33 protein-coding genes, 1 tRNA gene and 2 pseudogenes are annotated in these 43606 nt (G+C 43.8%); 13 read left to right on the top strand and 23 right to left on the bottom strand.

The annotated features are described in order from the left end of the window. Positions 1 to 60: 60 nt before the first annotated feature. From FOR85_RS12970 to FOR85_RS10785, 4 genes and pseudogenes are all read right to left on the bottom strand, one after another. A pseudogene (locus tag FOR85_RS12970) lies at positions 61 to 904 on the bottom strand (transposase). Positions 905 to 980: 76 nt separating this feature from the next. After that, positions 981 to 1730, bottom strand: coding sequence for a siderophore-interacting protein (locus FOR85_RS10795; protein WP_144297913.1), 750 nt, complete (start codon positions 1728 to 1730; stop codon positions 981 to 983). Between the two features lie 105 nt (positions 1731 to 1835). Further along, positions 1836 to 2375, bottom strand: coding sequence for a TonB-dependent siderophore receptor (locus FOR85_RS10790; RefSeq protein ID WP_223808607.1), 540 nt, complete (start codon positions 2373 to 2375; stop codon positions 1836 to 1838). Next, a complete protein-coding gene (locus tag FOR85_RS10785) occupies positions 2344 to 2850 on the bottom strand; it encodes a transposase (protein WP_144297912.1) in 507 nt (168 codons plus the stop codon). The genes FOR85_RS10790 and FOR85_RS10785 overlap by 32 nt, the downstream gene beginning before the upstream one ends. Positions 2851 to 2971: 121 nt before the next feature. Here FOR85_RS10785 and FOR85_RS10780 point away from each other — a divergent pair. Continuing rightward, positions 2972 to 3118 (top strand): annotated as a pseudogene (locus FOR85_RS10780) (IS3 family transposase); the annotation flags it as partial. Positions 3119 to 3201: 83 nt separating this feature from the next. On the opposite strand, the gene FOR85_RS10775 reads toward FOR85_RS10780, so the two are convergent. The 3 genes from FOR85_RS10775 to FOR85_RS10765 form a co-directional block, all read right to left on the bottom strand. Then, positions 3202 to 3277, bottom strand: a tRNA-Arg gene (locus FOR85_RS10775). 72 nt (positions 3278 to 3349) lie between these two features. Beyond that, a complete protein-coding gene (locus FOR85_RS10770; RefSeq protein WP_144297911.1) occupies positions 3350 to 4180 on the bottom strand; it encodes a hypothetical protein in 831 nt (276 codons plus the stop codon). Positions 4181 to 4246: 66 nt separating this feature from the next. Next, a complete protein-coding gene (locus FOR85_RS10765; protein WP_144297910.1) occupies positions 4247 to 4819 on the bottom strand; it encodes a hypothetical protein in 573 nt (190 codons plus the stop codon). A gap of 468 nt (positions 4820 to 5287) precedes the next feature. On the opposite strand from FOR85_RS10765, the gene FOR85_RS10760 reads away from it, so the two are divergent. The 4 genes from FOR85_RS10760 to FOR85_RS10745 all read left to right on the top strand — a co-directional run bounded on the left by FOR85_RS10760 (position 5288) and on the right by FOR85_RS10745 (position 17329). Next, positions 5288 to 9796, top strand: coding sequence for an exodeoxyribonuclease V subunit gamma (locus FOR85_RS10760; RefSeq protein ID WP_144297909.1), 4509 nt, complete (start codon positions 5288 to 5290; stop codon positions 9794 to 9796). A gap of 189 nt (positions 9797 to 9985) precedes the next feature. Continuing rightward, on the top strand, positions 9986 to 14461 hold the full coding sequence (locus FOR85_RS10755) for a UvrD-helicase domain-containing protein (RefSeq protein WP_373681954.1): 4476 nt from the start codon (positions 9986 to 9988) through the stop codon (positions 14459 to 14461). A gap of 101 nt (positions 14462 to 14562) precedes the next feature. Then, positions 14563 to 16782 (top strand): exodeoxyribonuclease V subunit alpha, encoded by a 2220-nt coding sequence (gene recD, locus FOR85_RS10750; protein ID WP_144297907.1) that lies wholly within the window; start codon positions 14563 to 14565, stop codon positions 16780 to 16782. 28 nt (positions 16783 to 16810) lie between these two features. Further along, positions 16811 to 17329 (top strand): MepB family protein, encoded by a 519-nt coding sequence (locus tag FOR85_RS10745; protein WP_144297906.1) that lies wholly within the window; start codon positions 16811 to 16813, stop codon positions 17327 to 17329. Positions 17330 to 17424: 95 nt separating this feature from the next. Here FOR85_RS10745 and FOR85_RS10740 read toward each other — a convergent pair whose 3' ends face one another. Further along, positions 17425 to 17988, bottom strand: a complete 564-nt coding sequence (locus tag FOR85_RS10740; RefSeq protein WP_068404752.1) for a hypoxanthine-guanine phosphoribosyltransferase — start codon at positions 17986 to 17988, stop codon at positions 17425 to 17427. 102 nt (positions 17989 to 18090) lie between these two features. Continuing rightward, positions 18091 to 18759, bottom strand: coding sequence for a hypothetical protein (locus FOR85_RS10735; RefSeq protein WP_068404750.1), 669 nt, complete (start codon positions 18757 to 18759; stop codon positions 18091 to 18093). Between the two features lie 346 nt (positions 18760 to 19105). Here FOR85_RS10735 and FOR85_RS10730 point away from each other — a divergent pair, with 346 nt between their 5' ends. From FOR85_RS10730 to FOR85_RS10720, 3 genes are all read left to right on the top strand, one after another. Continuing rightward, complete coding sequence (locus FOR85_RS10730; RefSeq protein WP_144297905.1) at positions 19106 to 20785, top strand: carbon starvation protein A; 1680 nt, start codon at positions 19106 to 19108, stop codon at positions 20783 to 20785. Positions 20786 to 20912: 127 nt separating this feature from the next. Next, positions 20913 to 21227, top strand: a complete 315-nt coding sequence (locus tag FOR85_RS10725; protein ID WP_068404746.1) for a cory-CC-star protein — start codon at positions 20913 to 20915, stop codon at positions 21225 to 21227. 68 nt (positions 21228 to 21295) lie between these two features. After that, positions 21296 to 22339 (top strand): ArsA family ATPase, encoded by a 1044-nt coding sequence (locus FOR85_RS10720; RefSeq protein ID WP_144297904.1) that lies wholly within the window; start codon positions 21296 to 21298, stop codon positions 22337 to 22339. A gap of 53 nt (positions 22340 to 22392) precedes the next feature. Here the strand turns inward: FOR85_RS10720 and FOR85_RS10715 are convergent, their stop codons facing one another. Together FOR85_RS10715 and FOR85_RS10710 are read right to left on the bottom strand one after the other, a co-directional pair. Next, positions 22393 to 24078, bottom strand: a complete 1686-nt coding sequence (locus FOR85_RS10715) for a DUF3482 domain-containing protein (protein ID WP_144297903.1) — start codon at positions 24076 to 24078, stop codon at positions 22393 to 22395. A gap of 55 nt (positions 24079 to 24133) precedes the next feature. After that, complete coding sequence (locus tag FOR85_RS10710) at positions 24134 to 25531, bottom strand: DUF2868 domain-containing protein (protein ID WP_144297902.1); 1398 nt, start codon at positions 25529 to 25531, stop codon at positions 24134 to 24136. A gap of 244 nt (positions 25532 to 25775) precedes the next feature. Here FOR85_RS10710 and FOR85_RS10705 point away from each other — a divergent pair, with 244 nt between their 5' ends. Then, positions 25776 to 26327 carry an SDR family NAD(P)-dependent oxidoreductase gene (locus FOR85_RS10705; RefSeq protein WP_223808609.1) on the top strand — a complete coding sequence of 184 codons (552 nt, stop codon included), beginning with the start codon at positions 25776 to 25778 and terminating at the stop codon, positions 26325 to 26327. 74 nt (positions 26328 to 26401) lie between these two features. On the opposite strand, the gene FOR85_RS10700 is transcribed toward FOR85_RS10705, so the two are convergent. The 6 genes from FOR85_RS10700 to prpF all read right to left on the bottom strand — a co-directional run bounded on the left by FOR85_RS10700 (position 26402) and on the right by prpF (position 32695). Further along, entirely contained in the window at positions 26402 to 27766 is a 1365-nt protein-coding gene (locus tag FOR85_RS10700) for a bifunctional 2-methylcitrate dehydratase/aconitate hydratase (RefSeq protein ID WP_306767974.1), read from the bottom strand. Positions 27767 to 27769: 3 nt separating this feature from the next. Further along, positions 27770 to 27970, bottom strand: a complete 201-nt coding sequence (locus FOR85_RS12930) for a hypothetical protein (RefSeq protein ID WP_306767973.1) — start codon at positions 27968 to 27970, stop codon at positions 27770 to 27772. An 88-nt stretch (positions 27971 to 28058) separates the two neighbouring features. Further along, positions 28059 to 28649, bottom strand: a complete 591-nt coding sequence (locus FOR85_RS10695; protein ID WP_144297901.1) for a GNAT family N-acetyltransferase — start codon at positions 28647 to 28649, stop codon at positions 28059 to 28061. Between the two features lie 76 nt (positions 28650 to 28725). Continuing rightward, entirely contained in the window at positions 28726 to 30573 is a 1848-nt protein-coding gene (locus tag FOR85_RS10690) for an ABC transporter ATP-binding protein (protein WP_068404733.1), read from the bottom strand. A 37-nt stretch (positions 30574 to 30610) separates the two neighbouring features. Beyond that, on the bottom strand, positions 30611 to 31375 hold the full coding sequence (locus tag FOR85_RS10685; RefSeq protein WP_144297900.1) for a hypothetical protein: 765 nt from the start codon (positions 31373 to 31375) through the stop codon (positions 30611 to 30613). Between the two features lie 66 nt (positions 31376 to 31441). Next, positions 31442 to 32695, bottom strand: coding sequence for a 2-methylaconitate cis-trans isomerase PrpF (prpF, locus tag FOR85_RS10680; protein WP_144297899.1), 1254 nt, complete (start codon positions 32693 to 32695; stop codon positions 31442 to 31444). Between the two features lie 100 nt (positions 32696 to 32795). Here prpF and FOR85_RS10675 point away from each other — a divergent pair, with 100 nt between their 5' ends. Together FOR85_RS10675 and FOR85_RS10670 are read left to right on the top strand one after the other, a co-directional pair. Beyond that, on the top strand, positions 32796 to 33017 hold the full coding sequence (locus FOR85_RS10675; RefSeq protein ID WP_068404729.1) for a hypothetical protein: 222 nt from the start codon (positions 32796 to 32798) through the stop codon (positions 33015 to 33017). Positions 33018 to 33034: 17 nt separating this feature from the next. Further along, complete coding sequence (locus FOR85_RS10670; RefSeq protein WP_068404727.1) at positions 33035 to 33325, top strand: type II toxin-antitoxin system RelE/ParE family toxin; 291 nt, start codon at positions 33035 to 33037, stop codon at positions 33323 to 33325. Positions 33326 to 33435: 110 nt separating this feature from the next. Here FOR85_RS10670 and acnD read toward each other — a convergent pair whose 3' ends face one another. The 5 genes from acnD to FOR85_RS10645 form a co-directional block, all read right to left on the bottom strand. Further along, positions 33436 to 36069 (bottom strand): Fe/S-dependent 2-methylisocitrate dehydratase AcnD, encoded by a 2634-nt coding sequence (acnD, locus tag FOR85_RS10665; protein WP_190295547.1) that lies wholly within the window; start codon positions 36067 to 36069, stop codon positions 33436 to 33438. Between the two features lie 255 nt (positions 36070 to 36324). Continuing rightward, positions 36325 to 37464 (bottom strand): 2-methylcitrate synthase, encoded by a 1140-nt coding sequence (prpC, locus tag FOR85_RS10660; protein ID WP_144297897.1) that lies wholly within the window; start codon positions 37462 to 37464, stop codon positions 36325 to 36327. A 108-nt stretch (positions 37465 to 37572) separates the two neighbouring features. Then, positions 37573 to 38463 (bottom strand): methylisocitrate lyase, encoded by an 891-nt coding sequence (prpB, locus tag FOR85_RS10655; RefSeq protein ID WP_144297896.1) that lies wholly within the window; start codon positions 38461 to 38463, stop codon positions 37573 to 37575. Positions 38464 to 38845: 382 nt separating this feature from the next. Then, positions 38846 to 40144: an NRAMP family divalent metal transporter gene (locus FOR85_RS10650; RefSeq protein WP_144297895.1), complete on the bottom strand. Its 1299-nt coding sequence runs from the start codon at positions 40142 to 40144 to the stop codon at positions 38846 to 38848. Positions 40145 to 40483: 339 nt separating this feature from the next. Further along, positions 40484 to 41461 carry a LysR substrate-binding domain-containing protein gene (locus FOR85_RS10645; protein WP_144297894.1) on the bottom strand — a complete coding sequence of 326 codons (978 nt, stop codon included), beginning with the start codon at positions 41459 to 41461 and terminating at the stop codon, positions 40484 to 40486. A gap of 254 nt (positions 41462 to 41715) precedes the next feature. On the opposite strand from FOR85_RS10645, the gene FOR85_RS10640 reads away from it, so the two are divergent. Further along, positions 41716 to 42720 carry a hypothetical protein gene (locus FOR85_RS10640; RefSeq protein ID WP_144297893.1) on the top strand — a complete coding sequence of 335 codons (1005 nt, stop codon included), beginning with the start codon at positions 41716 to 41718 and terminating at the stop codon, positions 42718 to 42720. A gap of 167 nt (positions 42721 to 42887) precedes the next feature. Next, complete coding sequence (locus FOR85_RS10635) at positions 42888 to 43286, top strand: hypothetical protein (RefSeq protein WP_144297892.1); 399 nt, start codon at positions 42888 to 42890, stop codon at positions 43284 to 43286. A gap of 36 nt (positions 43287 to 43322) precedes the next feature. Here the strand turns inward: FOR85_RS10635 and FOR85_RS10630 are convergent. Next, the coding region (locus tag FOR85_RS10630) for an integrase core domain-containing protein (RefSeq protein WP_144297891.1) at positions 43323 to 43606 on the bottom strand (284 nt) is incomplete at its 5' end.

Below are 43606 nucleotides of genomic sequence, written 5' to 3'. Positions count from 1 at the left end.
AGCATGAATTTTGTCCATTACACCATAATTTAACACTACCTTTTAGGATGTGTATAGAATTCAAATGAGTGGCAACCAGATAAAGACACAAGCAAGCATTACCGCTGCTGCATAGCTATCTTTGAGCTTATGATATCGCGTGGCCATGCCCCTAAAATGTTTCAATCTAGCAAAAGCGTTTTCTACCAAGTGACGGCAACGATACAAATACCAGTCTAGTGTGTCATTGTTGCTGTTTTTAGAGTTCGACTTAACGGGTATGACTGATACCACCATGAACCCCAGATATTTGCTCAGGACGCAAGTTCTCTTTAAGCTTGTCTGTCACCCATGCCCAGAGGTCAGCCACAATAGTTGTGGCGTTGTTAGCCCGTCTGTCACAAGCCTTGTTATTAGCATGCTTTGCTCGGTAACCTCGTAGGCTTTTATTACGCCTAAGCTCTCTTGATATGGTACTGGGACTTCTGTTTAACACCCTCGCTATGAAATTAATACTATGTTTTGCCCCTTTAAGGGCATAAATCTGGTATCGTTCCCCTAGGCTTAGATGTGTATAGTTCATGGTTGCAATCTCACTTTGGTCGGTGGATAAAAACTTTGATGCTAGCGCATCTAGGTCTTTTTTTTACCTTACATTTGGTATTGCACTTCATGTGTTAATCTAAGTGATTATTTTCATGAGCTTTTGCCATTTACCGGTTTTACGCCAATAACGGTATTGATGATATATGCGAGACCAATGACCGAAATAAGAAGGTAAATCTCGCCATGGACAGCCTACTCTTATGCGGTACAGCATGCCTTCAACGGTACGTCTTAGATTGGGCTTGTTATATACGTTAATTTGTCGCAATATAATAAATAGCTTGTGCCAAAGTTCATCGTTGAGCTTGGTGCAAGTCATAAGTGACGCCTTATTTCTTTGTTGTGGTAAACAGTAGAGTAAGGCGTTGCTTATTTTTTTCAATGGTTCCTCAATTCTATACAGCCCCTAGATTTTTTGCATCTTTCTGCTTCTCAACTTTATGCTGGTCTTCTGTGCTATCGACTTTCCAATAGCTGGATATGTATAAATGCGTTTTTGGTATTGAAAAATATGTTTTAAAGTGATGGCGCAGGGCGCGCATACTATGAAATTCACATGCTGCCCACACCGCAGGCTGGCCTGCTAGCCACGTAAGCGTTTTAACCCTTTCAAGTAATGGGCTGCTTTCGGTATTTGGATGTGAGTTGATCACCCAGTGAATGTCAACGTTGTCTGGTTTTTTGAGTAGTTGTTTATCTGCTTCACTGGTGACCTCAAGGACTGCATAGCCGCAGGCCTCAGCAGGTAGCTGGGCAAGATTGACGCTAATGGCTGGTAGCGCTGTCATATCACCAACCAATAAAAACCAATCTGCCTCATTATTAATCAGCTTCTTTGGCCCTGGGCCGCCGACCAATATTTGCTCACCCACTTGGGCGTTACGTGCCCACATTGAAGCAGGCCCTTCAGCGTCATGCAAAGCAAAATCCACATCTATTTCATCCTCACATTGTCCGCTAATGGTATAAGTGCGCATCAGTGGCCGAGCCCCATGGTCTTGAGGAAATATGAGTTTAATATAAGCGCTTTCTTGATCTTTTGGAAAGGCAAGCAGGCCAGTACCGCCAAGCGTGACGCGGTACATCTGTGGCGTGATGTATTTGGTACGAACAACATTCAATGTTCTTGGAGCGGGTTTTGCCATTTTAATGCCTTTCTTAATTTAAGTGTTTCATTTTTTAAGTTATCAGTTTAGATAGCGCCAGTATATAAAACGGACATTCTCTAGTAATGATAAGCTCTATATTGTTTAAAAGTTGGCCTTTAGACTGACGGACATCTGGCGCTCGGGTCCCATCCAGCAGTTATTACTATCGTAGCAAGTACCGACATAGGTTTTATCAAACAAATTATTGATACTAGCGCCGACCGTGAGCATCGGATGGATTTGATAGCTGCCACCAATATCTACCAATGTCACACTTGGCAGCTCGTCTGAATTTTGCTTATCAAGTTGCATGCCGTCTTCATATCGAACCCCTGCATTGAGGGTCAATTTATCTGTGGCGTAATAGTCTGCCCACAATGTCGCTTTGTGCTTAGCGGTTTGTGCTGGCGTATTGCCGACTACGTCAGGGTTAAATTCATCTTCGGTAATCTCAGCATCGGTATAGCTGTAGCTTGCAGCAATATCTACCCAATCACTTAGCATGTGGCTGCCTGAAACCTCGAACCCTTTAGAGGTGATTTCACCCGTTTGAGTTTGACTTCTATAACTGATTTCATCAGCCACCACGACGTTCTTTTGCGTAATATAGTCAATCCAACTTAAAGTTGTAACAGCAGACATTGCTGAATAAATGATTTAGATTATTCTCACCCCAGCCTTGCCTGAGCTTTTTTACCTCAGCCCACTTCTTCTCAATAGGATTTAGATCAGGACTATAAGGCGGTAGCCAGAGTATGCGATGACCATGTCGGTTTAATAGCTTTTTGATACGTTTGTTCTTATGAAATCTGGTACTCGAGCATAGCTCTCCCCTTGCACTCGGGCAAAGCAGTGCTTTATCCTCGCTCATGTCCATGACGATGACACATTTGCGACCAAGCTTTGGAAAGACGTTATACTTAAACCAGTCGTAAACCACTTGCCAGTTGATGTTATGGAGAAATATGTCCACGGCAAACAATCTTTTTCGATATAGTGCCCCAATGACGTTGGTTCTTTTTGTTTTTTGATAATTATAGATATCGATGCAAGGTTTGCCTACTGGCGTATAGCCAAAGGCTCTGATGACTTCTTGCTCAAAGCCGCTTTCATCCATATAAATAATAGGATAGCCTTGGCATTGATAGTGTTTCAGTTTAATGGTGTACTCTAATCGCTTAAGCCAACTTGATTTTGGGTGTTTAAGACTTTTTTTTGCGGGTATAGCCCAGCCGCTTCATGGCAGCTTCTACACCAGATTTACAGCTATAAACGATATCGTTGCATATATTGAGCTGTACTACAACCAGACGAGGATTCAAAAGGGCTTGGGCTATAAATCGCCAAGACAGGTGTGGTTTGATTATTATCGTCAGGCTGCGTAATTAAAATCTCCCAAGTTTAACTGTACGGATTTGACGGCAGGGGTCACTTTAGGTAATGCGAGGTTATGTCTAAATACAATGATTGGTGCGCCCACAGGGACTCGAACCCCGATCGATCGCTTAGGAGGCAACTGCTCTATCCTGTTGAGCTATAGGCGCGTGGTGGAGTGCTATTGTAAAAAAAAGGTCTGACAAAAGCAATGCGTAATCATCAGGCAGCGGGCCTTAGACTTATTTACCATTGCTAAGCGCGTCGGATACATCTACCGAGAGCTCGCCGGTTGCTTGTTTGGCGCGTGAACTTGGTTGAAATAAATTGTCCATATCATTCTTATAACCGTCGATATTAGTATAATTATGCTGGCTTAAGATATCTTGTCCGGTACTTGAGAGCAAAAAATTTCTAAAATTAATCGCCGCAGGGTTTTGCGTTAATACCACGCCATCTACCGCTTGCTCGCCTTGTAGGGCATAGCCAAAAGAACTCAGGCTACGGGTATTGGTATTATCGCTTTTGGCGTGAGCCGCCACTTCTGCATCAGCTTCATCTACGCCATCTTCTGCTTTTTTAACTTGGGCGCTACTATCATTTAATTTGTTCTGGTTGTGCTTGTCTTGAGCGGTTTTTAATTGTTCTTGCAAAGGCGCTAGTCGCTCTTTTGACAGCTTGCCATTCGCAATGATTAAATCGGTATCTATGAGAAAAGACGCGCGCTCATCGTCGGTGCGATGACTGTCGGCAAAATCATTATCGGATAACGTTAAAAGGGCAGCCGAAGGCACATAGTTTGTTAATATTTGCATATTTGGATAGCGTGCTTGAAAGCTTGCAATCACCGCATCTAAAGGTGCTTGCAGCCCATCTTCTGCTTGGATGTGCAAGGTGCTTTTTGCAATGGTATTTTCGTCATTATCCGCAGACGATGTATCATTGTTATTTGCCATAATCGGCAAAGGGTCCATATTTTTGCGGTTACTGGTCCATAACCAAGTAAAGATGGCGATAAAAATAATCAGCAGCAGTAAAATAAGCCCCGCTAATAGCAGCTTGTAATCTCTCATAAGTTACCGCTCTTTTTTTTGGTTAATGTGGTTAATTGATAGAGTAGATGATAAATGGTAACAGATTTATTCTTGATGGTTTAATACTTCGTCTACTAAATCTGCCAGCATATGAGCAAAGATGTCCGCGTCTTTTGCTACAGGTGCTGCCGTACTTGGCTCATTAGTTTTTTGTTGGGTAGGATTATTTTCGTTATTACTGCTAGCATCATTAGATACTACTTGGAAGCCTGAAACAGGCGCGTTTTGTTTATCAGTCGCTTGAGCAGCTGCCATATTAGTAGACAATGCTTGCAAAGCCTGATGCGCGGCCAATGGCGATTCACCGGTGGTAAGTTTGTCTTTAAGCCATTTAAAACCGTGGGCTTCCCACCATGCTTCAAAGCGTGGTAACGTGCTGCCACGCACCGCTGCTGGCAAGTTTAAAGTACGAAGTTTTTGGGTCAATATCGGGTCGCTAATGGCTTGATGGATGCTAAGATAAAGACCACTGCTATCGTCAGTATAAGGCTGCCTGTTTTGCCATGACCTATCATCAATTTTCATGCGGGGCAATTCCCACAGCTCACCGCGGTAGTATACAACATACAACCGGCGTTTAGGATGAACGAAAATGGCATCAATGGGGCGCATGGGCATAGTATTCTGTTATCTCTTTAACAAAAAAGTTTAGGTAAAGGGTAGAGCGACATCCGTTGTCGCAAGCGCTCTTGCTTTATAGGTGACGTGCTGGTAAACCACCGCGAACAGTGGCACACTGATCAGCAGATTGCGCACGTTATTAGCTTTTCTCACTACCAACCGTGTTATTAATACTCATCGTTTATTATTAGCGACAGTTTTACTGCCAAACACAGGGTGTTATGCATGAATTGGTACTATAATATCTACTGTTTTTAATCGATATTATGCTAGCAGAAATGCAACAGACTAACGAGCAGCAAACATAGATTGATGAGTGTTGCCTACCACGTTTCTTCTTCATAAAAAGTATGAAACCATACGCTATCATCAGCTTTGCCGTAAAATTTACACGCTCGTCGTGTTGTTTTTAATACTCAATTTTTACTATTCCAGCTTTATTCATTCAAATAGATTACCTCATTTATGTTTACCATTATTCAGTCGCACCGCACCGAGCTTTTAGTTGAGCAGTTGTTGGAGGCCTATAAGTCCAAAAATCAACCCATTTTTGAAGAGTTTGTTGTCATTGTGCCATCAATGGTACTTGGTGATTGGCTAGACAAGTCTATTGCAAGCCAAGCGGGTATCAGTACCTTAGTGACGACGACGTTTTGGGGTCAGTATCAGTGGATATTGATGCAGGATGTGTTGAGCCGCCACAATGCCTATTTATTAGAACAAAACCCTGTAGCGTCAACGTTGAATGTGCCTGAGGTGGCAGTACTGTCACCAACGGTAATGCAGTGGCGATTGTTTGGTTATTTGACTTACTATCAAGAGGCGATTGTCGCTGATGAAAAACATCCCGTTCATCCACTGCTGGCGTCTTTGATTGATGAGCCGCAAGAAGAAGTTCAGCAGGATAAGGCACAGCAAGATGCGCGTATTTGGCAGCTGGCAAGTGATTTGGCGAGGGTGTTTAACCGCTATTTAACCCATCGTGAAGACTGGTTGGATCTGTGGTCACATAATAAGCCGCTTAATGTGGATGCGCTGATAGCGGATAAGGATGCACTATCCTTGCGCTTCGATAAGTATGCACGTGGCACCCCTGAATGGTTGGTGGCGCACTATGTAGAGTTAGAGGTCGCCCAGCGTTTCTTATGGTCGCATTTGTTTGCCGATGTGCATCAGCACCGGGTGGCACTTGAGGATACTTTTTGGTCAGCGCTAAAAAGCAACAAGGCGAATGAGCGTGCTCAACTGCCCAAAGTTCTGCGCATTTTTACCATTCAGCAATTGCCACAAACCGAGCTCGACTTTTTACAGCGCTTGTCACAATACATGGATATCACACTGCTGCACTACAACCCATCCAAGCTGTTTTGGGCGGATATTGTTGATAAATCATGGCTACAGCGTCAACAGATCATTAACCCTGAAAGCGTGTTTCTGCGTGATTATGGGCACAGTTTGCTATCACGTTTGGGCAAACAGTCGCGTGATACCTTTGCCATGCTTGCTAATTTATCGGGTAATGAGCAATACCAAGACGCACTCGTTGAGTGGCAGGACATCTTTAATGAGGGCGATGATAGCAATGATGGCTTGAGCGACGAGTTCAGTATTGATTTTGATGATAGTGCGCAACAGCTGCAAAAGAGCGTAAGCTTATTGAGACGTTTACAAAATGATGTGTTGATGCTCGATGAGCAGTCTACCCAGCAAGCGACCGCGGCCAAAGTATCGCAAGCAGTCAGTAAACAACTAGAGACCGGCTCTGATCAAGATGAGCAAGAGACGCCGTGGTATGACGATGAAGCATTAGAGAATAAACGCTTTGAGAAGGAGCGTTTTTGGGCAATGTCTGCACAAGATAATAGCCTAAGTATTCATTCATGCCATAGTTTGCAGCGTCAACTTGAAGTACTGCGTATTATGATTGGGCGCTGGTTGAATGAGCCATTAAAACCTGGTAAGAAAAAACGCCATATATCCGATATTGTCGTGTTGCTGCCCGATGTTGAGCGTCACCATGCGCTGATCAGCTCTATTTTCGTCAGTGGTAAAGGTCAAGACGGTTTGACCTTGCCTGCAAAGGTAACTGGTGTGGTCGATGCAGATATTCGTCAGCTATGGGAAGCCATCATTGGTTTTTATAAGCTGTTAGGCAGTCATAGTGCCCGCTTTGAAGCCGCCGAGGTGCTTGATTGGCTAATGCTGCCACCGCTGTATGAAAGTTTTGGCTTAACCCATGATCAGATGAGCCGTGGCTGTGATTTACTGGTAGAGGCAGGCTTTATTCGCGGCTTTGATGAATGGCATCTTAAACAAACCCTAGATAGCAACGACTATGACTACCGATTTACCTTTGCTCAAGCGTTAGATAGATTAACCTTGGGTCTCGTGATGCCAGAGGCCAGTTTAAGCGATTGCTTATATCCTTTGGCACAGGAAGATTGGCCAAGCACTGCCTTGCCGGAGATGAGTTTGCCGCTGCCGCAAGTGAGCCTAAATGATGCGATAATTATTGAAGCGCTTTGTCGTATTTATGCCGGTTTGACTGCGCGCCGTGATGATCATACACAAAAACTAAAAGCGGAAGATTGGCTTGATCAGATTGAGAAACAAGTCATTCATCGCTACTTTAGTGATGTCGATCAAACGCGTACGATGCGCGCCATCTATAACGCTATGAATGGCTTTAAATCAAGCCTGAGGGCCAATCGTCACTATAGACAGTACGCCAGTAGCGATAGTGTCAGTAATGCTAACAAAAAAGAAGTAGAGCAAAGGCTGGCAGGCGTTGAGCAGTTGCCATTAAAGCTGAATTTTATGCTGGACAGTATTGAAGCAGAGCTTGAGAGTCAGCAGGTCAGTGCCGAGCCGACTGGGGTGATTACCTTTGGTCGATTTGGGGCGCTCAGAAATGTGCCTTTTGATTTGGTGGTGATGCTCAATATGGATCTGTCTGAATTTCCTGGGCGTGATCTTGATAATCGCTATGATTTGATGAAAGCCACCAATGCCCGCCGCGGTGATAGAGTCAGTGAAGATGATGATAATGGTGCATTTTTAGATGCCTTGCTGTGTGCGCGCAGTGCTTGCTGGATATTTTATAACGGTCAAAGTTTGTTGGATACCCACGAGCACCTGCCAGCCAACCCAGTTAGTGAGCTATTACAATTTTTGCAAGGTGAGGTGCAGTGGCAGGTCAACTCGCTTGAAGCGTTAGACACATTACCTGAGAATGTTGATTCTACCACCGAGAGCCTTAAGCGTTATTTACCTAAATTGATTAAACAGTGGCTGGTGACTGAGCATCCGGCACTGCCGTTTCATGAGAGTTTGTTTGAAACAGACATTGAAGACGCAGATGTTTGTGAGCAAGCGTCTGACACTCCTAAGCTCAATTTGAATGAAAGCGCAGCTATCCACACTGAAAATAATATTCAAGACAACAGCCTTATTGATAATGCAGATGAGTTAGATGTTCTTTTGAATAAAGCCATGCGCAAAACCAAGCTTGCGCAAAAACGTCAGTTTCCGCCTGCGCCGCTTTGGCAAGCGGTGTTTCATACCTTAAAGGGCAGAGCATTTAGTGAGCATGCAGAACTGGTTGGTTTGCCTACCAAAGCACAGTACGAATCAATCGCTCAGCTACTTGGTCAATCTCTAGGTCAGTTAGGACAAGTAGACAATCAAACCTTAGATGTAATAGCTGAGATGTTGTCACTAGACGCAACAGCTGTCTCCAGTGATTCTGGAGAGGTTAATGACCTTACTAAAAAGGCACTTTCCGAAACTGTATTTAATATCGGAGAGATAGACGTTGAAGGGGTATTGGCCTATCAAGTGCGCCATCCTGCCAAGGCATTTTTGCGTACTCAAAAGGTGCATGTGGTGCAAGGCGAGGAAGCGCTGGCACATCAAGAGCCACTATTCCTAGACAATCTAACGACTTATCAGATAAAAGAGTATCTGATTAACGAGCTGGCGAGCGATGCAGCAAATAATAGTACCGACAGCACCGCCACGCAAGACAGTCCAATCTTGATGTATCAAAAAATCATGCCAGCAGGTGTGGCGCGCCAAACGACATTGCCCAATCAACAACAAAAACTGCAGCAGCAATGTCAGGAATTTAAAGAACAGCTAGTTGCTAATGGCTTGGATGATGCCCAGATATTAGAGGCAAGCGAGATAGGTGGTTTGCAGCTACTGACCCCAACCACCGAGCATCCCGTTCAGCTAGAGTTAGCGACTGTGTTGAACCATGCTGATAATGCGCCACTACCGAAGCTATTGCCTAAAATAGTTAAAATAAAAGGTTCAGTACCAATATCAGTTCCTACATCAGTATCGATAGATGCCAATCACCATCCCTCTAATCTACAGGCTGGCGTGTCCTATGCGGAAAACTCACCCAAGCAGTGGTTAAACATACTGCCCAATTCTGCTAGCCCCAAGCATTTAATCAAGTTTTGGTTGTCGCATCTGTATTGGCAAGTTGCCAGACGTACCACTGCTGAGCAAGTCGCAGTAGATGATGGCGTGAGTATTTGGCGCTTTAACAAATCCAACTCGCAAGTTGGTAAATATAAAGATGTAATCACATTTAAGTTAAGCCCTATTGTGTATGAAGATGCCGTGACCGAGCTGATAAAGTGGGCGATATTTGGCAAGCTAGTCGGTCAAGTACCGATTACCTTATTGCCAGAATATGCGCTCAGTTATCTTGATAAGTGTGCAAAAGCGGCAGAGAGTGAAGACGAGAGCGGCAGCTATTGGCCAAAACGCGCAGACTTCTCAGATTGGCTAAGACCCAACTATCACGTAGACACGGTATACGATACCTGCTCGCAGCATGCCATTTGGCAATACGTACTGCGTGATCAAGACGCCTTTAAAGCCCTATCAGCAGCATTAACGACGTTAGCACAGCCGCTGTATGAGCCAATGTTCACAGCGCTACAAGGTTTAGATAGTTAGCAGGCTAGCTGGTTACTTAAAACTGTTTAAAACGGTTCGTTTTTTGCCCTTTGGTTTAATTGATAATAAAAAGTGTACGCCCCTATGACAGAATTTACCGCCACCACTCACATGATGGACATTTCTACCCAGCCTCATTCATTTGATAAATATCAGGCTATGACTGACAGTGAGGTTGCGAATCACGATATGATTAAGCCTAAGAATAAGGCGGATGTGATACCAGCGGTTGATGTTGCATTGACGGGGCGGCATCTTATCGAAGCGTCAGCTGGTACTGGTAAAACGTGGACACTAACTGGCATTGTACTGCGTCTGTTGATTGAGGCACGGCGTGCGCCAGAGCAAATCATTGCGACGACCTTTACTCGCGCTGCGGCTGCTGAGATGCGTCAGCGCATTCATGATCGTTTGGTGGATTTCTATCAGCTGCTGCAATGGGTGAATAGCCTGAGTGCTGACCGCGCTAATAAAGAGAGTTTGTATCCACATATATTACAGGTGACACCTGATAGTGATAAGCAAGCAGTCAATAGCTCAAATACGGATTCAAACGCTGAAATAGATGCAGATGAACTAAATCAAGACTTTGTTTATGACAAAGCTCATGACAAAAAAGCTGCTGCTGAAAAGCGTGCACAAGCAAAAAAAGATCGTGAGGACTGGTTAGTCGCTCAGGCTAAATATGCGCGCTTAGATGACATCATGCAAGACCCTATCAATCTGCATCTGGTCGGCTACTTGCTTGATCATGTATACAGCTATCCTATGACAGAAGCCATTCGACGCACGGCGCTTGTATTAACCACCTTGGACAAGCTGTTTGTCGGAACCCTTGATAGCTTGGCGCAAAAATGGTTGAAGGAGTACAGTAGCGAGACCGGTCATCAGCAAGGGATGGCTATTATTGAAGACAGCAGCATTGAGCAAGTGACGGACAGTATTGTTCATGATGAGCTGCGTCAGTTTCAAAGTAGGCTGTATCACGAGCAACCTAAATTGTATGCATTGATGGATCAGCAAGGTAAGCTGACGGCGGTGGGCGATCATAAAAACTATGTAACTCGGTCGCTGAATTTTATTTCTGCGCCAATTGATGAAGTTGTGAGCAGTGATTTTTCTTTTGAGGGTTACGAGCGGCTTATCCATAGTATCATTGAGCGCAGCGATGAGCTTGATGCTTTCTTTAAGCCTGATGGCGAATACTATGAAGTTCCCAAAGGACAGTTGCAGAATAACAGAGAGTCTTGGCCGAAAATCGTTCAAGTGTTAGAAGAGTCTGGTCCCGCCGCTTATAAGTTCATATCAGACAAAAAAACTTATACTGGAAAGTTAATTGAAGCGTTTCAGAAAACTGATGATATAGGCAAACAGTTCTACAAGCCAAAAGATGGTGAAAGAGTTAATTTGATATTTAATGAGTTGCAGGTGGTTCGTGACTTTAAACGGTATATTGAAGAAAGCAAAAAGCTCGATGAATACATAGTTAGCGTCTTGGCTAGTCTAAATCGCCATATTGTGTTGGCGGTACGTGACAGGCTACCGGTTATATTAGAAGAGCGCGGTGAAACTACCTTTAGCTTGCAGATGGTACGTTTAAACCAAGCATTAACGGGTCGGCAAGGAGAGAAGCTGGCACGTTATATTCGTCATCACTATCCAGTGGCATTGATTGATGAGTCGCAGGATATCAATGGCGAGCAAGCCACTATGATTGAAAGCATCTATTTGCCAACAAATAAACGTAAACCGTCGGCTAATGACAAGCAGGCTACGGGTGATAAAGCGAGCAATAAAACCAACCATGATTTTTTGTTGTTGGTAGGCGATCCTAAGCAGGCCATTTATGGGTTTCGCGGCGGTGATGTCGCCAACTACAATTATATGAAAGCCCAGTTTGACAAAAGCAGCCTATGGACGCTCGATGTTAATCGTCGTTCAAACGCCAGTGTGATTAATGCCCTAAACTGTTGGTTCGGTATGCCTGCGCCAGTGACTCAAGAGAATAGGCTGGCACAGTTAGGTAGTGGTATTTATTACCAGCACATTAAAGCTGAAAAGCAAGAAAATCAGCTGTCTTGGTTTAATGATTCAAACATACTAAATAGCGAGTTAGTAAATGACGTACTCTCTGCTCAGCCAGTGAGTGTGTTGCACCTACCTTATGATAAGGACAAGGAGCTTGAGTATGATGAGTTCGAGATCGCAGCGCGTCATATTGCGACCTTACTCAGCAGTGGTCAGGCGTTAAAAGGCAAGCCGATTCAGCCGAGCGATATTGGCGTGCTGGCACGTGCCAAAAAAGATTTAAAACGGGTGGAAGATGAGCTGGTAAAGCTTGGTGTGCCAACCTTGACCACCAGTGATGTGAGTATCTTCGAAACCGTCATGGCAGAGGATGTGGCAGCGCTGCTGAGTGCTATGTTATATCCGTATCGTCATGACATGATTAATCGGGTGCTGACCAGTCATTTGTATGGCCTGAGTATCAAAGATATTAAAGCCATGATGACGGACCATGAGTCAGGGGGTGTAGATTTAAATAGCGCTAATACACAAGCCATTGATAATAAGAAAAGCTATCAAGACTTTATTAGCTATTTAAAAGAAGGTGCCCAGCGTTGGCAGCACTTTGGCATATTATCGGCCATGCATTACTTGTTAGATCAAAGCCCTGTGCAGCCGCAAGGCGTTTGGCAAGCATTAGCCGCGCATCCAGAAGGCGATCGTCATATTATGGATTTGCGTCATGTAATGGATATATTAGCGCAGTATGGTATCGGCATGGGTGAGTACGAGCTGCTGGCCTGGTTTAGACAAAACATAGATAGCGCGCCTAGCAGCGATTGGGCCAAGCAGTATCCGTTACCGACAGAATCTGGCGTGCAGCTAATGACCATTCATAAATCAAAGGGGTTAGAGTTTCCTATTGTCTATGTGCTGGGTATGGGTGATGCCAGTAGGAAGTCAGGTAATAAAGAAGACTATGGGTTGTATCTCTACAACGCGCAACAGAATCCTAGCCAGCAAGATGCTACTCAACAAGACGCTATTCAACAAAATCAGTCAGCGCTAGCTCAGCAATCGACAGGCAATCAGCGCCGATTCTCTCCTGTACAAGGCTCTGCGACCACAAAGGGTTACTATACCGATATTGAGACACAGGAGGGCTTCGAGGAGCTGCGCCGGCTTGGTTATGTGGCCTTTACGCGCGCCAGTGAACAGCTTTATGTGGTACTGCGAGATCCCCACAACAAAACAGGGTTTGAATTAAAGCCGGTGTTCTATTGGTTTGAGTCACCAGAGCCAAAATTTGAATTGCCAGATAGATTCAAAGGCACCATAGGTATGATTAGAGGGCATAAGGTCAATGAGTTCTATAATGATAACTGTGCTGCTGCTAAAGCAGGCAAATTAACAGAAAGTGGATCGCCCGATTTTATTACGCCCAAAACCGAACCTATTGAGTATGATGATTTTTCAGAAGTTATGAAAATCAATTACTTTTACGGTTGGGCTAAGACCAGTTTTACCGCCTTAGCCCGTCAGCTAGATGAGTCAACGCAGACAATGGCTGTGATGGATGAGCGTATTGATGATGCGATAGATATTGATGTTGATATCAATATCACCGAAACGTCAGTTCCACCGTCACTGGGTGGTCATGCATCAGATAGTCATGACGCTGCCGCGCAAGTCGATCAGGCAAGTCTCAAGTTAGAGGATGATATTCGTTTTACCTTTGTGAAAGGTGCCAATGCGGGTACATTTTTGCATGAGATATTTGAAAAAATTGATTTTAATAATAAATCCCAGTGGTCTCAGGTTATCGATAGAGCTATTAGTAGCTATCAGCTGCCGTTGGTGTATAGCAGTGCTGAAACCCAAAGCCGTCGATTACAAGCGAAGAAGCAAGAGCAAGGCGATAGTGCTTCATTAAATACTGATTCATTGGATTCGGACTCGATAGATGCTAGCAAGCATGCAGCTCTCATTGGCTGGATTGAAGAGGTGCTACATACGCCGCTATTAGCGTCTGATCAGTCGTTACGCTCTATCGATGCAGGTCATAGGTTCGCTGAACTAGAGTTCAATATGGGGCTGTCAGAGCGTTTTAAAGCACAGGATATTAATAGACTTTTTCAACAGTACCTGCCTAATGAAACCGACAAACATGTTAATCTTGTCCCGCAAAACAAAGCGCATTTATATCGTTATTTACGTGGTGAAATCGATTTGGTGTATGAGCATGCTGGCAAGTATTATGTCGTCGATTATAAAAGTAACTTTTTAGGAAATAGCCTAAGCGATTATAACGAAGCTACGCTCAAGCAAGCGATGTCTAAAGCAGGGTATTGGTTGCAAGCAGCCATTTATCAAGTGGCATTGCATCGGTTTTTGTCGATGCGAATTGCTGATTATGTAGGCAATGAAGCTAAGTATTTGGGCGCGGTGGAGTATGTCTTTTTACGAGGCGTATATGATCCAACCTCTCAGTTGGTGACTAAAGCAAAAGAGGCGAATGTACTGAGTGGCGGCGACTCAATAGCCAGTGAGACAATGCATGACAAACCAACAAACAGTGCCCGCTATGGACTGGTGACGTGGGATATTCCTATTGATTTTATTAAGGCCTTAGATGCATTGTTTGGCATGCCCAGTTAGCAGGGTACACAAAATGAATGCAATTACGAATTTGATGCAACAAATTACTGTAGCGATTAATCCTATAAGTATAGAGAAAAACAGACCATGAGTAATAATTTATGAATAATAATAATAAGAGCAGCGCTGCTATTAGCTTACAAGAAAGCTGGGCCAGCAACATCAGTGATTATATTTTGCTGCGCCGTCAGCAAACGCATTTAGCGTATAACGTGACCGATGCCAAGCTTAATACTGGTAGTGAAAAAATAGACAGAACACCAGACAGCGGTTTATTTGCAGCCTTATTTACTATGTTAGCCGCGCATTTAGAAGAGGGGCATACTGTACTCACCATTCAGGAAACTGAGCACGAAGTACCGCTCAGCGGTCATATCAATGACGAAGTGGTGACACTATATGCTTGGCAACAGCAGCTGTTAGAGATGCTAGCAATGCCGCTTATTGCCTTGAATGACACTCAAATAGAGGTTCAGTTAGAGGTAGATATTACGGCTGAGGTATCAATATTCGTACTGCTAGAGAACTTGTTTGCTAAGCAAGACCAGCTATGGGCGCAGCTAGCACTCAGTAATCATGACAAAGAGATGTTGATTAAAAGGTTCGATGCCGTTGCCTTACTTTATAAGCTATTGAAAAATAGCAACTTAACGTTTTTTTCTAAGTTAATCGATGAGCACACTTTGTTCGCTGACGTTAATGCTAACGCAAACCATAATGAAAATAAAAATAGCCTAAGCAAAAATAATCAACCTATTGTTTATCAGTTTATCAAGAACCAAAAGACTGATAAACAACATACGACCATCACCTTTTGGTTACACCGAGCTTGGCAAGCAGAGTTTAACTTAGCCGCGCGCATCAACACTATTTTAGAGCAGCAGGTAACACCGCTAGAGATAGCAATACCCGAAAACCTTCATGAACATCAGATAAAGGCAATTAATGTCGCCAACAACAACGCCTTTAGTATTATTACTGGTGGACCAGGTACGGGGAAGACCTACACCGTTGCTCAGCTAGTGATTGCACTGCAACAGGCAACAGAGAGTGGGGCAGATGCGTCTAAAAGCATTAGATTTAGCACTGACAGTGCTAGCTTGGCATTAGCAGCACCAACTGGTAAAGCGGCACAGCGTATGCAAGAGTCTTTGCAAGCCGCGTTAGACACCGCGAATGTCGAACTACAATTACAAGAAGCCAAAACCATTCATCGCTTGCTAGGTATCGGACGTACTGGCAGACCGCGTTATGATGCTAATAATCCACTGGGCGAGGATATTATTATCGTCGATGAGGCGTCGATGCTAGGGGTGGAGCTGGCGAACTATCTTGTGAGTGCGGTAAAGCCTGGCGCAAGGCTGATACTATTAGGAGATGCGAACCAATTGGCAGCTGTAGATGCAGGGGCGGTACTGGCTGACTTGTGCCGCATTCCGCGGTTAGAGCCTATCCATGCAGAGCTAACAGAGAGTCGTCGATTTACATCAGATTCGGGTATTGGTAAGCTTGCTTATCAAATTAATAAGACAAAGACAGATACTCATACTATTTGGCAGCTGTTAAAGCATGATAAGGTACTGAGTTTTCAATATGTGAATAACATTAACCCCTTACAAACAGAAGCTTCTCTACATAATAAAATAGAAAATAGCCTAAGCAAAAATAAAAACATCTCAAACCTCACATCAAATTACCATACCTACATAAACAAAATAAAAACGCTGCTGATAAATCCGATAAAAAAATCCGTGCCAGAATCAGTTAAAGATACCATTGCTTCATTAATGGAAACCTTTAATCAGTTCAGGGTGTTAACTGCTGGTCATAATGGCGAGTGGGGCGACCATTATATTAATAATTACTTTACTCAATGGCACCTTACTGAGCTTAAGCTACCACTGGGTCAAAACACATGGTTTCATGGTCGTCCCGTTATGGTCCTTCAAAACAACTATGAGCTAGGATTATTTAATGGCGATATTGGTTTTTGTTTGCAAACTGGTGATGAGCGTAGTCGACTCGAAGTGTTTTTTGAGAATAAGAAGCAGGGGATTGCGGTCAATCTGCTTAATGAAGAGGTGATTGCCACCGCCTATGCGATGACCATTCACAAATCGCAAGGGTCTGAGTTTGATCATGTGGCCATTACTTTTGATAATAGTCATGCAAGGCTACTGAGCAAAGAGCTTATTTATACCGCTGTGACCCGTGCCAAAAAACAGGTAACCATATATAGTACGAAATCCGCTTTGGAAAAGGCTGTCCAGACACCCACTGAGCGCCATACGGGTTTGGCACTACAATTTACCAAACATTAAGAAATATATAGATAAAAGAGGGCTAAAGTTGTATACCTTTTATACTGTGCTGGACCATATTAACGAAGTCATTTATAAGCCTAATCAATTAATTGTTGCTTCAACTGAGGAGGAGCAACAAAATATAGAATATGCTGCTGGTACGTTTGAGTTAATCAACAAACTGGGTGTTAAAACGGTTAGGTTTAGAGTAGCTAAGCAAACACCCACCAAAGTAGGGCAGTTTGTTACTTTTTGGGAAAAAGATGCTAAAGATATGAATCAACCTTTTCAATATAACAAGTCACCAGACTTATTGGTAATCACTACATTTAAAGATAACACTACATTTGGACAGTTTGTTTTTCCAAAAGATGTCTTACTTAGAAACGATATCCTCCAGTCTCATTCTACGAAAGGTAAAATGGGCATAAGGGTATATCCTAGCTGGGATAAGCCAACCAGTAACACTGCTATAAAGACTCAAAATTGGCAGTTAGATTATTTCTTTAAGGTTAATGATACAGGCATGCTACCTACAGAAAAAATACGAGCCTTGTATAAGTAAAGATTAACAGTGAGAGCAAAATATAAGCAATAAAAAAGCACCCACTGGGTGCTTTTTATTATGCGATACATTCAAAACATTCAACCAAAGAATGACTAGATTTTGTCTTCTTTAATAGCATAGATACCAGGCAAATGACGCAAGTAACCATGGAAATCCATACCACAGCCATAAACATAACGGTCTGCGACATTAATACCAACAAAATCAACGTCAAAGTCTGCAACTTTGCGATCATGCTCTTTATTGAGTAATACGCAACATTCAATCGATAAGGGTTTTTCTTTACCTAATTCTTCAACAATGGCTTTTAAAGTAATACCTTCGTCAAAAATATCATCGATTAATAAAACGTGTTCGCCTTCGATACTTACGTCAGGCTTAAATTTCCAATCAAGCTCATTGGTACCCGCATTATCACGATAGCGTGATGCATGGATATAATGCATGCGATGGTAAAAGGTTAGATGAGTCAATAGCTGACCGGCTGGGATAAGTCCGCCGTTCATAACGACCATCACGATTGGGTTTAAACCGGCATAATGTAGATTGAGCTGGGCGGCCAAGCGCTCATAAGCAGCGGCTACTTCGATACTGCTGATCAGGCACTCTGAGTTGCGCAGGGTTTTTTCAATTTCTTGGTTGTTAATTTGGGTCATGAGTTGCGCCTTTGATAAAAGTGCCGCCTATTTTAGCAAATTTTAGCAAATTTGCCCAACACTACCGTTTTAATAAAAACATAATAGTTGCTAATACAACCGCTATTCAGGTTTTTTTACGATAAATGGGCGATAATAATTGGCCAAACGATTCAATGATGCATCAGGTAGATCAGGCAGTAATTTATTTAGTGCCATGGTCATTCCTTTATCGATAGCTGCTTTGGCAACTGGCACAGATTTGCGCTTAATCATGCCAAGCTTCAACGTTTCCGCATAGCGACTAATGAAATGCGTTAACGTTTCTTCATTCATCGTTTCAAGTGCCGTTTTAAACGTTTTCATATCTACGTGTTCAGGAGTAACCGCTGCAAAACCAGCATCAATGATTTTGGCGTCAGCATCTGACAATTTAAAACCGATACGCTTTTCACCTTCGTTATCGATGAAGGTCGCTTTATCACGTAAAAAATGAAAACTCGGCAACACTTCTTCGTTATTCTCTTTACCCAATAGAATGTTAAGCAGCGTGTCAGTTGCTTTTTCGACCGTGCCGACCACTTTACGCATGGCGGCTTGGCGCTCAGGATTTGGAATAATATCTACCAGTCCAACCAATAATTTATCGGTGAGGTCACGCGCCGTTTGGTGGGTTAAGGCATCACGATAGGGGTAGTAATCTGTTTCTACGTTTGATTCAACGATTTGCTCTGCCTCAATAATCAGCGCTTTTAATTCATCTGACGGTATAAATCCAAAATAATGGGCCATTCTAACTCCTGTATTTATCGTTTTTAATGTTTCACCAACGTTACAATTACTGCCAAATGAGTTACTATTTAAGGCATAGAATGCTAAGTCACACAAGAAGTAAAGACTCACCATACTTCATGGCTAATTGGTTAAGCGTTTTGACCTTAAAATACTATGCTTTATTAGCCAGTAATCACAAGAAGATATGCTGTTATCTCATTGATAGCTGTTTTCTTAGCAACTGTTTCTTGAAGAACAGTGAGCCGAGTCTTTCACTGCTCACTAATCTAGCATATTTTTCATATTTTGATTTAAAAAGCTTGAACTTATAAGACTACCTACTACCTGTCTAGGGAGAGATGAGATGAATAGTGCTATTGTACTTTTATTCGGTGTAGCTGCCATGCTTTGCGGCTACCTATTTTACTCAAAATTTATCGCCACTAAGATTTTGGCCTTGGGTGACAGTCGTCCCACGCCAGCCCATACGATGAAAGATGGGGTAGATTATATCCCCACCAATAAATATGTATTGTGGGGGCATCATTTTACCTCGGTTGCAGGGGCGGCGCCGATTATCGGTCCTGCAATTGCGGTTATTTGGGGCTGGGTGCCGGCCATTATTTGGGTGGTTTTAGGGACCATTTTTATGGCAGGCGTCCATGATATGTCAGCCATTTGGGCCAGTATGCGCAATAAGGGTCAGTCTATTGGCTCGATTGCTGGTACCGTCATGGGCACACGTGTACGTAGCTTAATGATGGTAGTTATTTTCTTATTATTATTAATGGTAAACGCAGTATTTGGCGTCGCTATTGCCAATATGATGATTAAGACCCCATCTTCTGTGTTACCTGTCTGGGGCGCATTGGTCGTGGCCTTCATCATCGGTCAATGTATCTATCGCTATAAGATGAATCTGGTTTGGGTATCCATTATTGGCGTTGTCGCTCTATATGGACTTATTTATCTTGGCCCTATGTTCCCAGTCGTGTTACCAGAGACTTTTATGGGGCTACCGGATAACGCCGTATGGATTATTATCTTATTCGCCTATGCGGCGATTGCCTCATTATTACCAGTATGGATGCTGCTGCAACCGCGCGATTATATTAATGGGTTACAATTATTTGTTGGTTTGATTTTATTGTATGCAGCCGTATTTATTGCGACACCAAACATTGTCGCGCCAGCGATTAATCATGATTTACCCATCGGCACGCCGTCATTAATGCCATTGTTGTTTGTGACCATTGCTTGCGGCGCTATCTCAGGATTCCATGGTTTGGTGGCGACCGGAACGACCTCTAAGCAGATTGATAAAGAAGGCGATGTACGTTTTGTTGGTTATTTTGGCGCTATGGGTGAAGGTATGCTCGCACTGGGCGCCATTCTTGCGGCCACCGCAGGTTTTGCGACACTCGGTGATTGGCAAGCGGTTTATCAAAAATTTGGCGACGGCTCTATCGGTGCTTTTATTGATGGTGGTGCGACCATCTTAAATGCAGGTGTTGGTATCGATATGGTGCTTTCTCAAACAATGCTCACTGTTATGGCAGCATTATTCGCTGGCACCACGATGGATACGGGTGTTCGTTTGCAACGTTATATTTTCCAAGAGTTTGGTGAGTTTTATAACTTGCCTGCATTGAACAAAGGCTTCGTTGCAACCCTGCTTGCCGTCGGTAGCTGTTTGCTATTGGCCTTTGGCGCTGGCGGTATCGATGGTGCTGGTGGTATGATTATTTGGCCACTATTTGGTACCACCAATCAGCTCATGGCAGCATTAACCCTTATGATTGTCACGGTTATTTTATTACGTAAAGGCAGAGCGGTTTGGTACACCTTAGCACCTTTGTCATTTTTGCTAGTTATGACCATTTTCGCCTTATTGATTCAGCTAAAAACCTTTTTTACCGAGGGCAATTGGCTGCTGATTATTATGGACATTATTATTTTGATCGCAACGATTCTAGTAACGTTCGAGAGTCTATCTGTGCTGCGTAAAGAATGGACATTGCATAAAGGTAAAACGGATTCGTAATTGAGATTAAACCTTATCATTTTTACTTTTATCAAAAAAATGCTAGCAGCAATTGCTGGCGTTTTTTGTATGAGGTAGGCATGATAGAGATGATAGGTAATAAGAAATAAGCAGAGGTGAATAAATCATGGAAGATAACCCGATACCAAAACAAATAGAAAGCCCGTCAAACCAAGTAAAAAACGAAACACCATGGTGGCAACGTTTTGCGGCTGGACTCAATGAGTTTTATCATGCGCCTTATCGCCAGACGATGGCACGCGCGGCACGTGATGAAGAAGACTTCTTTATGCTGCTGATGTTTGCAGAGAGCTTAGGCATTGATAATCCTGCTAGCTTTTATACCTTGGAGTTGCAGCCGTTATTTTTGGAAAATTTCCATGAATGGCATACGCGCATGGGGTTGGATAAATGCCCCTTTGACCACGTTGGTTGTTGTTAAGTCAACTGCTAGTTAGATTTATAAGAAAAAATGATAAAAAATGAATGAATTAAAATTGAGATAAAAATATGGCATTACACCCTCTACACGGATTAGTAGATCAACTATCGACCCAGCCTATTATCTTTATTGGCGGCAAGGGCGGTGTCGGTAAAACCACGACGGCTGCGGCACTTGCCAGCTATTATGCTAGCCAGCAAAAAAAGACACTGATTATCTCAACCGATCCGGCCCATAGCTTGGGTGATGTGCTTAATATGCGGTTAAGTAACGAGAAAACAGCGGTAACGCCTTATCTTGATGCAATCGAGCTAAATCCTGACGTCATCGTCGATGCGCATTTTGCCCAAGTTGAGCATACCATCAGTGCTTATGCCAATCCCGATATGATGCCCAAAATTCGTGAGCATCTGAGGCTATCAAAATCAGCACCCGGTGCACAAGAAGCAGCGATGCTCGAGTCCATGTGTCAGCATCTCGTCTGCGCCGCAGATGCCAACTCTGATAAGAAGTATGAACATATCATATTTGATACCGCGCCAACTGGCCATACGTTGCGCTTACTCGTATTGCCAGAGATGATGGGCGCATGGACAGATGGGCTGCTAGCACAGCAGCGGCGACAGGCAAAATTACGCTCAGTCGCAAACCATTTAGACAGCCACAATCAAAAGAGCAGTCAAAAAGACATCAATAAAAAAGATGTGCCAAATCCGTTTGCCCAAAAAAAACCCGACCGCTGGGAGCAAGCGGTAGCAGTACTAGAAAAACGCAAAGCACTGTTTCGTCAAGCAGGGATATTGCTTCATGACCGTAGCCAAACAGCGATTGTATTGGTGATGACTGCCGATGTGCTACCACTGGCAGAAACCAAACGCGCTATCGAACAATTGGAAGAAAGTAAACTCACACCAGCCGCGATAGTTATCAATCAGCTGATAGTACCCACGCAGTCAGATGAATTTTGGCTTCTTCGTGCCAAGAGGCAACAGCGCTTGCTGCAGGATATTGAAAACAGTTTCTCCAAGTATCCACTGTATCCAATCTACTTGCAGCAAACAGACGTACGCGGTACAGATGCATTAAGTATGCTGTTACGCCCACCATCGTAAAGGTCGCTTGAAAGCCATATGTTTGAAAAATAAAAGAAAGCGACGGTTAACACTTAACGCTCAGGCTTATATAACTGTAATTTACTTGCCAACGACCACGCCATATCGGCACGTAATAGCTGAGCCTGTTCAGATTTACCGCTACTAAGTGATGACCATTGCGGTTTGCCGCGAGCTTTTTTAAGCTCACTGGGTAATTTATGTGGCGGCCACGGCGTCACGACACTTTCTTCATTATCGTTACTTAGGTTGTCGTTATTTGAGATATCAGCATCGTTTTTTGCGCCGCTATATATCAGTTGGGTGGCATCGGTTGCTGCATGACCACGATGACGCAGTGCGGTGAGCAAATCTATCGCTCGCGTGGCGAGTAAGGTTAGGGTGGCAGGGTCGATATATAAGCGCTTTACGCCAGTGATTTTATCAGCGATGCTACTGGTATTGGATAATAGCCCGCCTGCGATACCGCCAATGGCAGCGCCCAAACCTAACGTGGTGCCGAGTGCCGCCGCATCAATGCCCAATCCTAATAATGCGCCCGCTGCTGCACCAGATGTCGTGCGAATACCATAGCTTTTGAGCAGTTCAGGGTCAAACGGGTCTTGCTGATAGGCTTGTAACTCAAGTGGCGTTGCGGCCACGGCGTTATCATAAAATTTATATAAGTTAAGCAGGCTGTTCTGCATTGCCCGTTCACTCTGCCTGACCGCTTCTTGCATTTGCGCAAGTACGGGCATTGGATCATCATCTTCACTAATTTCACGCACAAAGGAGGCAACATTTAATAAAAAATCGGCAATGATGATATTGGCCTCCTCATAGAGCTGCGACCAGTTTTCCGTACGGCGTACCATGAGTTGCTCAAGCATCTCAGAATGGGTGAGCATGATGGCAAGATTTTGCCATAAGCGCATCTCATCTTTAAATTCGAAAGCCACGGAATCAAAGCGCGTTGAGATGTGCAAATTACGTCTTGCCAGCATCGTCTGCCATGCGTCGATATTGGCATCTTGACTGTCAGTAAAGTTAAATACCGGCATAACAGGTATTGCAGCCCACGATAAAATAGCCAGCTCATCTTTATACTTACCGAGTACCGGCTCACGCGCATCGACAACATAGATGGCCATATCACTTGCCAGCAGCTGCCGAATCACTTTGGCTTCTTGGCTATAGTCCTCATTGCTACCATTGCTAGTTAGCGCATCGCCGCCTTGGGCGATGTCGGCTGCTAAAAACTGCTGCAAGCGCTCAATACCGTCGCGGCGACTGGCAGTGTTGTCCTCTAGCCAATCCATTAACCCTGAAGCATCTTCTAAACCCGGTGTGTCATAAAGAACCACCAATACTTCGCCCGTTTGGCTGTCGGTCAATTTTGCTTGCTCTACATGCCGAGTGGTTGCTGCTTCGTTTTTCACTTCCCCAAAATAAACATCGCGTAGTAACGTGCGCAATAGTGACGTTTTACCAGTATTGGTATGACCAACGACTGCTAATTTGAGCGCTTCGCCACTGGCAATGGTTTTTTTAGAGGCATTGTTATTAAAGGCAGTATTAACCGATAGCGCTTGCTCATCTGACGCTGGTTTATCCAACGATAGCTCTGTATCAGCATTCACATTTTCATTTTTCAAATCAGCTTCTGAGTCGCGTACGGGCTCATAGGCTTTATCAGCGAATAGGCCGACAGCTTTGGCACTATCTTGATGGTTGCTTTGATTATTATTGTCATTATTCATAATAGAATCTTATTATTAATATTATTGAGTATCGGTATGAGAGAATATCACCAAGCTAAACTAAGCCGATTTTTCGAGCGGCAAGGGCGGTCTGCCACTGCTGATAACGAACGTCCTGATTTTCTGATCTTTGGTTTTCTGGGCTTTGCTCTTGCTCGTGGGTGTTAGTAGCGCTGGTATCACTGAGCAGTTGTACAATAAGGCCATCCGCGGCATGTTCGGCAATACGATCAAGTTTACGCAGTGTACCTCGGTCAGGTAAAGCCTTGCTATGTATACCTAGTAGCACTTGAACCGGATGGCTGTCCAAATAAGTCGTTAAGCGCTCCATATCATCACGGTCGTCAACAATACCGAAGTTCTCGACATTGCTAATGTTACTATTACTATGGCTACTTATGTCGGCATTCAGTCCTGATTGCCACCAATGATCCTGCTGTGATGGGTATTCAAGTAGAGCAACCAGTTTTTTACCAGTACTGACTGTCGCTTTTGGCGCGACAGGAGCGGGCGCTGCCTTAAAATCATCTTCATCGACCACATGACGCTGCCAAAAGTTTAGAATCTTTTGATAATACGGCTGCTTGATATCCAAACGCATTTTTTTACGGCGGAACATCAAGGCGCAAAATGTCCAAGCAATCGCCCTTGGTACAATACCGTACATCAGCAAGCTACCGACCAATAAACCTGCCCATTGCCGCGCCATCGATAAGGGCATGGCATCAGTCACCAAACGGCTCTGTACGATAGCAGCACTGTCAGGCACGGTAAATCCAACCTTGCTTGGTAACCAGCCGAGTACTTGAGTCAAACTGATCAACGCCTGATCAGACAGTAATGTCGACTCCCAACTAAAGCTATACTGGCGCACAATCAACAAAAATATGATCGCAAGCAGCATACCAGTCAAGGTAGCGAGCCATAATTGATGGCTAAAGCGTCCTAAATACCAGCGCATACCGCTATGTTGTAATTGACGCTCGTACAAATCAACCGCCGCTTTGGTGACATCGTCCTTACCGCGTATCAGATAACTTGGACTCACAAAACTGGCAAACCAATTTGACGACTGCTTACCCTGATTAATCAAAGTCATGACTAGCCAGCCTAAGAGCATAATGGTATGAAAGCCAAGCAGACAAACCAGCACATAAAAGAAATTCACCACATTGGTCTGCAGCAGGGTAAACAGCCCCAAAAACCCCGAAATGCACCACACCACACTCATAACCAGCATAATACCTTTGATGCGCCCATCAATTTTACCAAGCACACGTGCCAGCGCACCGTTACTATCGATACGCGAGGCGCGGCGATGCAACTTTTGAATGGGCTTCCCATCCTCGCCTTGCAGCTTTTCTGTGATAAGTAGCGGGTCAGTGGCAAAGACATGCTGCTGCGTCTCAAGCGTTCGTACGAGCTCAGTCAATTGGTCTTGGGGCGATAGCATAGGGCGATGACATCCGTATAAAGGCGTTGGTTAAATTTAAAAGGTTAAGATTAAAGGTTAACGGCAGTTAGACATCTCAATTGATAGATGTCGAGTATTTACCCGTCAGTGATTATTGTAGCCTATATAGAATAGCGATAACTTCTATTATTCTTAGTGTTTTAGCATAGTAAATGTAAAGTAAATACGCCAAAATGAATGCAAGAATGCATATATAGTCAAAATACCCTAAAAACGCTACGGTATTGCTGATATTAAGCAGCAAACCACTCATATTGATTGGGCGATTAATTGTGTGGGGCTATTACATACGCCGCATAATCAACCAGAAAAAGCGCTACGACAACTGGAGACGGACTTCTTTTTGCAGAGTATGCAGATTAACGCCTTAGCCAGCTTGCTCATTGCCAAGCATATCAAGCCACTACTGGCTAAAGCTGAGCGCAGTACAAACGCACCGGCGATTTTTGCGACCATATCGGCTCGGGTTGGTAGTATCGGTGACAATGAGCTTGGCGGTTGGTACAGCTACCGTATGAGTAAAGCGGCACTGAATATGGGTATGAAAAATTTGAGCATTGAATGGAGTCGGTCGCTAAAGGATGTTTGCGTGGTCGTCATGCAACCAGGCACCGTCGATACCCAGTTGTCATCACCTTTTCAGAGCAATGTGGCTGACGAAAAATTGTTCTCGCCAGCTTATAGCGCTCAGTGTTTACTAGAAGTACTTGATAGGATGACTGCCGCCCAATCTGGTTGTTTTGTCGATTGGGCAGGTGAGTCGATAGCTTGGTAAAAGCCTGGTAAAAAATTGGTAAAAACCCAATTTATAAAAACAAAAACGCGCTGAACTATTTATACGCTTTAACATTAATTAGCCACAAATAAATCCATAAACTCATTGACTGGGGTTTGCTCTAAGCGCTTTTGATCATCACATAGCGCAAAAATATCCGCACAGCGACTGTCAATAAAGCGCGTTGCCAAGCTTGCTCGGAACTTTGCTTTGAGTACTGGGATGCCTTCAGCGCGGCGGCGCTTATGACCAATAGGATATTCGACAGCGACTTTATCGGTACTGCTCCCATCTTTAAAGAATATCTGAATGGCATTAGCAATCGAGCGTTTGCTTGGGTCGTGATAATCTTTTGAATAATTGGGATCTTCGACGACGACCATCTTACGGCGCAGTCCATCAATCAAGATATGGTGCTGCTCGTGGTAATCATATTCATAGTTCTCTGCCATCAAGTCGCCCGTCAATAAAGGCACGGCAACCATATATTGCAGACAATGATCACGATCGGCAGGATTAGCAAGTGCGCCTTCTTTGGAGATAATTCGAATCGCTGAATCATGCGTGGTCAGGACAATTTTTTCAATATCATCGATTCTATCATCAACCATAGGATGCAAAATAACCGCTGCTTCACAGGCGGTCTGGGCATGAAATTCGGCAGGAAAGCTTATCTTAAATAAGATATTTTCCATCACATAGCTACCAAACTCGCGCTGAAAGGTAAAACGGCGCTCGCCTGCAGGTTTGAGTGCTAGGTCCTTATTGGTATGGCTAAACAACACATCATAAAAGCCCCATTGCGGCGCGGTTAATGCTCCCGGGATGCCCATCTCACCGCGGCGGGTGATATCGACTAAGCGTACCGCACGACTGGTGGCGTCGCCTGCCGCCCATGACTTACGGCTACCAGCGTTTGGCGCATGACGATAGGTACGCAGCGCTTGACCATCGACAATCGCTTGCGAGATCGCCGCCATGATACGCTCGCGTGGTAATTTATAGAGTTTAGCAACCACTGCTGTTGAGGCGAGTTTGACGAGGAACACATGGTCTAGACCCACGCGATTAAATGAATTGTCTAAGGCAAGCACACCTTGAATCTCATGCGCCATAATCATCGCTTCTAAAACGTCGCGCATGGTGAGCGGTGCTTTATTTTGGCTGACATTTTGCTGACTGATATAGTCCGCCACTGCCAAAATTCCGCCTAAGTTATCTGAGGGATGGCCCCATTCAGCCGCAAGCCACGTATCATTATAATCAAGCCAGCGCACCATACAGCCAATATCAAAAGCGGCTTTAATGGGGTTTAGTCTATGAGGCGTACCAGGCACGCGCGCGCCATTAGGAGTGATTTGATCGGCGCAATCGGGTCCGAGATGTTTGGTACATTCAGGAAAACGCAGTGCCAGCAGTCCGCAGCCTAGCGTGTCCATCAGTCAGTGGCGAGCAGTATTCCAAGCATCGGCACTATTGGGCGAGTCGTTATCGATAGAGTAATTGAGCACATAGTCGGCGATTTTTTGAATCTCATCGTCATACTCCGGACGGACATTGCCCTCTACCGTAGCGTTTTGAGTCGTAGACATAATCGTTACCTCTTCTTTGAGTCCAATATTGGAGCGATTGATAAGCGACATGATTTATCAATCAGTGATGTAACAAAAATAACATACTCAATATCGAACAACAGTGAAGTCGTGTAAGACTGTTTTATCGTTTCATGAGTTACACCATGAGATAAACCAAACCGACAATGAATAAAAGTGCCAGTATCAAGAGTAAAAAACTGAGAATACTACTCACCATTCCCGAGCTTTCTTTTTTCACCTTTACTTTTTTAATGACAGGTAAAACCATGGTGACATGCTCGATACCGTCTTCAAGGTAGCGTTCACCTTCAACGATAAATCCAAGTGATTCGTAAAAGTTTAGCAAATAAGTCTGCGCGGAGATGATGATGGTTTTTTTACCATACTTTTTGCGGCAGTATTTGATGGCTTCAAGCATCATTTGACGGGCAACGCCATAGCCGCGATGCTCTGCTAGCACCAAAACCCTGCCGATCGCTGGTATCGGACCTGATGGGTTAACCGAGGGTCTTTTATGATTAAATTGCGGCGGGATAATGCGGCAATAGCCAATCAAGGCTTCATTTTGATGGGCGACCAGATGCAGACAATCAAAATCGACCTCGTCCATATCTTGATACGGGCAATTTTGCTCGACCACAAATACTTGTGAACGCGCTTTTAAAATATGGTAAACATCAACGGTAGTCAGCTCATCAAAGGTTTTTATAGAAAATTCACAGGTCATAGTCGGCTAGCTTTTAACGATTTAAAGGGTTTTTTAATGTCTTAAAGACTGAGCATTATAACGATTTCGCCCCGCATTAACTATTTAAGGTTTGACTGATTTTATCTAAATTCAAACTATCGGACATGGCATTGAATATCTCATAGTATTTACCGTGATTGGCATAAAGCTCCTCATGCGTGCCAGTCTCCATCACACGGCCGTTTTCAATCACCACCAAATCATCAGCATCGATAATTTGCGAGATATTGTGCGAGACAATAATCACCGTACGGTCTTTTTTAATTAAATCTAGACTGTGCTTAATTTGCTGGGTGGCAATAGCGTCAAGGCTGGCCGTTGGTTCATCCAAAAATACGATCGGTGGGTTTTTTAAAAACATCCGTGCCAGCGCGATACGCTGCTGCTGACCGCCAGAGAGCAGCTTGGCTTCACTGTCATAACCTTCAGGCATACCAACGACTTGCTCATGAATAGAGGCTTGTTTAGCCGCGTCGATAATCTCCTCGTCAGTGGCATCCATCGCCCCATAACGAATGTTGTCGGCGATCGTCCCTGAGAAAATATGGTTCTTTTGTAGCACTAAGCCGATTTGCTCACGCAAGTCATGGGTGCTGTAGTCCTCTAAATTACGCCCATCGAGGCAAATAGTACCGCTGCTTGGGTCATAGAATTTGACCAATAAATTAATAATGGTGCTTTTACCTGCGCCACTTAATCCGACCAAAGCGGTGATACGATTGGGATGAATATTAAAACTCACATCATGCAGCGCCTGCTTGCCATTGGGGTAGGAGAAATTGACATCTTTTAGCTCGATATGACCTTTTAAATCGGTGCATTTGACTTTACCTTCGTTTTCAATTGCTTGGTCATCGTCCAAGATATCAAAGAAGCCTTCGGCATAGGTGAGGGCATTATTAATTTGGTCGTAAATGCGGTGCAATTCGCGAATGGGAGCAGCGACGTTTTGAAACAGCAGGATATGGAACATAATGGCGCCAATGGTCATCTGTCCGTTGAGCACAAAATATGAGGTCAAAACAATAATCGCCACCACGCCGATTTGCTCGATAAAGGTTTTGCCAGCGTTATACATAAACGCAATACTGCGAATACGTAGCTGATTGGCGGTCATATCTTTTTGGATGTCCCAGTGCTTACCGGACTCAATCGGCTCGCGCACAAAGGATTTAATCACCGTGATAGAGTCAATAATCGAAATCACCAAACCGCTTTTGGTCTCGCGATATTGGCGCATTTGTTTGCGAAACCCTTGCAGACGGTTGGCTTGGCGCTGACTGACAAAAAAGTAAATCGGCACAATAATCAAACCGACCATACCGACCCAAAAATTGGCGTTAAACATAATGATTAATGACACGATAGCACTGGCAAACAGCGGCAGCATGTCAATAAAGAAGTTTTGTACCAATTGCGTGAGACTGCTGACCCCCAAATCAATGCGGGTTTGCAGCTTACCGCTGGCGTTCTCGTCGCTGGTATAAAACGCCATTTTGTAAGACAAAATACGGTCAACCACCTTTTGTGACAAATCACGCGATAGGTTAATACGGATACGCTCACCAAAATAGCGCTGACCAAAGGTAATGATGACGTTAAGGACTTCTTTCACCAATAAAATCACACTAATCAGCGTCAGTAATTTTATACCTTCTACCCATGGGTCAGGTAAACCAACAATATTGGTCAAAGTATCGATGGTATATTGCAAGACAAAGGCATTAACCTGTGCGGTAAATGACCCAAGCACCGTCAATATTAAGGTTAATATGAAAAGCCCGCGATAGGGTCTTGCAAACTCTCCGAGCCTTTTTAAAATCGACCACAGCAAAGCCCCCCGTTCCTTTTTTTTGGTGGGCGGCTTGATGTCTAAAGGAACACGGCGTGGCGGAGTACTCATAGGGTTAAGGCGCTATTTAATTTGATATTAATTTTTTCTAGATTTCAGGATAATCGTCTAAAGGACTTTGACAAAGGGCTACGGTATCGTCTTCGAAATGTATTGCAATTTTCCTTGCTATTAACCTCATGCGATGGAAACAAATAATTGCTTCAATTAAAGTTACATCATCTGGATGAGCTTCATGAGTAAGTGTATTCCTTCTATTTGAAATATCTTCATATGCTTTTATCCATTCTTCGGGTATAGGTTCTACACCAAGTTTATTCCAGTTATTAACTCTGTTTCTTACTCCCATTCTCTCATGTTTATTTTGCTCACGTTCAAGAATTCCCGCAATTAACTTATCCGAACCCCTATTAAGAATGTCTTTTAAAGAAACCTTTTCATCTAAAAAGTTTTCCTTATTTTTATCTAATAATTGTTTATACAAGTCGAATTCATATGCTTCAAGAAGGCAAAAATTGTATAGAATTATTTGAGTACCTACTATATGTTCAATAGGTGTGAATTCTCTCTCATGACCAAATTTTACACCACCATGCTCTGAGATATCAGAGGGTTCAGGTTTTCTAAAGATTAAAGAAATAGTTACACTTAACTCATTTGATAAATCATGTACTAACGGTAATAGTTTTTCATCTAGGTCTGGTCTATTAGCTGCAGTAGCCAAACGAGGAGAGGTAGACCATGCTTCTTTATCCCAGTTCATCATTTTTTTTGCTGAAATTGCTAAATCTGATGTTCTTACCGCCGAAAGTGTAAACAAGTTCATTCGTTCAATGACTTCATGAAATAACATATGAGTTTAGCCTTTATTTTATTAATCTAACTATTTTAGCTTTATTAGAGAAAAATATCATCAAGACTAAAAAGCATCCGCTGGTACAAAAACTTCACCAACCATAATTCGGCGAGCAGAGCGGCTCATGGAGACTTTTTTGGCTTGCCAGCGTCCGTTCACGCGTTCGGTTTTACCGCCGACGAGTAGCGTTCCTGATGGATGCCCAAAGCGCACTTCACCTAATTCGCTACCACCAGCTGCTTCATTGACCAATGTACCTTGCGTCGTTGCTGCTGCGGCAATCGCCACCGCTGCCGTACCCATCATCGCATGATGTAATTGTCCCATACTCATCGCGCGTACGACTAAGTCAATGTCTGCTGCATCAACGGCTTTGCCACTTGAGGCGCTATAACTTTGTGCAGTGGCAACCCAAGCAATCTTTGGAATATGTTGACTACTTTGTGCTTCACTGACGTCTTTAAATAACCCCATCGCAACGCCACCTTTGGCACGGATTGCCTCTAACTTAGCTAAGGTTTCGCTATTACTATTGATGTCGCCTTGCAGTTCCGTACCAGTAAAGCCTAAATCAGCGCTTTTCATAAAGATGGTTGGGATACCGGCACTGATAAAGGTGGCCTTGACGCTATCGGTACTTAGACCACAGCCAGACACATCAAAATCATCGATTAGGTTGCCCGTGGGGAACATATCGCTTGATGAATCTACCGGGTCGATAAATTCAATCTTTACTTCGGCAGCAGGAAAGGTCACACCGTCTAATTCAAAATCGCCGGTTTCTTGGACTTGTACCTTGCCTTGCGCATCTAAGTAAACAGGCACATGAGCGATAATGGTTTTACTGATATTTTCTTGCCAAATACGTACTTCGCAAATGCCACTCTCACTACTGTCATCAATACTATTAGTAACTTTATCAGCATCAACTAAGCCCATATTAAGCGCACAAGCACCAACTGCTGCGGTTAAATTACCGCAATTACCCGCCCAATCTATCATAGGTTTGGCGATATTGACTTGCCCAAACAAGTAATTCACATCGTGATCTGCGCGTGATGCTTTAGACAAAATCACCGTCTTTGAAGTGCTAGAGCTACCATTGCCCAAGCCGTCAATTTGCTTACCATAAGGATCAGGACTACCAATGACCCGCAAAAGGAAATTATCGCGCGCCTTGCCAGCAACTTGGCAGCGCTCTGGTAAATCAGATAGTTTAAAGAAAGTACCTTTTGAGGTGCCGCCGCGCATATAAGTGGCAGGGACGGAGATTTGTGGGGCAAATTTTGGTGTGTTTTCTAAAGTTGATTGGGTCATTTCTTATTCCTTATATCTGTTTATGAGGATGAGAGTCGTTAATACACTATTTTTGTGGTAAAATACCACAAGGATTAATATTTTGAATATGGAGAAAGTTATGTCCACTGCAAGCATACGTCTTAACAAGGCGCTGGTTGATAAAGCCTATGCGATATCTAAAGCACAACATCGTACCCCGCCAAAGCAAATAGAGCATTGGGCTACCATTGGACAAATTATGGAAGACAACCCTGATCTGTCTTACGAATTTGTTCGTCAGCTTTTGATTGCGCAAGCAGAAGTTGATGCTGGTATGGTTGAACCCTACGAATTTGGATAGTTTACTTTGGATAAACAATGACTCAGTCTTTAAGTATTATTCAATCGCATAGTTTTAAAAAAGCCGTTAAAAAATTGCACAATAATCAGAAAGCTGATTTAGATGATGCTGTACGTGCCATCATTGACCATCCTGATATAGGTGTGCAAAAGGTAGGTGACTTATCATCAGTACGAATTTATAAGTTTAAAATGCTAAAGCAGTTAACATTATTGGCTTATCAAATCGATGATGGTCAACTTGTCCTTACCTTGTTAATGTTTGGCCCACATGAGAACTTTTATCGGGACGTTAAATTAATACTTTAATGCTCGTTATAAAGCACTAGGCTCATTATTTTTCATATCTAAAGATTAAAAAGCCGATGCCGTATAATTTATACAACATCGGCTCTTTGATTACTCAAAATCCATGCGGATTACGCAATATCTAGCGTGCCATCGATAAACTCTTTGGCAAAGCGTTGTAGCATACCGCCAGCGTTATACATTTTGACTTCATCAGCGGTATCTAAACGGCAGATAACAGGTGCTTTATCGACGGTGCCGTCTTTACGATGAATCACTAACGTCATCTCACCACGAGCAGATACTTCGCCTTCGATATCGAATATTTCAGTACCATCGATATTTAAGGTATTGCGATTGACCCCTTCTTTAAACTGCAAGGGGAGCGCGCCCATACCGACCAAGTTTTGACGATGGATACGTTCAAAATCTTCTGCAACTACGACTTCAACGCCAGCCAGACGTACACCTTTGGCAGCCCAGTCACGGCTTGAGCCTTGACCATAGCCGTCGCCGGCGATGATGATCAGCGGTTGCTCGCGGTTCATATAGGTTTCAATCGCTTCCCACATGCGCATGACCTGACCTTCTGGCTCTACTCTAGCAAGTGACCCTTGAATCACGTCACCGTTCTCGTCGCGTACCATCTCATTGAGCAATTTAGGGTTGGCAAATGTTGCACGCTGCGCCGTTAAGTGATCGCCGCGATGAGTCGCATAAGAGTTATAGTCTTCCGCAGGCAGGCCCATGGTATCAAGGTACTCGCCAGCAGCCGAATCGCCCAAAATCGCGTTAGACGGTGACAAATGGTCAGTGGTGATATTATCGCCAAGCACCGCCAGTGGACGCATACCTTTTAGCTTATTCATCGCCGCCATTTTGCCTTCCCAATACGGCGGACGACGGATATAAGTGGTCATCTCGCGCCAGTCATACAGTGGGCTTAGCGCTTTGCCGGTATCTTTTTTGGCTTCATCGAACATCGGGATATACACGGCGTTAAATTGCTCAGGCTTCACCGCTTTGGCGACGATAGCATCAACTTCATCGTCATCAAACCAGATGTCTTTTAAATACACGTCATTGCCAGCTTGATCTTTACCTAACGAATCTTTTTCGATATCAAAGCGAATGTTACCGGCGATAGCGTAGGCAATCACTAATGGCGGTGACGCTAAAAATGCTTGCTTAGCATACGGGTGGATACGACCATCAAAATTACGGTTGCCCGATAGTACAGCGGTGGTAAATAAGTCACGGTCGATGATTTCTTGCTGGATATCAGGATCAAGCGCGCCACTCATACCGTTACAAGTAGTACAAGCAAAGCCAACCACGTCAAAACCAATTTCTTGTAGCTCAGGCATCAGGCCAGCTTCTTCTAAGTACATCTTGACCGTTTTTGAGCCAGGTGCTAATGACGATTTCACCCAAGGCTTACGCAATAAGCCTTTTTTATTGGCATTACGGGCGACAAGACCAGCAGCAACCATATTGCGTGGGTTAGACGTATTGGTACAGCTGGTAATCGCGGCGATAATCACCGCGCCATCTGGCATTAAGCCATCTTTTGGTTCAGGTAATTTATCACCTTCGCCATGAGCAATGCCTTTAGCAACCAAGTCTGTGGTTGATACGCGCGCATGCGGACGTGAAGGGCCTGCCATATTACGAACGACTTTTGATAAATCAAACTCAAGAACGCGTGGATAAATGGCATTTTCCATACCGTCAGCCCACAGACCGGTTTGCTTAGCATACTGCTCAACCAGTTTGATTTGTTCTTCACTACGGCCCGTTAGACGCAAATAGTCGATAGTTTGCTCATCGATATAGAACATCGCGGCAGTGGCGCCATATTCTGGGGTCATGTTTGAGATAGACGCACGGTCACCAACGCTTAATTGGCGTGCCCCTTCACCGAAGAATTCGATATAAGTAGAGACTACGCCGGCATCACGCAAGAACTCGGTCATCGCCAATACCAAATCGGTACCAGTAATGCCTTTTTGCAATTTACCCGTTAATTTGACACCAACGTAATCAGGCAGGCGCATGTATGAAGGATTACCTAGCATGACGCTCTCAGCTTCAAGCCCGCCAACACCGATTGAAATCACACCTAAAGCATCAACCATCGGCGTATGGCTATCCGTACCAACCAAAGTGTCGGCAAACGCGACTTGTTCACCGGCTTTATTTTGTACCACTTGCACGACCGGCGACATTTTCTCTAGGTTGATTTGATGCATAATGCCGTTACCAGGCGGTACGACGTTGACGTTATCAAAGGCGTACTGGCACCAGTTGATAAAGTGAAAACGGTCATCGTTACGGCGCTCTTCGATGGCGCGGTTTTTCTCAAAAGCGTTTTCTTCAAAGCCTGCATGTTCAACCGCTAGTGAATGGTCGACAATAAGCTGAGTCGGTACGATAGGGTTTACTTTTGATGGGTCACCGCCTTGCTCAGCGATAGCATCACGTAGACCTGCCAAGTCAACAAACGCAGTCTGACCTAAAATATCGTGGCAGACGACGCGAGCAGGATACCACGGAAAATCGAGGTCTTGCTTGCCTTCAATATGCTGCTTAAGGGCTGCGGTTAAGTCTTCTGGTGGGCAGCGGCGTACCAAGTTTTCACACAATACTTTTGAGCAGAACGGTAGTTTGTCATAGGCGCCAGCTTCGATATTTTCAATCGCTTCACGGGCGTCAAAGTAATACAAGTCTGTGCCAGGTAATGGCTTTTTAAATTGTTCATTCATCGGTTGTACGAGGGCGTTGTCCATAAGTCACCTTTGGCTGTTGGCTGGTTGCAATGAGGCTAAAAAGGGGTAAATTTTTTTAGTAAAAGCGTCAAAATAAAATCAGACTTTGCTAAAAAAACTTTTAAGCATTAATTTTTTAAACATTGAAGGTAGGGAGTTGTAGGGCGTGTCTTCAGTTGTTTTACTAAAACTAAAGGTGAAGCACACCCTACAAACATATTGTTTTAAGAAACATTATTATTTCAAGACAAGTTAACGCGCACTCATCTCTGGTACTGGGCGCAGCTCTTCACCAGTATATTCCGCACTTGGGCGAATGATACGGTTATTGGCACGCTGTTCAAAAACGTGGGCCGCCCAGCCGGTTAGGCGCGAGCAAACAAAGATTGGCGTGAACAGTTTGGTTGGAATTCCCATAAAGTGATAAGCAGACGCATGGAAGAAATCGGCGTTACAGAAGAGTTTTTTCTCGCGCCACATCACTTCTTCACAGCGTACTGATACTGGGTATAGCACCTCATCACCAACGTCAGCAGCGAGCTTTTCCGCCCAGCCTTTAATAACGACGTTACGTGGGTCTGATTCGCTATAGATGGCATGACCAAAGCCCATGATTTTGTCTTTACGGGCCAGCATTGCCATCATCTCTTCTTCAGCTTCGTCGGCTGATGTAAAGCCTTCAATCATATCCATCGCCGCTTCATTGGCGCCGCCATGCAAGTGACCACGTAATGAGCCAATCGCGCCAGTGATACAAGAGTGGATATCAGATAGGGTAGACGCACACACGCGTGCGGTAAAGGTAGAAGCATTAAACTCATGCTCAGCATAAAGAATGAGCGATACGTTCATAACTTTGGTATGCAGCTCGTTTGGTTTTTCACCTTTAAGCAGATGTAAGAAGTGACCGCCAATCGTATCATCATCGGTTTCGGTTTCGATACGCACATTGTCGTGGGTAAAGCGATACCAGTAATTGATGATTGATGGGAATACCGCCAGCATGCGGTCGGTTTTATCGTTCTCTTGTGAGAAGTCAGTTTCCATCTCAAGGTTACCAAGCATCGAGCAACCAGTACGTAATACATCCATCGGATGCGCTTGTGTTGGGATACGCTCAAGGACATCTTTTAATGCTTGCGGTAAACCACGCATTTTTTTGAGTTTGGCTTGATAAGCATCAAGCTCGCTTTGGGTTGGCAAGTTGCCATAAAGTAGCAAATAAGCCACTTCTTCAAAGACGCATTTATCGGCCAATTCTGACACATCATAACCACGATAAGTCAGACCTGAGCCTGATTTACCGACCGTCGATAGTGCTGTCTTGCCAGCGACCTGACCACGTAGACCGGCGCCTGACAATACTTTTGTTGATTGGTTCTGTGCTGCCATGTTAAATTCCTTTTGTTGGTAGCTCTTTTTGAGTTAAAAAATAAAGATGACTAAAAGTGAATAAGCAAAACCAAAGGTAGATGATTTTGCTTATGGTTGACTTAATGCTTATTTACTATTGGCAAACAGCTTATCTAGCGTTTGCTCAAACTCATGATAGTTTAAGAAGTCATAAAGCTCCATACGCGTTTGCATGGTATCGACGACTTTCTCTTGCGTACCATCATCAAGCAGATGCTGATAAACGTTTAGTGCCGCTTTATTCATCGCACGAAACGCTGATAAGGGATACAGTACCATATCAACCCCAACGTCATATAACTGCTCAGTGGTATAAAGGTCGGTTTGACCAAACTCAGTCATATTGGCAAGCACTGGAATATCAAGTACGTCGGTAAACTTACGGTACATCTCAATATCAGTCAATGCTTCGGCAAAAATCATGTCAGCACCAGCCTCTTGGAAAGCAACGGCGCGCTCAACCGCTGCATCAAGCCCTTCAACAGATAGGGCGTCTGTACGAGCCATGACCACAAAGTCTTTGTCTGTTTTGGCATCAAGTGCCGCTTTTAAACGATCAACCATCTCAGAGATACTAACGATTTCTTTGTTTGGACGATGGCCACAGCGTTTTTGCGCCACTTGGTCTTCGATATGCACCGCTGCAACGCCAGCTTTTTCCATTTTTTTAATGGTTTGAGCGATATTGAAGGCGCCGCCGAAGCCAGTATCGATATCGACCAATAGCGGCGTCTCAACTGCATCAGTAATACGGCGTGCGTCTTCTAAGACATTATCAAGGCTGGTCATCCCTAGATCAGGCAGACCAAATGAGGCATTGGCTACGCCCGCACCTGAGAGATATAGCGCTTGATGACCGACTTGGGTTGCCATCATCGCCGTATAAGCGTTGATCGCGCCGACAATTTGTAATGGTTGGTTGTTATCGTTTTTTTGTTTTATTGCACTGCGAAAGCGAGCGCCAGCTGAAGAGGTCATATCGTCGTCCTTACGTGGAGGGTAATCTTATCGTGTGATGAAGGATAAAATTGTTGTGCTTGATTATACCCAATTATCCATGTCTGCAAAGAGGTGTTTCTCAAGCTTATATTAAATTTACTTTAAACAGTGATTACTTATATTAAATATATTCAATTGTAGAATAGTAATATCCATTTTTTAAACCTTTATCATAATAGTTATTCATATTACTAAAGTCGTCATCTTTACCATATTAATTAATTTACATTTAGTTACAAATAGCTGGGTTTTTTGTCAGTCAACTCTTAAAAAAATAATTACTTAACAATAAAAAGCCCTCATAGCAGGGCTAAAGGGGCTTTTTTTACTTCTATCATAGAATCTTAATGGTAAATATTGCTTAACCAATAAATCCTGCAAGGTTAGCAAGGAACAAGAGCGCAAAACCTGCCAAGAATATCAGACCTGCAATGGATAAAGCGTTCATACCCATTGATAGTTTTTTATGGTTTTTAACCAATGAATAATTAAGCCAACCAAAAATAGGCGCCGAGACAAACGCCGATATCATCGCAAACTTAAGCATCACCCCTAATTGTCCGGTAAAGAAAGTGATAATCACCAATCCGCCACCAATCGCATAAGTGGTCCAAAAAGCGATTTGTTTTTTATTAATCTCACTTTGACCTTTAATCAAACGCCAGCATTCGGCATTGGCGCGGCCGTAACCATCAGCGCAGGTAATCGTGGTGCCAAACATGCACATAAAGGCGACGAAGGCGACCAGTAGGCGTGACCATTCGCCAATGGTGGCGGTATACATATTAATCAGCTGATTGATATAAGCGCCGCCGACCAGTTCAATCTCTTGACCCGAGCCATATTGTACGAACACACCTAACGCTAAGAAAAACAGGGCTAAAATAGCCGACACTGCGTAACCAACGTTAAAGTCTAACAAACCTTGGCGGTGAGTGGTGTTGTCGGTTTTTCTTTTGGCTGACGTCCACATCGAGGTAATCGCTGCAAACTCAAGTGGCGCTGGCATCCAGCCCATCAGTGCGACAATGAAACCCAAGGTCGCAAGATTCCAAGGAGATGCGGCGACAAAATCTGTCACCATAACAGTTGGCTTGCCAGCGGCAATGACCACCGCGGCGACCGTTGCTGTGGTCAGGGCCATCATAATCCACTTGGTCACGCCATCGAGCAGCTTATAGTGACCAGCAATCAAGAAGAACCATGATACTGCTACGATAATCATCGACAAGCTCATGGTTGAGAGCTGAACAGAGGCGGGCAGCATAAAGCCTAAGATAACCGCTGCTATTAGGGACACCGCACCCGTACTAATCACCGCTGATAGGATGGAGAGAATAAAGTAAATCCAAAGATAGGCCTTTGAGCGTTTGGCATAGCCTGCGATCAAACTCTCGCCCGTATCATAAACATAATCGGTGCCGAAGCGAAAAAACGGATACTTAAAGACGTTGGCTAAAATAATCATAATCGCCAGCTGCCAGCCATATAGCGCGCCCGCCTGCGTCGATGAAATCAGATGCGAGCCACCGATAGCAGCAGTCGCCATTAATATACCGGGGCCAAAAATCCGCCAGCTAAATCCTTCTTGCTGGGGAACAGCGTACCCAGTTGCGCCATCGTCGGTGGCGCTTGGAGTGTTGAGTGGTTGTGTGGTCATGAATACCTCGAAATGGTTAAAACGGCAAAACATCACTTACCTGTGTCAGTTTGCCAGTGATCATGAGAGAAATGGTTTATACGATATATATAGCAGTTAAACTATAAATATAAAACGATTCATATTGTATCGACTTTAGCATACTGCTGCTGAGCAAGATAAGGATTATTTTAATTATTATTACTAATAGTTTGCATACCTATTCTTGATGGTTAGCATGATAGTTTATGAATATCAAGGGTTAGCGCCAATTTTTTTGCCGGTTCTTTATACCACAATATGCTGCCGATAGCTGCCATTTCGCACGATTTAAAGCGCTTCGATGTACTTTAATACTCTTTACCCTTGCGAGGCAAAACTTTGCTTGCGATAAGTGATACCGCGGCGCTCATAGACTTGATAAATCGCGCTAAGTAAGTCGGGGATTTTTGGATGGATAAAGTCTTTAAGGGTATGCAGGTAGATAGGAGAGGTAGCATTTTCATGCAATAGGCGACGATAGACGATTTGCTCAGTACGCACCGTTTTTAGGCTGGCAGGGACTAAAGTAATGCCTTCGCCCGCGGCAACCAAACCGAGCGCCACTTGTAAATCACTGACGGTGGTGGTCATAAATGGTGAAATACCATATTGGGCAAATAAATGCAGCAAAGGCTCAGTGACTGGCTCAAAAGAAGGCTGATCGTTAGAAGACTTAATAGGTATCGCGGTCGTCGAAATAGGCAGATGGGTTTGATGGTATAAAATCAAGCGGTTATTTGCCAAGTCAATCAGACGCTGCTCATCGCTATCGGCGAGCGGATGTGCTTTAGGCAGTGCTACCAGATAACGCTCATGCCGCAATAGTATTTGCTGAATCCACGGATCTTGATGCGCAAAACGCCCAAAGCCAATATCAATATCACCGCTTTTTAAGGCGTGAATTTGCTGATAGGAACTGATGTCCTTGAGATTGACCTCAATATCAGGATGAGACTGCTTTAGCTTGGCGATAACCTCAGGTAATAGCCCGTACAGCACCGATGGTACAAAGCCAATATTTAAAGCCGCACTTGGCGCCGATAAGCGCTGGGTCATACTGGTGACGGTATCAATCTCTGTCAGAATGGTGCTGATTTTATCGTAAAAAAACGCGCCCGCTTCGGTCAGGTGGAGCGGTCTATGATAGCGGTCGATTAATTCTACGCCCATATCGGTTTCAAGTTGCTTGAGCAACCGGCTAAGCGTCGGCTGTGACAACCCCGTCTTGCTAGTAGCGGCGCTAAAGCTTTTAAGATCAGCGATAGCGATAAAGGCATTGAGCTGTTTTAGATCCATATGATGATACTCACCTGTTTATGACGCTCATTTAATCAGCTATCTTAGCTATTTTATGTAAATAGCAGCGACCCAGCTAAAATTATACTTGAAGGATAGGGAGTGACACACTATATTGTGTGGCAACGATAGTGTTACAATTTAGCAAACAATTGATGTAAATTAGTCATATAGATAAAACGTAAAAAATCATTTATACCTTAATTTTAGCAATCATCTAATTTTTGTGGCATTCACTGTTCTGGTATCTCTTCATGAGCGACAAAAAAAGCAAGAAAAGCACTGATCTAGAGGCAAATTTGGCTAAAATCGCTAATGCTAAGCCGCGTAGACGCTCGCGTAAAAACGATATCTATGAGCGCTTTATCACGCGTGTCGAAAATGTGGACAGCAATGACAATGAAGATGGCGAACAAGCCAGTAGTATTAGCGGCAACGGCAACGGCAGGCTCGCACCGCTAAAAAACGCTGATAAACTGTCCTCATACGAGCCTTTGAGCGCAGCAGAGCTAGAATTGTTCGCCAGCCAGCAAGAGGATTTTCAACCAGAGAGCAGCCTACAGCGAACGAGCAGTAAAAGTACCGGCGTTCATTTGAATTTCTTTGATGAAGATGAGCGTCTAGAGGTAAGTGGTACAGTAAGCAATGAAGCTGACCTACCTCATGATGCTATGGTAAAAGAAAAAGCCTCCTTTTCCAGTACAGACTCTTTAGATGATGCCAAGCACATTTCTAAAAACGATGAAAACATTCAAGATCATGATTCTAAAAGTACTAATGAGAACATAGATAACGACGGTTTGGTAGTACAAAGTCCAACCGCATTTACCCTCTCAAAAAATAAAAAGCTGGCAAGTAGCAAAAAACCGCTCATTATTGGCATGATAGTGGGCTCATTATTCATTGCTGCGGTGGTACTAGCCCTTATCTTTACGGGGGTCTTATCAACGTCAACCACAGCGCCTGAACCTGAACCTAAATCTAAGGTGGCAGCGTCTGATAACGCTGGCACGACAAACAGTAGTAATAACAGCGATAATAATACCGCAAATGCAACAAATACTTCGAATGATGCCAGCAAGCAACAGCCTGTAAATACTCAGCCTCAGGTGGTAAATACCGACAACAAAGACGTTAATCGTAAACCAGCCGCCGCTATCGATGATTCAGAAAATGAATCGGCATCTGAGCCAGCCATTACATACGAGGACTTTAGAGAAGAGTCACAAAGTACCTTGTATCGTGAGACCAACGATTAAGCTGTGATAATAATGATTTTGAGCAACGAGCTTGTGTTTTGATACCGTTTATCTGTTAATTCTTACGCTCATTCCAAAAATCATTGCATCGTGTCATAGGTTACGTATCATCATATAAAGACGCGGATATATACCGCTCATCATATATATGGATACGGTACTGACTTATGAACCCCTCAAGTAATGACGGAAATCCTGATATCGCTAATAAGCTGCCTAGCAGTAGCCTTAACAGTGATGATGTTATCTTGAATATCGAGGGTCGAAAGCGTATGCGTCGGCCCTATGAGCGCTACATGCAGCAGCAAGATAAGCAAAAAGCGTTAGAAAATTCTGCAGCGGATGCGACTATGGTACATAAGCTACATAAGCAGAGCGAGAACCATCAATCCTTAGATATCATTCATTCTAACGAAACAGTCACAGCTCACCAATCAACCTCTCCATTTTACGCTGACACGGCTAAATCTACAAAGAAACCTAAAAAGAGTAGGTCGCTTAATTATGCCAAGTTTCTCAGTGTCATGGCTATCTTTTGCGCTGTCTTCTTGCTTGCCGTATTTTGAACCGCCCCGACTATATCGGAGAGTGGATTGCTTGAGTCAGGCAGCTTTGTCTGACTCAATAAAACTATCATAGTATCGTCTCTCAAACTCAAAAGGCGACACATAACCAATCGTACTATGAATGCGAGTTTTGTTAAACCAATCGACCCATTCAAGGGTTGCTAATTCAACATCACTCACACCTTGCCACTGCTGTTTTAAATATTCAATCACCTCCGTTTTATAAAGTCCGTTAACCGTTTCAGCCAACGCATTATCGTATGAATCACCCGTTGTACCAACAGATGCAATGACGCCAGAATCAGCCATCTTATCAGTAT

The organism is Psychrobacter sp. YGAH215, assembly GCF_007280595.1.
In the GTDB taxonomy this organism is placed as follows: Bacteria; Pseudomonadota; Gammaproteobacteria; order Pseudomonadales; family Moraxellaceae; genus Psychrobacter; species Psychrobacter faecalis.
This window is presented reverse-complemented; position numbering and strand designations above follow the sequence as displayed.

Excerpts from the sequence above, each read along its gene's own strand:
- FOR85_RS10795 (WP_144297913.1), bottom strand. The coding sequence starts at position 1,730 with ATGGCAAAACCCGCTCCAAGAACATTGAATGTTGTTCGTACCAAATAC.
- FOR85_RS10790 (WP_223808607.1), bottom strand. The coding sequence starts at position 2,375 with ATGTCTGCTGTTACAACTTTAAGTTGGATTGACTATATTACGCAAAAG.
- FOR85_RS10785 (WP_144297912.1), bottom strand. The coding sequence starts at position 2,850 with ATGGATGAAAGCGGCTTTGAGCAAGAAGTCATCAGAGCCTTTGGCTAT.
- FOR85_RS10770 (WP_144297911.1), bottom strand. The coding sequence starts at position 4,180 with ATGAGAGATTACAAGCTGCTATTAGCGGGGCTTATTTTACTGCTGCTG.
- FOR85_RS10765 (WP_144297910.1), bottom strand. The coding sequence starts at position 4,819 with ATGCCCATGCGCCCCATTGATGCCATTTTCGTTCATCCTAAACGCCGG.
- FOR85_RS10760 (WP_144297909.1), top strand. The coding sequence starts at position 5,288 with ATGTTTACCATTATTCAGTCGCACCGCACCGAGCTTTTAGTTGAGCAG.
- FOR85_RS10755 (WP_373681954.1), top strand. The coding sequence starts at position 9,986 with ATGATTAAGCCTAAGAATAAGGCGGATGTGATACCAGCGGTTGATGTT.
- recD (WP_144297907.1), top strand. The coding sequence starts at position 14,563 with ATGAATAATAATAATAAGAGCAGCGCTGCTATTAGCTTACAAGAAAGC.
- FOR85_RS10740 (WP_068404752.1), bottom strand. The coding sequence starts at position 17,988 with ATGACCCAAATTAACAACCAAGAAATTGAAAAAACCCTGCGCAACTCA.
- FOR85_RS10735 (WP_068404750.1), bottom strand. The coding sequence starts at position 18,759 with ATGGCCCATTATTTTGGATTTATACCGTCAGATGAATTAAAAGCGCTG.
- FOR85_RS10730 (WP_144297905.1), top strand. The coding sequence starts at position 19,106 with ATGAATAGTGCTATTGTACTTTTATTCGGTGTAGCTGCCATGCTTTGC.
- FOR85_RS10725 (WP_068404746.1), top strand. The coding sequence starts at position 20,913 with ATGGAAGATAACCCGATACCAAAACAAATAGAAAGCCCGTCAAACCAA.
- FOR85_RS10720 (WP_144297904.1), top strand. The coding sequence starts at position 21,296 with ATGGCATTACACCCTCTACACGGATTAGTAGATCAACTATCGACCCAG.
- FOR85_RS10715 (WP_144297903.1), bottom strand. The coding sequence starts at position 24,078 with ATGAATAATGACAATAATAATCAAAGCAACCATCAAGATAGTGCCAAA.
- FOR85_RS10710 (WP_144297902.1), bottom strand. The coding sequence starts at position 25,531 with ATGCTATCGCCCCAAGACCAATTGACTGAGCTCGTACGAACGCTTGAG.
- FOR85_RS10700 (WP_306767974.1), bottom strand. The coding sequence starts at position 27,766 with ATGGACACGCTAGGCTGCGGACTGCTGGCACTGCGTTTTCCTGAATGT.
- FOR85_RS12930 (WP_306767973.1), bottom strand. The coding sequence starts at position 27,970 with ATGTCGCTTATCAATCGCTCCAATATTGGACTCAAAGAAGAGGTAACG.
- FOR85_RS10695 (WP_144297901.1), bottom strand. The coding sequence starts at position 28,649 with ATGACCTGTGAATTTTCTATAAAAACCTTTGATGAGCTGACTACCGTT.
- FOR85_RS10690 (WP_068404733.1), bottom strand. The coding sequence starts at position 30,573 with ATGAGTACTCCGCCACGCCGTGTTCCTTTAGACATCAAGCCGCCCACC.
- FOR85_RS10685 (WP_144297900.1), bottom strand. The coding sequence starts at position 31,375 with ATGTTATTTCATGAAGTCATTGAACGAATGAACTTGTTTACACTTTCG.
- prpF (WP_144297899.1), bottom strand. The coding sequence starts at position 32,695 with ATGACCCAATCAACTTTAGAAAACACACCAAAATTTGCCCCACAAATC.
- FOR85_RS10675 (WP_068404729.1), top strand. The coding sequence starts at position 32,796 with ATGTCCACTGCAAGCATACGTCTTAACAAGGCGCTGGTTGATAAAGCC.
- FOR85_RS10670 (WP_068404727.1), top strand. The coding sequence starts at position 33,035 with ATGACTCAGTCTTTAAGTATTATTCAATCGCATAGTTTTAAAAAAGCC.
- acnD (WP_190295547.1), bottom strand. The coding sequence starts at position 36,069 with ATGAATGAACAATTTAAAAAGCCATTACCTGGCACAGACTTGTATTAC.
- prpC (WP_144297897.1), bottom strand. The coding sequence starts at position 37,464 with ATGGCAGCACAGAACCAATCAACAAAAGTATTGTCAGGCGCCGGTCTA.
- prpB (WP_144297896.1), bottom strand. The coding sequence starts at position 38,463 with ATGACCTCTTCAGCTGGCGCTCGCTTTCGCAGTGCAATAAAACAAAAA.
- FOR85_RS10650 (WP_144297895.1), bottom strand. The coding sequence starts at position 40,144 with ATGACCACACAACCACTCAACACTCCAAGCGCCACCGACGATGGCGCA.
- FOR85_RS10645 (WP_144297894.1), bottom strand. The coding sequence starts at position 41,461 with ATGGATCTAAAACAGCTCAATGCCTTTATCGCTATCGCTGATCTTAAA.
- FOR85_RS10640 (WP_144297893.1), top strand. The coding sequence starts at position 41,716 with ATGAGCGACAAAAAAAGCAAGAAAAGCACTGATCTAGAGGCAAATTTG.
- FOR85_RS10635 (WP_144297892.1), top strand. The coding sequence starts at position 42,888 with ATGAACCCCTCAAGTAATGACGGAAATCCTGATATCGCTAATAAGCTG.